This window comes from Corynebacterium tardum, assembly GCF_046717785.1.
In the GTDB taxonomy this organism is placed as follows: domain Bacteria; phylum Actinomycetota; class Actinomycetes; order Mycobacteriales; family Mycobacteriaceae; genus Corynebacterium.
Window position 1 is genome coordinate 282649 of sequence record NZ_CP177104.1, and the last position, 56053, is coordinate 338701.

A 56053-nucleotide genomic window follows, 5' to 3' on the forward strand; every position below is an offset into this window, starting at 1 on the left:
TAACCACCGACGAGCTGCGCCAGGCCCCGGCACGCCTGGACGATATCGTTAGCAAACACCACCCGAAGGTCGTGGCCGTGCTGGGAATTACCGCTTACCGCAAGGCCTTTAGCCTGCCCAAGGCGGCCATCGGGGAGCAGGACTCGCCGTGGGAGGGCACCCGCCTGTTTGTGCTCGACAACCCCAGCGGACTCAACGCCCACGCCAGCGTCGCGGACCATGCGGCCGGGTACCGGAAGGTGGCCAAGGCCGCGGGCATCGCGATTTAATCCCGCGCAGAGCCGGAGACTGTGACCTGGCGATCATTGATGCGCAAGGTGCTGTCAGCGGCAGCAATAACTGCGGCATCGTGCGTGGCGGCCAGAACGAGTGCGCCCCCGTCCGCAGCTCGCCGCAGGAGCGCGATAACTTGGTCGCGGTTAGTGGGGTCGAGGGAGGCGGTCGGCTCGTCAGCGAACACATAAGCCGCGCCGCGGAGCAGGGCTCGGGCGATCGCCAGCCGCTGCTGCTCGCCTCCGCTGAGAATAGCTGCCGGCCCGTCGAAGGGGACATCAAGACCGACTTCGCCGAGGGAGTGCAGCAATTCTTCTTTGGAGTATTGCTTCCTGGATAGCCCGAGGGTGAGGTTATCTTCGCAGCTTAGTTCGGGAATGATTCCGTGGTCTTGGTGGATTATCGCTGCGCGTTCTCGCCAGAACCTCCGCCTCCGCTTCATCCTCCACGCGGAGGCATTCTCACCGTCTATCCGGAGGAGGCCGTCCGCCGGCGGCAGGAGCCCGGCCAAGGTGTTGAGCAGCAAAGTCTTTCCGGAACCGCTGGCTCCACAGATGGCGACAAAGCCTGGCCCGGGTAGGGAAAACGTTGCATTTTCCACGAGGGACTTCTTCACCATCCGCGTGCTGCGCCCCACAGAAAAAGTCGACTCCGCGGCGAGACAGAGATGAGAGGTGGAAATCTCCGGCGGCAGAGTGGGGGACTGATTGGGGCTAGCCAATGACATTGTGACTCCTAGGGGAGGCGGACATGTGCTGAGAAATACTGAGACGGACAAAACCGAGGTAGACGATTAAGACAAGGCAGCTTAGCGCGGTGAAGGTGTAGAGGAACGGGTTGGGAAGCAGTAGCGGAGCCAGGACGGACAAAATGACGACAACAGTCAGGCTGACCAGTTGGCTTTTGAATAGTCGCCACATCGTTTTGTCCGGTGATTGCCCAGCGCTGTGGAGGAGTACCAGGAGGCGACGGTGAACTCGGAGCTGGATGCGCGCCTGGACTATCAAGGCCGCAAGCGTGGCGAGCAAAGCTCCGAGGACGCTCAGGATACTCAGCCAGAACAGCGCCGTGCTGGCTACTAGTTCGGCCAGACCGCGATCGGCGGCGCGTACCGGGTACACGTAGCCTTCGAGGCCGGCAGCGGTAAGTTCTGGACCCAGTTCCGAGAAATCCGCGAAGAGCAAATTTTTACTCGAAGCTGTGGAGCTTAGGAAGTCTGCGTCGAAGCCGGATAGATCGTCCGTTTCAAGCACGTAAAAACAATCGCCGGGAACCAGTTCCCCCGACATTGTTCCACTAATGAATCCGACCGCATGATCGGCACTGACCGGACCAATTTGCGCAGATTTAAGGAGCAGGTCGCCGGATTCCTGAGCCCACAGATCCACGGAAGCTGCGAAATGCTCTTGGGCTGCGGAATAGTCGACCGAGTGGTTGTCGTCTCCGGGACGGAACTGATAATCCTGCAGATCGTGCCATTGGCGGTTGGCAAGTGCCACGGGGCAGGAGTCCGGCACACCGGTAGCTTCTTTCGGCAAAGTATGGCTGAGGACAGCCCCGTGCTCCCGTTCCCAGCTGAGCGCGAAGTCGCGGAAGTTCTGCTGCACACTGGGCGGCAAGAGCTCGCCTTCTTCCACGCGGCCAGCAGGGCCGTCGAAGTTGGCTGAAAAATGCAAGGCTCCAAACTCCGCGAGAGATTTCCAGGTCTGTTGGGCCTCGGATTCCTGCTGGTAGGAGCGGAGCGCAGCCGCTGAGCTAAGACCCGCTGCTACAAAGGTCACGCAGGTAAAGACCGAAATTACTTTCAGCGCTTTTCCCGCCGCCTTCTCTGCGGGGGCACGCTGCCCCAGCAGCGCTACTGCGCGGCGCAACAATGGGGCGGTGACGGCTACGGCCAAACCGGTGGTAGCCAGGGCCAAGCCTATCCCGGCGGCGTAGAACCTGAGGAACAGGAAGGCAAAAGAATAGCTCCCTTGGCGGGCGAGGAATGTACTCGCAAGGCCAATGAGAACTAGGTGCGGGAGGATGACAAAGGTCCATTGCCGCCAATTGCCTTTTTGACTGCGGTGCCCGCCATTTATTGTGCGCAGCGCTGCCAATCTAAGACCGGAAACCCGAAGAACAAATACCAGGGCAAAAAGGGAAACGACAAATAGAAACAGGATCGCCACCAACGCGGGCAGGCGGAATACGACCGATTGGATGAGGTGAAGGAACTGCGTCTTTTCGCTTAGCCTGAGCCCGTCATTCCTGGCCGATTCGTAGAAGTGGTTCGCATTGCCACCCGTTGCTTTGGGAACCAAGACGTAGTCACCGTGGTAATCCAGCGACCCAAGCTCACTGGCCGCTTGGCTCAAGGCATCCGGCCGGTTGAGCCGGGGAATGCGTTCCGGTGCTGGATAATTTTGCTCCAGCGGGATGAAAACCTCGTGGGAAGTCCCGCTTGCGTCATCGGTGCCAGTCAGCCGGTAGATGGAGTAGCCGTTCTGCTCGGCCAATGAAACCAGTGAGTTACGGATTACCGTCGGTGCGTAGTCTGACTCAAGTTCCTCCGCGAGTGAAGTCTTAGGCTCGACATAGTCAAGACTAAAGGTTGATTCGACCCCTAAGGACAAGGGCTTGGTGGAGTCAACCAGGGCTGTCAGCAGCCACCCAGTAGTCGCGATGACTGCAGCAAGAAGTAGGCTCAAAAGCCCAAGTACTAGGGGTCGAATGCGCATGAGTTCTAGCAGAAGTTGTAGTAGTAGCTGTCCTTAGTGCCCGGCAAATTCGTTGCCCAAAGCTCGGCGATCGACTTCTGGCCGCCGCGGGTGTTGATGCTTCGTTGCGTTCTGCCGTCGACGGTCACAGTCGAAGTATGGCACCGATTCACGGTGAAATAAGAACGCGCCTTAGCGTCCCAGAATCCGTACTCCCAGGTACCGCCACCTGCAGGGTAGCGAACTTTCCGGCCGACAGATGCCCAGTAGGTTGTGAAGGCTGGTGCTGCCTCGCCGAGTAGCTCGGCCATCACACCGGAAGCAAAGCCTCCCTTGGCGCCGTGGTCTTGGAATTCTTCTGCGGAAGCAACGGCTGAGTTAGATACGGAAACGCTCAGAGGAGAGGCAATCAGCAGCGCTGCAAACTGCCGAGTGCGCTTTTTGGGGGGCATAACAGTCTCCCTTGAGAGAGGAAATGAGGCGGGATTGCCTCAAAAGGGAGACTACCCTAAGTGAATATAAACGGGAATAGAACCAGTTTTCTAAATTTATTGGTACTTTTCACGGGCCTTAGGCTCGGGAGGGCGGTGGTTGTCCTTGGTCCGCTATGTCTTGGATTCACCCCACTCGGTCAAGCGGATGTGCAACGTATTAAAGCTCAATCGCTCCTCGTTCTACAAATGGGTTAACACCCGCGAAAATCGCAGGTTAAAGATATGCTCTGATGCTCTTATTGGTACAAGAATCAAGACCATCTTCGATGATGAGCACGGGCTTTATGGTGCTAAACGCATCGCTGCAAGCCTCAACGACGATATGGACTTCGGCCCGATAAATCACAAGAAGGTTGCACGCATCATGAAATCCATGGGGCTAAAAGGCTTTACCAAACGGCGTCGATGCATCACCACTAGGCGCAAGCCTGGTCACCGAGTCATGCCAGATCTAGTAGGCCGCAAATTCACCGCTGACAGGCCGAACCACGTCTATGTAGGCGACATCACCTACCTGCCCTGCAAGGGCGGCAAGAACATGTACCTTGCCACAGTCATCGATGTCTACTCGCGCAAGCTCGTTGGTCATGCGCTAGCCGATCACATGCGGGTATCTCTGGTTATCGAAGCTTTGTCTCATGCCAGCAAAGTCCGCGGAAACCTTACTGGGGCAATTTTCCATTCTGATCATGGCAGTGTGTACACCTCACAGGCATTTAGGGACCACTGCGCCCAACTTGGTGTGCGCCAATCCATGGGAGCGGTGGGAACGAGTGCCGATAATGCCCTGGCAGAATCGTTTAACGCCACCTTAAAACGTGAAGTCTTGCGTGATCGGAAAGTCTTTGACAATCCAATCAGCTGTCGCCAAGAAGTCTTCCGGTGGTGCATGCGCTACAACACGCGCAGACGGCACTCCTGGTGCAACCTTCTAGCCCCCGATACCTTTGAAGCACTCACATCAGCTACACTGACCCAAGCAGCATAGCTAACCCCCGACGTATCTACTTTCCGGGGGTCAGGCCCTTGTCCCTTAAGCCTAAGTCTCAAAGCAAAACGCCAACCCTCGGAGCAAAGGAATTCTCAGGCCGAAGCCCTACTCCCATTCGGGAACCCAGCTTTATCCTTGTCGGGTTGACGCAGTGCCCGCAAGAATAGTTGGGCGCGAGGCCTTCTACAACACAAATCTTCCCGGTGTGCTCAAAATGGCTTCAAAATACCAGGTAAACACGCGCAAGAATTTTGGGAAAATCCCCCGGTAATCTTGCGTCACTAGCCAGCGTCTGCGGACATATACAGGTTTCGCACTCGCTGCTTATTGCTGCTTGCGCCGGTAATACACCTGCCGGCGCACATGGGCGACGACATCGCCTTCCTCATCAAGGATGTCCACGTCGAACCAATGCAGGTATTTCTCGCCGTGGGCCGTCTTTTCTTCGATGAGCGCGTAGGTCTCCTCGGGAATGCGCATATCGGCGGTGACCGTGCCGCGGCCGGGCTTGAGGTACTTAATCTCACCAGCGGCATCCCAGATGCGGTACTCCTTGCCCAAGCGGTGCATGGAAGCGAGCATAAAGAACGGATCCGTCATGGCGGAGAGCGTGCCGCCGAAGGCCACGCCCATGGCATTCTTGGTCAGCATGTTTGGCGTATGGCTGACGACGACGCGGGTGCCATCATCAGCGAATTCCTTGATCTTTATGCCGGCGCCCAAGAAGGGTGGCCAGAATCCCATGAAGCGCTTGAGCTGGCGGGCAGAAAAGTGGGCCAAGAGGAAATCTCCAGTTGATTGGTGGGGAAGGTGGGCTAAATGGCGTCTACTCTACTGGGGCGGAATGAGGCGTGTGCGCTCGTTGATTCTTATCCAGCGGCGCTGGTCGGGCGGTGAGATGTCGCGCGCTGTCTACAGGAAAAAGTAGTGCTAGCGCTAGTGCCTTTTACTCGCGCGAAGAACACAATGTTGTGCATGAAAAAGCTGGTAATTGGTGCCGTGTCTGTGGCGGCCGTGATGGTGGTGGCGTTTGTCGGGTTTGTGGGATTCATGCAGTGGGTAGACGCAGACAGCGTGACCGGTGATGACGGCGTGGCTGCCGGATACAGCGCTGAGACAGGTGGCCCGCTGGAAGCATCGTTTGCGGGCGAGGGTCCACACGAGGTCGACGTGCGGCGTGACGGCGACGTGACCGTTGCGGCGCCGACTGGTACGGGACCGTTTCCGGCGGTGGTCATGGCCAATGGCACGAATACGCCGTTGAGCAGCTACCTGCCCGTGGCGGAGCACTTGGCTAGTTGGGGCTTTGTGGTCGTCGGTGATGAGACTCCCCATACCGGAACAGGGGAGAATGTCGTTCTCTTAATTGAGCGATTGCCAGAGCTGGATCCCCGAGTGGATCGATCACGGGTCGGCATTTTCGGGCACTCCCAGGGCGGTGCGGGCGCCATCAACGCTGCGGCCCACGTGGAGGTAGCAGCTGTGTATGCGGCGAGCCCGGCGTCCCACAAGGTGGCGCGGTCCAATGGATGGGACTACAACACCGCCGACGTAGAATCGCCGCTTTTCCTGATGACGAGTGATGGCCGTTCGGACCGCTTGTTTGTTAGCCCGTGGAAAGACCTGCAGGAGAACTATGAATCAGCTGGTGGTCCGGCAGTCATTGCTCGTCGCCTGGGTGCGGACCACAAGGACGTTTTAGAGTTCGGGGACGGTTATGCTACCGCGTGGTTCCGCTTCATCCTCGCTGATGATCCTGACGCCCGAGACGTGTTCCGCGGCGCGGGGACGGCGGACGCTGGTGAGTTAGAGAGCAACGCGCGCTGGGACCGCGTGGGCTACAGCGGCTGGTAGCACTTAATACGCCACGCAGTTACAGCCAGCCGCGCTCGGTGGCGATGGTATAGGCCTCGAAGCGATTTTCCGCTCCAGTCTTTGTCATGGCGGAGGATATGTAATTGCGGGTTGTACCGGGGGCAAGATGCGCAGCTTCCGCGATGGCCTCGATGGAGCGGCCACGCCCGGCCAAGGCTAGGACCTCTGCTTCGCGCTCGGTGAGTGGTGAGTCCCCGGCAGCGATGGTTGCGGCCGCCAGGTCGTGGTCTACGTGGCGCTTTCCGGCGTGCGCTGCGCGGATGGCGGCGGCGAAGTCTTCTGCAGAGGCGGTCTTTGGCAGAATTCCCAGGACCCCGGCTGCGAGGGCGCGTTTGACCACAGCGGGGCGTGCGTGGCTGGTGACGACAACGACGCGGGCGGCGATGTGCTCTGCCACAGCAATACCGTCGAGTTCATCATCGTTGTCGCGTGTGTGGCTGAGCTGGAGGTCGGTCACGACGACGTCGGGAAGCGCAGCGGCATTCTTCCACCATCTCAGAAAGCCCGCAGCGGAGTAGGCGACGTGGACGACATCAATGTCCTCTTCGAGCCCAATCAGTGTGGCGAGAGAATTGGCAACGAGAGTTTCGTCATCCAGCAAAGCAACCGTGATCATGCATCCACCTTAAGTGAGACCGTGAAGGTCTCCGAGTTCTGTTCCACAACGAGGTAAGCGCCGTGTGCGGCTGCGCGGCGTCGCAGGCCCTCCAGGCCCGTGCCCGGCCGAGCGGAGGATTGTGGTTGGTTGTTGGACACAGTAACCCCCGTGGGGGCCACAGTGATGGTGACCCGTGTGGCCTGGGAGTGCCGCAGAACGTTTGTGGCTGCCTCGCGGAGGAACCACGCGGCGGTGTCACGCAGCTCAGACGGGATGTCCTCGCCGGAGCCCTGGACGGTGACGTCCGCGCCTGCGGCAGTGAGCACGGTCTGTGCGTTGGTCAGCTCGGCACCGAGGTTCGGTGTGCGGTAGGTGTTGACCACGTGACGCATATCGGAGGCAGCGGTCTGGGTGAGCTGATACAGCTCAGCGAGTTCCTGATGAACGCGGGGATCGTCGCGCGCGGCGAGCGCTTGGGCGAGCTGCGTCTTGATAGTCAGCGCAGCGAGATGCTGGCCCATGGTGTCGTGCAGGTCCTGGGAGAGCCGAAGCCGTTCCTCGGCGGCAGATAACTGTGATTCCAGGCGACGCGAACGCTCGGTTTCAATCATGGCGCGCGAAAACCACGTGGTGAGGAATACTGCTCCGGAAAACAGCACCCCGTACGTGAGCACGTACCCAGCGGTGCCGAAGGAGAGAAGAGCTGAGGCTGCCCCGGCGGTGACAACGAGGGAGACCACCGTGAGCAAGAAGCCGTGAGGGAGGAAAGGCAAGTAGGCGGTGAGCAGGGTGCAATAGAGTATTCCGGCAGCCAGCAGTGTGACTGTTTGCCAGGACCGCGGTCCGATGCTGAGTGCGAGGGCACATGCAGCCAGCGCGCCACCATGACCGATAAGCCCCCATCGCATCCACCAAGAACCGCGGGGATGCGGCGTGAGGCGAAGCTGTCGGTTCGTGTGCAGTGCACCGGAACCGGCGGCACAGGAGACCACAGCGACAGCTGCCGCTATCCACAACGCGCCGACGCCGATCCCTGCCCGGGACAGAAACAGCGAGATGAGTGCGAGCGCCGCGAGCCAGGGCAGGCCGATGAGTGACCATCTGTTGACCGCCAAGAACTTGGAGGAGGGTTCCATCCTCCGCCAGCCAAGGCCAGTGGTGCGGCTATGAGTGGATATCGCAGGTGCCATAGTGGTGTCTCAGTCTAATGAGCGCTCTTAGCGGTGAGTGTCCCAGCGCATGTATTTGTGCGCTGCCCACACCAAAGCCACCGTCCACGCGGCGAGCTTAATCAGGTCAGTGGATGAGTCTGCGAAGACGGAGGCGAAGGAACCGTCCCCAATCCAGCCAGCGCGCACAATGTCGACCGCTAGGGCAAAAGGCGAGGACTGCGAAAGCATAAGCAGCATCAGCACCGGCATCGAGGTGATCGGAGCATTCTCGGCGTTGGCCGTAAAGCTGCTGGTCAGTATCGCTACCGCATGGGAGCACACTATTCCGAGCACCATCGCCAGCGCCATGAGCAGCGCGTTGACAGGCCACACGTGCGGAACGGGTGGGTCGAGCGGTAGGAACATGGACAAGGTGGACAGCCCTGCCACCATGAGAATGGACAGCAGCAGCATGGTCGCGGCCAGCGGAAGGGCAATGGCGGTGAGGATCTCCCAATCGCGAGCTTCACCGGTGCGCAGTCGTTTGAGCACCTCCTCGTCGCGTCGGGTCACCGTCATCGACAGCGCCGGATAGAAGATGCCAAAGCCCAGCGCCAAAAGAACGAAAATCTCCGATGCTGAATCCGTGGAGCCTATGGATTGATCGCCGACGAGCCACACAAAGAGAGGCAGGGCCGCTGGGAAGAGCAATGCCGTGATGACGAGTAGTGGGTTCCGGGTGAACTGCCGCATTTCGGCGCGACTTAAGGCGCGCAAGCGCCGTAGCGAGGATGCTTTCGGAGCCGCAGTCTCCGAGTGCGCTGTGGGGTGTGCAGTCTGTGAGGATGTTGAGGATGTCATTGAGTTCTTCCTTTTCGGTGTGAGCTAGCTAGTGGCAATGGAGTGGAATACCTGCTCGAGGCGGGCAGGCCGCGCGGTGAAGTTATTCAGCGTTATTCCGTGGTCGTGCGCCCACGTCAGCAGCGCGTGTGTGTCCTTCTGAAGATGTGAGGTGGTGATAGTGACCGCGTCATCGGCGCGGTGAATGGTGGTGCCGGGAAGCTGGGGCACCGGTGCCGATGGGGGAGACGGTGAGAACGCAATTTCGGAGGTGGCAGTCGATGCCAGCTCTGACATGGTGCCTTCCACGTTGATACGGCCCTGGTGCATAATCGCGATGCGATCGCAGAGTTCTTCCGCCTCTTCCAAGTAGTGCGTGGTCAGAACGATGGTCACGCCCGCAGCTTTGAGGCGGCGCAGCAGGTCCCATACGTGGCGTCGCGACTCCGGATCCAGGCCAGTCGTGGGCTCGTCAAGGAAGAGGATCTGCGGGTTACCCACCAGTGCGCAGGCAAGATCCAGCCGCCTCTTTTCGCCACCGGATAAGGCCCCGACGGTGACGTCGCGGCGGTGGTCTAGGTGGACGTCGCCAAGCACAGCGTTACTCGGTGCAGGCGCTGAGCACGTCCCCGCCCACATCGTGAGCGTTTCCTGTACGGTGAGCGCCTGTGGCAGCCCGCCCGACTGCAGCATGATGCCGGTGTGGGGGCGCACCGTGGCGCGCTCGGTCACGGGGTTGTGTCCCAGCACACGCACGGTACCGGCCGATGGTGCGGCAAGACCCTCCATAACTTCCAGCGTGGAGGTCTTGCCCGCGCCATTCGTGCCCAAAAGCCCGAAGGCTTCTCCGCGTGCAACGCACAGGCTTATCCCGTTCACCGCGGTGAAGTCACCGTAGCGCCGGTAGAGGTCATGTATGTCGATAGCTGATTCTGCTGTGTTCATGACCTTAATTTTTCCGTTGGGCAACGCCTGCTGGTAGAGGCATATGTCAGCGATGGACATGACAAAAGTCATCGCCCTTCACACACGGCTCAGAAGGCATCACAGTTCACAAGCGAGCCGCATCCTGATAAGTTTCAAATGAATTATCAACCGGGCTGAGTCATGCCAGCCCTGTATACAGAATCGAATGAGTCATGCAGACTAAGGCAACTAAGATGCGCGGCCACGTGGAAGGCCTCTTCGTTGACGAAAACTTCGAGCTGCGCGCTGGGAGCATCACGTTTGGGGACAATATTGAGGGCTTAGTGCTTGGCGACGTCTCAGCGGCCGAGCGCGCCTGGCGCGCCGGCGACCCGGAGGTGCTGCTGTGGGTGCCCGGTTTCGTAGACCTGCACAACCACGGCGGCAACGGCGGGGGATTTCCCAACGGTAACTATGAGCAGTGCCTGGCCGCCGCCCGCTTCCACCGTGCGCACGGCACGACGACGCTGCTGGCCAGCTTGGTTTCCGGTACCCAAGATGAGCTGTGCGCACGGACAGAGCTGCTCGCGCAGCTGGCCGAGGAAGGCGAGATTGCCGGCATCCATATGGAGGGCCCCTTCATCGCGGCGGCCAAGTGCGGTGCACAGGACCCTTCGCGCATCGTGCCGGGCGACCCGGACTTCTTCCGCGCGGTCATAGCCGCGGCCCGCGGCCACCTGCGTTCGATTACCTTTGCGCCGGAGACGGAGAACGTCGACAAGCTGCTCGAAGTCTGCGCAGAGCACAACATCGTCGCCAGCCTGGGCCACACCGAGGCCGATTATGACACCACGTTGGGCGTCATTGCCCAGGCCAAGGAGCTAGGCGTCACCGTGACCGGAACGCACCTCTTCAATGCCATGCCCGCCATCCACCACCGCGCGCCGGGCACGGTGGCCGCCCTGCTCACCGCGGCGAAGGCTGGCGACGCGTCCGTCGAGCTCATCGCCGATGGCGTGCACCTCGTCGACGGCACCGTCGACATGGCCCATAGCCACCGCGCCTTCGCGGTGACGGATGCCATGGCGGCGGCTGGCATGGCGGACGGTGACTATGAGCTGGGCTCCCTTCCCGTCACCGTGAGCGGGGGAGTGGCCCGCGTGGCTAGCGGTGCCATCGCCGGCGGCACCTCCACCCTGGCTCAGCAGTTTCAGCGTTTTGCCGCCCGCCATTGCCTGGGCGAGGCCGTGCGTTTTACCTCCACCACCGCGGCCAGGGTGCTGGGGCAGGAGAACCTGGGACGCATCGCGCCGGGTGCGCGCGCCCACCTCGTGGGCCTCAACGCACAGCTGGAGCCGGTGCGTGTCATCGTCGACGGCGCGGACATCCCACTTTCTTAGACACACAGGAAGGCATCTCATGGAAATCCTCATCCGCCCCACGCCGGCCGAAGTGGCCGTGGAGGCCGCTGACATCTTCGCGCACTACGCCAACGCCGGCGCCACACTGGGCCTGGCCACGGGGTCGACCCCGGTAGCAATGTACAAGGAGCTCATTACGCGCCATGAGCGCGGCGAGGTGAGCTTTGCCCGCAGCCGCGCATTCCTGCTTGATGAATACATCGGGCTGGACCGCTCACACGAGCAGGCCTACTATTCCACCATCCGCCGCGAATTTACCAGCCACGTGGATTTCGACGATGACCTGGTAAAAAGCCCCGCTGGTGACTGCGATGACCCCGCCACCGCCGCGGCCACCTATGACAAGGCCATCCGTGATGCCGGCGGCGTAGACATCCAGCTGCTGGGCATCGGGGCCAACGGGCACGTCGGCTTCAACGAGCCGTCGAGCTCCCTGCAATCACGCACCCGCATCAAGACTCTGCACCCGCAAACCGTGCAGGACAATGCCCGCTTCTTCGACAACGAAGATGAAGTCCCGCGCCACGTGCTAACCCAAGGATTGGGCACCATCAGCGAGGCCCGCCACCTACTCTTGTTGGCCACCGGCAGCAACAAGGCTAGCGCGGTCCACGCCATGGTGGAGGGCCCGCTCTCCGCGCACTGCCCAGCGTCGATCCTGCAGTGGCACCAGCGCGCCACGGTGATCATTGATGAAGCCGCCGCCTCCCAGTTGGAGGACCGCGAGTACTACGTTTTCGCGGACAAGCACCGTCCGCACCGCCCACTCTTCTTCTAAAAACTCCATCTCATTCCTTACTAGTGTGAAAGGACTCCTCGCATGAAAGTCGATGTCATGGGGCCGCTGCAGCGGCTCGGAAAAGCCCTCATGGGTGCTGTGGCGGTGCTGCCCGTCGCGGCGATCCTCAGTGGTGTTGGATACTGGATCTCCAGCGCGGCTGGCCCGGATAATCTCGCCGCCCAGCTACTGATCAGCTCCGGCGACGCGGTGCTGTCCAACCTGGGCTGGATCTTCGCCATCGCCATTGCCTTCGGCCTGGCCAAGGATTCCAACGGTGCCGCGGCACTCTCTGGTTTCCTGGCCTTCGCCACGTTTATGAAATTGCTCGGCCCGGAGGCCGTGGCCGGCTACCGCGGCATCGAAGACCCCACCGCGCTGACCGGCGATGAGGCCCTGGAATGGGCCTCGGAGGGCTGGAATGCCGTGGGCGGCGGCAACGTCCTCTTCGGCATCCTCGCCGGCGTCATGGCGGCCTGGGTATATAACCGCTTCCACGGCACCAAGCTGCCGGACTTTTTGGCCTTCTTCTCAGGACGGCGCCTCGTGCCGATTCTTACCGCCGTCATCGCTATGGTGATTTCCGGCATCCTCTACTTCGTGTGGCCGTTCATCTACAACGCGCTCTTTAACTTCGGCACCTCCATCCAGGGATTGGGTGCGGCGGGCGCCGGCATCTACGGCGTGGCCAACCGTCTGCTCATCCCGACCGGCCTGCACCATGCTCTGAACTCCGTCTTCTGGTTCGATGTCATCGGTATCAATGACATCGGCAACTTCCAGGCCGGCCAGAAGACCATCGAGGCAGCCGCGGCCGCCACCTCCGCCGCTGATTGCCCGGGTATGTGGGCCAACGGTCAGTGCACAGTCGAGGGCGTCGTCGGCCGCTACCAGGCGGGCTTCTTCCCAGTCATGATGTTCGGCCTGCCGGGCGCGGCACTGGCCATGTACCTGCGTGCGGACAAGAAGAAGCGCAAGGTCGTCGGCTCGCTCATGGCCGCAGGTGCTTTGGCCTCCTTCTTCACTGGCGTGACCGAGCCACTGGAGTTCTCCTTCATGTTCGTCGCCCCGCTGCTCTACGTGGTGCACGCGTTGCTTATGGGCCTGTCCGTCTTCATCGCTTCCGCCATGGAGTGGACTGCCGGCTTCGGCTTCTCTGCCGGTTTCGTGGACATGCTGCTCTCCTCCCAGAACCCGCTGGCTAATAAGTGGTACATGCTGCTGGTCATGGGTGTGGGCTTCTTCGCCCTATACTTCGTCATCTTCTACTTCCTCATCGGCTGGCTCAACCTCAAGACCCCGGGCCGCGGTGAGGACGATGCGGTAGCAGACCCCATGGAGGATTCCGCCGCCGGCGATGACAAGACTGCTCGTGATGCCGCGCGTATCATCGAGGGTCTCGGCGGCAAGGACAACATTGACTCACTGGACTACTGCACCACGCGCCTGCGCGTGGGGGTGAAAGAGCGCGCGCTTGTTCGCGACGCCCTGATCAAACGCGCCGCCGTCTCCGGTGTTATCCACCCCTCGGAGAAGAGTGTCCAGGTCATCGTGGGCCCGGCCGTGCAATTCATGTATGACGAGGTCAGCCACCAGCTGCGCCACGGCTCCCCGGCCCTGGCCACGACTGGTGCAGCGAGCGCGGCTGGAGCCGCGGGGGTCGCAGCCAGCGTGCCGGCCAGCGCCGGTGCCGCGTCCGCTCAGAGCGTCAGCGGTGAGACGGACGTTGACGTGCGTGTCCCGTTCGCCGGAGACGTCGTCGAGCTCTCCCAGGTCCCGGATGCGTCCTTTGCGCAGGGCATGGTGGGCGAAGGCTTCGCCGTGATGCCTGATGCCGTCGATGCCTTCGACGTCTGCGCCCCGGTAGACGGCACCATCACCATGATCTTCAAGACCCGCCACGCCTTCGGCATGAAGACTGCAGATGGGCTGGACTTGCTCATTCACATCGGCATCGACACCGTGGAGCTCAAGGGCGAAGGTTTCACCGCCCTGGCCAAGAAGGGCGATACCGTCACTGCCGGCACGCCGATCATCGCGGTCGAGGCGCAGAAGCTGCGCGAGCGCGGTGTCAACCTCATCACCCCGGTCGTGTGCCCCACCGCGAAGCAGGTGCGCGCAGTGGAGGTAGCGCGCGAGGGCCGCGCCGAGCTGGGCCAGGTCGCGGCCACCGTCGAGCGCAGCTAGCTGTTGCCGCGCAGCAGGCGCGGCACCACCTTGCCCGTGGCGTTGCGCGGCAGCTTGTCTAGGAAGTGCACGTCGCGCGGCACGGAGTGATCGGCGAGGTTGTCGCGGACCCAGGCCCGGATGGTGTCGGCAGTCACGGCGTTGCCCAGAGCATCGCGGGTGGTCACGGCCCACACGGCGATGCGCTGGAAGGTGGTGGCGTCGTCCACGCCGCCGGCGTGCACCTCCGCGATGCCCGGCATGGCCTCGAGTACCTCCGTCACCGATTGCGGGTGCACGTTTTCGCCGCCGACGATGATCATGTCGTCCGCGCGGCCCACCACGTGGAGGAAGCCGCGTTCGTCGATGTAGCCCAAGTCCCCGATGGAGATGAGCCCGTCCACCTTGTGCAGCGGGATCTGCGGGTTGGTGTAGCCGATGAGCGCGGTGGAGTTGGTCAGGTAAATCTCGCCCACCTCACCGCGTGGGACCTCGTGGCCGTCCTCGTCCAGAATGCGCAGCTTGGTGCCCGTGGCAATCTTGCCGCCGATGGTGGGGTCCTTGGCCACCTCCGCCATGCCGGCCGTGGAGGCCAGCGCCAGCTCCGTGGAGCCGTACACGTTGCACAGGATGGGCCCGAAGCGCTCGTTGGTCTCCTTGACAATCTCCGGGGTCAGGGCGTGACCAGCGGAGGCGATGAACTTCAGGCTCGCGGTGTCATAGCGCGAGTCGGGGTCTGCCGCGACCATCTGGCGGAAGAACACAGGCGAGGACAACAGGCCGTCCAACTGGTAGCGCTGGATGTCATCGAGCGCTGCCTGCGGGTCAAAGACGCGCCGAGTGACGATGGTGTTGCGCAGGCCCAGGGCAATGTTGATGCAGGCCCAGCCCCACGTGTGGAACATCGAGGCGGTCATCTGCACGCGCTGGTTCGCGCGCCAGGGCACGGTATCCACGATGGAGGCCAGCACCACCGGCAGCGTGGGCTCCGGGCGCAGGATGCCCTTGGGGATGCCGGTGGTGCCGGAGGACATGAGCACGATGTTGCCGTGGCGGGGCCAGGCGGGCAGCTGCTGTTGGGCCACGTCCTGCGGGGCCCGCACGATCTGGCCCAGCGTGCTGATCTGGGTGGCGAACTCCGGGAGGGTAGTGCGGTCCGTGCTTGACTCGTGGCCGATGACCACGGTGAGGTCCTCCGGGAGCTGGCCGGAGGGGCTCAGGCGATCAATAAATTCATCGTCGATGACGAGCACGTTGATCCGGTTCTCCGCAATGCACCCGGCCAGCTGCTCAGGGGAGGAGCCGACGTTGAGAAGGAAGATGTGCGCGCCCGCGTAGCCCTTGGCGGCCAGCGGGGTAATGATGCCGCGGCCGTTGCGGGCCATGACGCCCAGGCGGATGTCTTCCAGGCCTAAGGAGAGTAGCCAGCGTGCGAAGGTCTGGGAGTCTTCGCGCAGCTGACGGTAGGTGAGGGTCCCGTCGTCGTCGATAAGCGCCAGGCGTTCCGGGCACGTCAGGTAGGCCTGCTCCACCTCGCGGGCGGTGGTGAAACGGTAGCGTGCGAGCACCGGCAGGCCGGTCGCCAGCGCGCGGGGCCCGCCGTCGGCGCTGATGAGTCCGGCGCGGAAGATCGACGGTACAAAGTGCGCGAGGGCGCCGGCGTGGAAGGCAATATCGGAGAATTTCATATCGGTCTTGGGGTAGGTAAGCAGCAATTTGTTACGCGTGTTGCTATTGTTACATAAGCTGTGTCGTCAGCGTAGTCTATTATGTTTTCTCACAAGAAAATACTCTGTCTCGAAAGGAAAACGTCACGTGAAGTCTACTCAGCGCATTGCCGCCCTCTGTGCATCCCTGCTCGTGGCGGTCGGTGTCTCTCAGGCCCCGCAGGCTGCTGCGGGCGAACGCAACCTCGTCGCCTTCGGCGACTCCGTCCTGGCGGATCCGCAGCTGGACTCCTACCTGTCCTTCCGGGCCTCCAGCCGCTTCGGCTCCTCGCACGTCAATCCCAGCGTGGACTGCCCGTCCGGCAACAACTTTGCCAAGCGCACCGGCGCCAAGCTGGGTATGCCGGTGGCGGACTTCTCCTGTGCTGGCGCGGTGTCCATGGCGCAGGGCCCGCAGATTTCGGAGCAGGTCCGCGTGGCCATCGAGCGCGGCGCGCTGACCCCGGACACGCAGCGCGTGCTGTTTGCTACGGGCTTTAACGATACGTACAACAACAGCAAGCTTTCCGACGGTGACCTGCGCGCCCGCTGGGTCGCCGCCACCGCGCCGCACATTGCGAAGATTCGCGCCGCCGCGCCGAACGCGCGCATCCAGATCGTGGGCTACCCGACGATCGGCTCCGGCGACCGCTACTGCCTGCTGCACTTTGGTCCGCAGCCGGCGGACGCCACGGCCCTGCCGACGGTGCAGCGCTACGAGAACGTGGCGCAGTGGATGCAGGTGGACCTGGCGAACGCGACGGGCACGGAGTTTGTGGACATGAAGCCGGCGACGTGGGATCGCGGCATGTGCGCTGGGGCCGATAAGCGCCTGTGGGCCGGTTTGGTGGACTTCTCTGCGGGCCCGGGAAACCTGCCGTTGCACATCAATGACCGTGGTCAGGAGTTTGTGGCGGAGCAGCTCGCGCGCTCCTAGAAGATGCGGGTTGTTGAACGCGTACACAATTTTCTTTCACTTCGTGTACTCTCGGGCGCATGAGTGCTAATGAAAATGTTAATGAAAACAACAACCAGGTAGAGTCCGAGACCGTCCGCGGCGTCATCGCCCGCTCCAAGGGCGCCCCGGTGGAGACTGTAGACATCGTCATCCCTGCTCCGGGCGAGCACGACGTGGTGGTGAAGATCCAGGCCTGCGGCGTGTGCCACACCGACCTGGCTTACCGCGACGGCGACATTGAAGACGCCTTCCCGTTCCTGCTGGGCCACGAGGCCGCCGGCGTGGTCGAGCGCGTCGGCTCCGCTGTCACCCACGTAGAAGAGGGCGACTTTGTGGTCCTCAACTGGCGTGCGGTGTGCGGCGAGTGCCGTGCCTGCAAGAAGGGCGAGCCGAAGTACTGCTTCAATACCCACAACGCATCTGCCACCATGACGCTGGCAGAGGGCGACGCAGACGCCGGCGCCGAGCTCACCCCGGCGCTGGGCATCGGCGCCTTCGCCGAGAAGACCCTGGTCCACGAGGGCCAGTGCACCAAGGTGAACCCGGACGCCGACCCGGCCGCCGCCGGCCTGCTGGGCTGCGGCATCATGGCCGGCCTGGGCGCCGCCGTCAATACCGGCGACGTCAAGCGCGGCGAGTCCGTGGTCGTCTTCGGCTGCGGCGGCGTGGGCATGGCGTCCATCGCCGGCGCGGTACTGGCTGGCGCCTCCAAGGTCATCGCGGTCGACCTCGACCCGGAGAAGCTGGAGCAGGCCAAGAAGTTCGGCGCTACCCACACCATCCCGGCGGGCGATAAGTCCGAGGAGGAGGTCATCGAGGCCGTGCGCGAGCTCACCGATGGCTTCGGCACCGACGTGGCTATCGACGCCGTGGCGATCCCCACCACCACCCGCCAGGCCTTCTACTCCCGCGACCTGGCCGGTCGCATGGTCATGGTCGGCGTGCCGAACCTGACCAACCGTTTCGACATCCCGGCCATCGACTTCTTCGGCCGCGGCGGCTCCCTCAAGTCCTCCTGGTACGGCGACTGCCTGCCGGAGCGCGATTTCCCGATGTACGTGGACCTCTCCCTGCAGGGCCGCTTCCCGCTCAAGGACTTCGTCAGCGAGCGCGTCGGCCTGGATGACGTGGAGCAGGCCTTCGAGACCATGAAGTCCGGCAAGGTTCTGCGCTCCGTGGTGGAGCTTTAACAGAGAAAGGAGCCCGACATGAAGATCGAGCAGTTCGAAACTTCCGGCAAGTTCCGCCTGGACGGCGGCGAGTGGGACGTGGACAACAACGTCTACCTCGTCTCCGGCGGCGAGGACCTCTACATCGTGGACCCGGCGCACGACGCCGAGCGCATCTACGCCGAGGTGGGGGAGCGCGCCGTGGCGGGCGTCATCCTCACCCACGCTCATAACGACCACTGCGAGCTGGCCCCGGAGGTGGCAGAGCACTATGGTGTGTCCGTCTACCTGCACCCGGACGACGAGCCGCTGTGGCGCGAGACACACGCGGAGGCGTCCTACACCGCGCTGGAGGATAACCAGACCTTCCGCATCGGCGGCGAGGACCTTGTGGTCTTCCACACCCCGGGCCACTCCCCGGGCTGCGTGGTGCTGTACGACGCCGCGGATGCCACCCTCCTCTCCGGCGACACCCTGTTCAAGGATGGTCCGGGCGCGACGGGCCGCAAGTACTCCGACTTCGACGTCATCATCGAGTCCCTGCGCCACCGCGTGCTCAACCTTCCGCCGGAGACCCGCGTCCTGCCGGGCCACGGCGATGAGACCACGGTGGGCGCGGAGGCCGCGCGTGTCGACGAATACGTCGCCCGCGGCTACTAGACAGCGCTCTTCGGAGCCAGGCTAAAGGCCCCTCTTCGCCTCATTGCCCGCATGCCCCTCCACGGGCGTGCGGGCTGCTTTTATGCCCACAGCCACCGTGGCGGCTAGTGAGAGCCCGAACCATACCCAGGCGTCCGCAACGCCGCCGGCGAAGTGTCGTGCCTTCTCCTGAAGGGCAAACTGGGCGTCCGTATCGAGCACGGTGGGCAGGGAGGCGCTGCCGTAGCTGACAATGAACAGCGCGCCGATGAGCACGAAGAAGACACCGGAAACGATGGACAGCGTATTCGTGCGCAGCGGGCCGAGCTTGACCTCGCGCCCGCGCAGCCAGCGCCACGAGCCGACGTCCAGGCGCTCCCACACCGCCGCCAGCACGAAGAGGGGCACGGCCATGCCAAAGGCGTAGGCCACCATGATGAGCGCGCCGTAGAGCGCCGAGCCGGAGGCCGCAGCCGTGGTGAGCACGGCGCCCAGCAGCGGGCCCGCGCAGAACCCGGCGAAGCCATACACCGTGCCCAGCAGGAACACGCGCCCGCGCGCTTTGCCGGACAGCGCCGCCATGCCGGGGATGCGGAAACCGCCGCCCAGCGCGGTGAAGATTCCGAGCGCAATGATGATCCAGCCTGCCACCGTGATGACCTGGCCGCGGTACTGCGCCAAGAACGCTGCCAGCCCCATGCCGATGGGCACCAGCGTGGTGCACAGCCCCAGGAAGAACACCACGGTCTTGCCCAGCAGCTCACGTGTGGAGCTAAACGCGTAGGCAAAGAACGCCGGAACCAACAGCGCCGAACACGGGCTGACCAAAGTCAGCACGCCGGCGACGACCGCGCCGAGTAGCCCGATGCTCATACGCTCACCCCCACGGCATAGCCGCCCAGCAAGGCTGTGAGCACGAGCAGGGCCATGAACACCCAGACAATCACCGGCGGTTTAGGCATTGGCGGCCTTGCCCAGCTGTTCCTTGATGACCTCCTCGAAGACCTCCGGCGGCTGCGCACCAGCGATGAATTGATCCCCCACCACGAAGCCCGGGGTGCCGGAGACGCCGATCTGGGAGCCGTAGCGCGTGGCCTCCTGGATGACCTCGGTGTAGGTATCATCCGTGGCCTGTTGGCGGAACTTCTTGAGGTCCGGCACTCCGGCCTTTTTGGCAAACGTCATGTAGTCCTCAATGCCGAACTCCGGGTGGCCGTTGATGTCCTTGCTGGCGGCGTAGAGCTCGTGCTTGAACTCCGCGAACTTGCCCTGCGCCGCGGCGGCGCGGCCGGCCTTGGCGCCCTCGACGGCAGCTGGGCCGTTGACCGGGAGGTCGTTCCACTCGATGCGCACCAGGCCCTTGTCCACGTACTTCTTGAGCACCATCGGCTCGGTGTCGTTGGTGTACTTGGAGCAGAACGGGCACTCGAAGTCGGAGAACTCCGAAATCACGACCGGGGCGTCCACCGCGCCGACCGCGAAGGGATCATCCTCCTTCTTGCGGTGGACCGTCGTGATATCCCCGGTCTTGGTGTCGCCGCCGGGGCCAAACGTCATCGGGTCGCCCGTACCGTCGGAGAACTTCGTGCCGGGCGTGGCCTTGTCGGCGTCGGCGGCATAGTCCTTCTCGGAGTCCGCCGCCTCGGTGGCGGACTGCGTCTGCTCGGGGCCCTGCGCCGCGTCCTCCGTGTCCGAGTTGCGCTCACCCAGCAGGAAGCCGACGACGACCACTAGGATAAGGATGACCACCAGCATGCCCCAGACGATGGGACTGACGGTGGACAGGGCTGACTTCTGGGAGGGATTGGACTCGCGTGAATTCGGCATGCCGCTACCTTAACCCGTGAGAAGCTCCGTGCCAGCCTAGGGGGTGAATATAAAGCTAGTTCGGCCGGACCTCGTCGGCGGTGGCGAGCAGGTAGCGCCCGTAGCCGGACTTGAGCAGCGGCTGCGCCAGCGCGGTGAGCGCGGCGGTATCAATGAAGCCCTCCGTGAAGGCGGCGACCTCGGGGGAGCCGATCACGGTGCCGGTGCGCTTCTGCATGACCTCGACGTAGGCGGAGGCCTCACTCATGGAGTCCACCGTTCCGGTGTCCAGCCAGACGTCGCCGCGCTGCATGCGCTTGACGTGCAGCTTCCCGCGGCGCAGGTACTCGGCGTTGACCGCGGTGATTTCGAGCTCGCCGCGCGCACTCGGCGTAATGGACTTCGCAATTTCCACCACGGAATTGTCGTAGAAGTACAGGCCCACCACCGCGTGGTTGGACTTCGGCTCACTGGGCTTTTCCTCGATGGACAGGGCCTGGCCGGTCTCGTCGAAATCGACGACGCCGTAGCGCTGCGGGTCGGAGACCTCGTAGGCAAAGATGATGCCGCCCTCGGGGGCGCGGCACTCCGCCAGCGCGGTGGAGAAACCGTGGCCCTCGAAGATGTTGTCCCCCAAGACCAGGGCCACGTCGTCGTTGCCAATGAAGTCCTCGGCAATGATAAACGCCTGGGCTAGGCCTTCCGGGCGGGGCTGGACTGCGTAGTGGAGCATGATGCCCAGCTGGGAGCCATCCCTCAACAGGCGCCTGAACGCGTCCTGGTCCTCCGGGGTGGTGATGAGGAGGATCTCCCGGATGCCCGCCTGAATTAGCGTGGACAGCGGGTAGTACACCATCGGCTTGTCGTAGATGGGCATGAGCTGCTTCGAGATGCCCTTGGTGATGGGGTAGAGGCGCGTGCCGGATCCGCCGGCGAGGATGATGCCCTTCATGGCATTCCAGCTTAACGGAGTTCAGGCCCCGCGTTGGGGTGTGACGGCGCGGGTGGGGCGAACATAACACCGAGCTTCCCACTTAACATAACACGTGGGAAGTTAAGTGTTATGTTCTATTTTCGCAGCCTATAGCGTTGCTTGGGGCTGCGTCCCGGCTCGGTCTTTTCGGCGATGTTCTCCCGGATGAGCTCATTCAGGGCCTTCTGGACCGCGGTTCGGCTGAGCTTGGTGGCCTCCACCAGCTCCGTCGTGGAGAGGGAGGGGCTGGCGTGGAGAAGGTGCTCTACGTGATCGCGCGCAGTGCCATAGTGTTCCTGGGTGGCAACGCGCCGACGGTGGAAGACGATGGTGAAGCTGTCCAGACGGTTGATAATTTCTGGCTTCGGCATCAAGGCGTCCGCCAAAGCTTGATGAATCGTGGCGATGCCGGTACCACGGTTTTCCGCCGCCACGCCGCCGTCGGGCAGGGGAATGTCCTCCAAGAACGTGGCTAGGCGCTGGTTGCGGGAGGAGCTCACCCCGGCTTCCCCTAGGTTGCGGAGGGTAACTCCTCCGTAGAGGCCGCCTGGGTTGGTGATTTCCAAGCGGTCAACAAACATATTGATCTGCACTTGGCTACCTCGGGCTGTCGGAGAGTAATCGCGATGCATAAGCGCGTTTACCAGTGCCTCACGGACCGCGACCAGGGGGTAGTCCGGAAGGGAGGTGCGGGACTTGTTGCCGATAAAGCCTGCCGTGCGCATGTTCTTTTTTACGATGTCGATTCCCTCACTCACCAGCTCCGGAATCGTGCCGTGGAGGGTAGCGCTGTCGAGCAAGCGAATGCCCGTGGTGACGTCGCCCTTTGACGTTCCGGGAAACAGCGCAAAGGTAACCGTGAGGCGGGGAAAGAACTCCTGCGGGTAATCCCCCATGACGAGGAGTGATGCGAGCGTGGGGTGCCCCTCCTTGAGCACCCGTAGGCGTTTAAGGGCAATATCCTGCCCATTCGCGAACGTCTTCGGGCGGCGCTCTCGCTGCACCGCGAGGAATTCGTCAAGGTTGGCGCCCTCAATGTCTTCCAAGGTCGCGTCTGTGATGATGTCTTCGTCCCACGTCGGTTGCGTGTGCTCTTCCACGAGCCGGTTGACTTCGTATTGGGACAGCCGCGTATCGCCATCACCCGTGCGGATGTAGCTGCCTTTATAAAGACCCCTGGCGCTGACGTAACAGGGTTTATCACGGGCAGGCAGTTCCGCTACTTCCGCGATGAGCACGGGCTGCCCCTCGAATTCGAGGATGTCTATCTCCGGACGCACGGGCGGTTCCAGGCCCTGGCAGCGGGTTTCTAGCTGGTCCTGTGCTTGGGACGCAGAAAACTTCTTGACGGGGCTAAACCCGTCCGCTTCTGAGAGGCCGACAATGAGCGTGCCACCCGTTCCATTGGCGAAGGCACTCAATGTGGGCATAACATCGCTGCCCACCGCGGACTTCACCTCCACGGATTGCTTATCGCTGCCGATAACGCGCAGTTGTGCAATCAGCTCATTAAGCTCCGCAGGGTTCATGAGCAGGCCTTTCTCTCTACATAGCACTCAACATAACACATAACATAACACGTGGGAAGTTAAGTGTTATGTTGAGTGTTATGCTGGGTAAAGTTCCAGGTAGAGAGCCAAAGCGGCCCGCCAATTCATGGGTGTGAAGCCGGTGGATTCAAGCTTGGACAGGTCGAAGGTGGACTCCTTCGGTCGCGGTGCCTCGGGCCCGGCAATCTCGCGGTACTGCTCGGTGCTTACCGGCGTGACATCGGCGGGGTCCTGGCCCACGCCGGTGAAGACGGCCATGGCGATTTCATCGCGGCCCACCACGTCGCCGGAATTGGAGAGGTTGTACACGCCGTACTCCGCGCCGGTTTTAAGCAGGTGGATGATGCCCTTGGCCAAGTCCTCGGCAAAGGTCGGGCGGCCGCGCTGATCGTGGATGACGGAGGGCTTTACTCCCTTGTTCGCCAGCGTGCGCATCGTGGCCATGAAGTTCGCGCCATCGCCGAAGACCCAGGAGGTGCGGATGACATAGTGGCGCGGGGCGGTCTGCGCCGCGGTATCACCCGCGGCCTTCGACGCGCCGTAGGCCGACAGCGGGGAGGGTAGCTCCTCTTCGGTGTGGACCTCGTTAGAACCGTCAAAGATGTAATCGCTGGAGACGTGCACCAGAGTCAGGTTGTTCTCCGCCGCGATGCGCGCGAGCTTCGCCGGGGCGGAGGCGTTGACCGCCCATGCAGCCTGGCGGTCTGATTCCGCGCCGTTGACGTCGTTGTAGGCCGCGCAGTTGATAATGGCGGAGTACTGCTTCCACGGGCGGGCAGGCGGGTCAGTGATATCGAAGTCGGCATGCCGGCAGAACTCCACCTCACCCAGCCCAGCGGCGGGGAGGAACTTCTTGAGCGCGCGGCCCAGCTGCCCGCCTGAGCCGGTAACGAGGATGCGGCGCGGGGACATCGGGGAGACGTCGCCAAGCGCGGCGTGCTCCTTGTCCTTATCGGAGATCTCCGTCGGCTCCAGCGGCCAGTCCACCATGTTCAGGTTGACGCAGGTGTACTCCGCGTCCGGGGACCAGTGGTCGTTGACCAGGTAGGAGTATGCGCACGGCTCCAGCGCCTGGAAGCCGTTGGCCACGCCGCGCGGGACGAACACGGCGGTGTCCGGACTAAACTCCTGGGTAACCAGCTGACCAAAGGTCTCTGAGCCCTCACGCAGATCGCACCACGCGCCGAAGACCCGCCCGGTGGCCACGGAGACCAGCTTGTCCCAGGGCTCTGCGTGCAGCCCGCGCGTGACCCCCTTCTCCGCGTTGAAGGAGACGTTGTTTTGTACCGGCTGAAAGTCCGGCAGGCCCGCGGCCACCATCTTCTCACGCTGCCAGTTCTCCTTGAACCAGCCGCGGTTATCGCCGTGGACGTCCAGCTCCACAATGAGCAGGCCCTCGATGGCCGTTGACTGCACCTTCATTACCTATCCTCCCTTTACTGGCCCTGCGCGGCGTAGTGCGCTTCGACGTCGTCCTTGCCTGCCCGCCACCACTCTTCGTGAGTGCGGTACCACTCGATGGTGTCCTTGAGCCCTGCGCGCAGGTCTGTGTAGCGCGGGGTCCAGTCCAGCTCGCGGCGCAGCTTGCTGGCATCCATGGCGTAGCGCTGGTCGTGGCCCGGGCGGTCCGCCACGTGGATATAGTTCGCGCGCCCCTGGTCGGTGGCCCCCATCAGCTCACAGATCATCTCGATGACCTGGCGGTTGTTCACGTCTTCCTGGTCGGCGCCGATGTTGTAGGTCTCCCCAATGCGCCCGCGGTCCAGGATGGCCAGCACCGCCTCGTTGTGATCATCAACGTGAATCCAGTCGCGCACCTGCTCGCCGGTGCCGTACAGCTTGGCCGGCTGCCCCAGGAGTAGGTTAGTAATCTGCCGCGGGATGAACTTCTCAATGTGCTGGTAGGGGCCGTAATTATTGGAGCAGTTCGACACCGTTGCCCGCAGCCCAAAGCTGCGCACCCACGCGCGCACCAGGTGGTCTGAGCCGGCCTTCGTGGCGGAATACGGCGAGGAGGGGTTATACGGGGTCTCTTCGGTGAAGTAAGTATCCGCGCCGATCTCTAGGTCCCCGAAGACCTCATCGGTGGAGACGTGGTGGAAGCGCACGTCGTGGCGGCGGCAGGCCTCCAGCAGCGTGAACGTTCCCACCACGTTGGTGTGGATGAACGGCGAAGGGTCCCGCAGGGAGTTGTCATTGTGGGACTCGGCGGCGAAGTGGACCACGGTATCGGCCTGGGCCACGAGCTTGTCGACGATTCCCCCATCCGCCACGTCCCCCACCACTAGCGTGGCGTCCACGCCGGCGAGGTTGGCGCGGTTGCCTGCGTAGGTGAGCTTGTCCAGGACCGTGATGTCTACCTCGGGCCGCTGCTGGGCCACGAGCCGCACGAAGTTTGCACCAATAAAGCCGGCGCCGCCGGTGACAAGCAGTGAACGCATGGTGCACCAGTCTAGCGCGCCGGGCAGGGCAGTGACTGTGGGCCGGGGAGAAGGAGAGTGCTAGGCCGGGAACGGCGGCAGCTGCGGCTGATCCAGCCACTGGGCCAGGAGCTTGTCGACGTCTCCGGGGGCCCCCGCCGCACGCAGCCGGCTGATGAGGTCGCCCGGGGTGACCACCGAGTGCTGCGCTGCGGTGAGGTAATCCCGGACGGCCGGGAAGAACGCGGTGTCCCCCAGCAGGCGGCGCAGCGCGTGCACGGTGAGCGCGCCGCGCTTGTACACGCGGTCATCGAACATGTCGCGCGTGCCCGGGTCACTAAGCAGCAGATCCTGGCGCTTGCGGGCGAGCACCTGGTAGTGCGAGCGCGCCGAGTCGTGCGCCGGGCGGCCGTGCGCGTGCTCCTTCCACAGCCACTCGCAGTAGCAGGCAAAGCCTTCGTTGAGCCAGATGTCCTTCCATTCGCTCAAGCCCACGGAGTTGCCGAACCACTGGTGGGAAAGCTCGTGGGCAATGAGCCGCTCGAAGACGTGATCTCCCTTGACGTGGTTGGAGCCGAAGATGGACAGGCCCTGGGCCTCCAGCGGGATTTCTAGCGCGTCCTCGGTGATGACCACCTGGTAGTCGGGGAAGGGGTAGGGCCCGAAGAGCATGGAGTAGAAGTCCAGCATCTCCTGCTGCTGGGCAAACTCATCGAGCACCCGGGGCTTGAGGCTTGCCGGCGCCCAGGCCCGGACGTTGCGGCCCAGGGGGATCTCCAGAAACTCGCCCACCTGCACCGTGGCCAGGTAGGTGGCCATGGGGTGGTCCACGCGGTAGTGCCAGCGCGTCATGGATCCGCCGGCCCGGCGGCGGGAGACTAGCGTGCCGTTGGAGATGACCACGAAGGGATCATCGGCGGTGATGCGGATATCGTAGGTGGCCTTGGCGCTCGGGGTGTCGTCGCACGGGAACCAGCTGGGCGCACCGTTGGGCTGGCTCGCCACCAGCGAGCCGGACTCGGTTTCCTCCCAGCCGATTTCGCCCCACGGCGTGCGCAGCGGGCGCGGCGAGCCACCGTAGCGGATGTGCAGCTCGAACTCGGTGTTCTCCGCGATGGGCTCGGCGAAGTTGAGGCGCAGTTTCCCGCCCGAGAGGCGGAACTTGGCCACTCGCGGTGCGTGCTTCGCGGTGATGCGGCGCGCCACCATCGCCCCGCCGAGGTCCAGCGTGAGCTTGTCCAGCTCCTCCAGCGCGCGGAGGTGGAGCACTGCCTCGCCCTGCAGCATGTTGGGCTCCACGCGGTAGGTCAGATCTAGGTCGTAGTGCGTGACCTCGAAGCCGAGGTTGAAGTCCACCCCGGTATAGCTGTCCCGGAGGGGCGTTGCCTGCCCGCGGGCGGCGGTGACATGCGAAAGGGCGGTGGAAAGCAGCTTCATAATGCCGCTATCCTACCGCCCTGAGTGCCCTGGCCCGAAGCCAGGGGTTGTGCGCCGAGCAGCTCCGCGTTCTGTGCCGTGAAGCTGCCGTGACGTTGGCGGGAAGCCTAGGAGTTGAAGGCCGATTCGAAGGTGGCCCAAGACTTCCGCATGTCTTCCTCCCAGCCCGGCCAGGAGTGGGTGCCGACGTTACGGAAGTTGTAGTCCGCCGGGATACCCTGCTTGTCCAGCTTGGCCTTGAGCATGTGCGTGCAGTGGTTGACGGCACTTTCGATGACGCCGCCTTCCACCTGCAGCTGCGCGGAGCCGACGTAGGCCAGCGCCGGATCGTAGCCCTGGTTGATGTAGTAGGACGGGGTGTCCTTCTCGCCGGCCAGGCCGGAGGCGGAGGAGATGTACAGCTTGGTGCCGCGCAGCTTCTCCGAGTTCATCAGGGCATCGTTGTAGCGGTTGGTAGCCGAGCCCATCTCGCCCCACATCTGCTCCGGCTGTGCGCCGCCGCGGTTCACGGTCACGCGCAGGAACTGGTACTCCAGCGGGTAGGCGGTGGCGGCGCAGCCGGCGAAGGAGCCAGCGGCGTCGTAGAAGCCCTGGTTGTGCTGGGCCAGCAGCAGCGAGGAAGTGGCGGACATGGACATGCCGGCAATCGCACGCTTGTCATTGGCCTGGAGGCGGGACTCCAGCGGTCCCGGCAGCTCCTTGGTCAGGAAGGTCTCCCACTTCTGCGGGCCGTTGAGGTACTTGCCGTGTGGCTCTGACTGCCAGTCGGTGTAGTAGGAGAACGCACCGGCCTGCGGGATCACCACGTTGACGTCCTTGTCCGCGTAGAAATCCACGACGTCGGAGTTGAATAGCCAGTCGGTGTTCTGCTCGGAGGAACCGGCGCCGTTGAGAAGGTAAATGGTGGGGCGGTTAGCGTTCTTCGCCGGGATGACTGCCAGCGGGATCGTGCGGCCGTTCATGGCCGGAGAGGTGGCCTGCAGCTTGAGCACGCGCGGGTCATCCTTGTACTTGCCGTACCAGCCCTGGTTGGCCACCTCCGGGGTGGGATCAAGATCCGAGATGGTGGACAGTTCCGCGTCCCCGGCAACCTGTTCCGGGGTGACGGTGGCTGCGCCCGCGGTGACGGGCGTAACCAGGGCCGCGGCGGACAGCGCGCCGGCGGCGAGGAGAGAGCTAAGACGCTTCATTAGGTTCCTTCTTCAACGAAAAATACGGCCAATTGAGCTTACTGCTCGGTCGCCGCAGGGTCTACCGGCAGGGAGTCTGCGGGGGCAGCGGGATCTGCCTCCGCAGCGGCCTTGTCCGTGTCCTTGATATCGGCGTCCGCAGCCTTTTCGTTAGCAACCTCGGCGGTGTCGGCGGCTTCTGCAGCATCAGTAGCGTCGGTAGCGTCTTCCTTCTTTGCGGACTCAGAGTAGGTGGTGACCTCCGGGGTAGCGTTCGGGTCCTCCGGCAGGTCGAGGCCACGGGCGAAGGTCGGCCACGAGGAGTTCACGTCATCCAACCATGCCGGCCAGGAGTGGGTACCCGTCGGGCGCAGGTTGTAGGTAGCGTCAACGCCTTCCTTCTCCAGCTTGGCCTTGAGGTCGTGGGTGCAGGCGCTCATGGCTGCCTCGATGACGCCGCCCTCAACCACCAGGGTGGAGGAGGACTTGAAGGCAGCGGCGCTGCCCAGTGCCTGGCGCTTGGAGGAGCCGAGATCATTCATGTCCGCCAAACCGGAGTTGGTGGAGATGTAGATCTCGGAATTGCCCATGTTGTTCTTGGTGGCGTTGATCAGGCCGTCGTTGTAGCGGTTGTAATCGCCGCCCATCGGGCCCCACATCTGAGTGGTGTTGCCGCCGCCGCGGTTCACGGTGAGCTGGGAGTAGAAGTTCGGCAGCGGGGTAGAGGTAGCCGCACAGCCGGAGAAGGAGCCGATGGTGTCGTAGAAGTTCGGGTTGTGCTGCGCCAGGACCAGGGAGGAGGTGGCGGACATGGACATGCCGGCGATGCCGCGCTTGCCGTTGCCCTTGATGTGATCCTCCAGCGGGCCAGGCAGCTCCTTGGTCAGGAAGGTCTCCCACTTCTGCGGGCCCTTGAGGTAGCCGCGGTCCGGGGAAGTGACCCAGTCGGTGTAGTAGGAGAAGGCGCCGGCCTGCGGGATGACGACGTTGACTCCGCGATCGGCGTAGTAGTCATCGATGTCCTGGGTGCCGTCCTTCTTCGGGTCGAGGTCCTTACCCGCAGTCGCGGAAAGCCAGTCCATGCCCTGCTGGGCGCCGCCAGCACCATTGAGCAGGTAGAGCGTCGGGCGGGATTCATCGAAGGTGCCGTCCGGGGTGATAACCGCCAGCGGGACCTCGCGGCCGTCCATGGCCGGGGAGGTGGCCTTCAGGGGCTTGATGCGCGCGCGGTAGTCCGGGTACTTCAGGACGTAGCCCATCCAGTTCTTGGCGTCAGGCAGATCGGCGATCTTCACCTTGTCAAAGGTCTTGTTGGTGCCGATGGCAGCTTCGTACTCGGCGCGCGACGGTGAAGGCTGGCCGGCCTCGTCCTTGGGCAGGTACTGCTCGAGCTCGGCGTAAATATCGAGCGCGGAGACGTCAGACGGGGTGGCATCGCCTTGGATCTGTTCCGGCTTAATGTCGGAGGCGCCGGCGGTAGGGGCAGCGATCACGGCACCGAACGCGAGCGTGGTGGCCGCCGCGACGGTGGTGAGAGAACGCGCAAACTTCATGGATTCTCGCTTTCGTAGTGATGAGCTAAAGAAGTAGGGCCAGTCTAAAAGCTGCGGCGGACACGGGCCTTCAAAAGCGGTGGTGTGCTGGTAGAAGGCCGGTTCCGCAGATTCTAGAGAGTAAGGGCGACTCTAAACATAGCAAGTTACAGGGGTGAATGGTGGTATTGAAGTGAAAACCGTGTCATAATCTTCAAGCGATCTTCGTGGGCTACCGCGCCCCGATGTAACGCTGCGCCGCCACGGCCCGTTAGACATTGTGAAGATAGCCGTGGCGCTACCGCTAAGCAGCGCCACCGTTGAGCACCAGCAACTTCAGAAAGAAGAACCATGAACTTTTTTGATTCCATCCTCGTGTCCATCAACCAGGTGCTGGGCAAGCTCCTGCACGCCGGCTCTTCCTCCTCCTCCAAGTCCGCTCTGGAAATGGGCCTGTACTAAAGCCCACCTTCTGGGAGACCACCTGTAGGGAGTTCTCCAAGAGGGTTCTCCGCCAGCCTGCTGGCGCTTGATGCGCGCGGCCCCCGCCTCACCCACCGGCCTTTGCCACGGTGAGGGACGGGAGCCGTTGCTGATCGCGGGGTAGGGGAGCGGGGTTAGAGCGCCTGCACTCTGCGGAGCATTGCGGTCGACGTGTGCGCCTTGTCCCCCACAACATCGGGGGTGGTGAGACATCAGGCACAAAGTTCCGTATTCTGTAGGACGTGACTAATGAACATTTTGACGTTGTAGTACTCGGTGCGGGCCCCGGCGGCTACGTGTCCGCCATCCGCGCTGCCCAGCTGGGCAAGAAGGTTGCCGTAATTGAGAAGCAGTACTGGGGCGGTGTCTGTCTCAACGTGGGCTGCATCCCCTCCAAGGCGCTCCTCAAGAACGCTGAGGTTGCACACACCTTTAACCACGAGGCCAAGGCTTTCGGCATCTCCGGCGATGTCTCCTTTGACTTCGGCGTGGCGCACAAGCGCTCCCGCAAGGTCTCGGAGGGCATCGTCAAGGGCGTGCACTACCTGATGAAGAAGAACAAGATCACGGAGATCAACGGTCTGGGTTCCTTCAAGGACGCCAAGACCATTGAGATCACCGAGGGCGACGATCAGGGTAAGACCGTTACCTTTGATAACTGCATCATCGCCACCGGCTCCGTCGTGCGCTCCCTCCCGGGCGTGGAAATCGGCGGCAACATCGTCTCCTTCGAGGAGCAGATCCTCAAGGAAGATGCCCCGGAATCCATGGTCATCGTGGGTGCCGGCGCCATCGGCATGGAGTTCGCCTACGTCCTGGCCAACTACGGCGTGGACGTGACCATCGTGGAGTTCATGGACCGTGTCCTGCCGAACGAGGACAAGGACGTGTCCAAGGAGATTGCCAAGCAGTACAAGAAGCTCGGCGTGAAGCTTCTTACCGGCTACAAGACCACCGCCATTAAGGACAACGGCGATAACGTCACCGTGGAGGTCGAGTCCAAGGATGGCTCCAAGACCGACTCCCTGACCGTGGATCGCTGCATGGTCTCCATCGGCTTTGCCCCGCGCACCGAGGGCTTCGGCCTGGAGAACACTGGCGTGGAGCTCACGGAGCGCGGCGCCATTGCTATCGACGATTACATGCGCACCAACGTTGATGGCATCTACGCCATTGGCGATGTGACCGCGAAGCTGCAGCTCGCCCACGTGGCCGAGGCCCAGGGCGTTGTCGCCGCCGAGGTTATCGTCGGCGCTGAGACCCAGCTGCTCGGTGACTACATGAACATGCCGCGCGCCACCTTCTGCAACCCGCAGGTTGCGTCCTTCGGCTACACCGAGGAGCAGGCCCGCGAGAAGTTCGCAGACCGCGACATCAAGGTTGCTACCTTCCCGTTCTCCGCGAACGGCAAGGCGGCCGGCCTCAACGAGACCGCCGGCTTTGTCAAGCTCATCGCGGACGGCGAGTTCGGTGAGCTCATCGGCGGCCACATGGTGGGCTCCAACGTCTCCGAGCTGCTGCCGGAGCTGACCCTGGCCCAGCGCTTCGACCTGACCGCCGAGGAAATTGGCCGCAACGTGCACACGCACCCGACCCTGTCGGAGGCCATGAAGGAAGCTGCCGAGGGCATCGGCGGCCACATGATCAACCTCTAAAGGTTCGTTCACGGCTGTAGGCCACAGCGCCACAGCAATCAGCCCCCTCCACCCCGCAGGCACCGTCACGGTGCTGGAAGGGAAGGAGGGGGCTTCTGCGTGCCGGGGGAGCCTCGCGCGGCCCGCCCACGCCCGGAAGTGTCGGAGTTGGTCGTCTTAGTACGGGGCGACGGCGGAACGGTGAGCGTCGATAGTCAGCTCCTCGTTGATAGCCGGGAAGGCGCGCTGCGCGCAGTTCTGGCGCGGGCACGTGCGGCAGCCGGCACCAATGGGCGTGGCGGCGGAAAGGTCCTCCAGGTTGAGCCCCTTGCCGTACACCGTGCGATCCGCATGGCGAGCTTCGCAGCCCAGGCCAATGGCGAAGAGCTTGTTGGTGTCCCCAAAGCGGCCCTGCGGATAGCTCACCGTGCGGGAGACCCACAGGTAGTTGCGCCCATCCGGCATTTGCGCCAGCTGGCGGGAAATAGTGTTGGGGCGGGAGAAGGACTCGTAGACGTTCCACAGCGGGCACGTGCCCCCAGAGTTGGAGAAGTGCACGCCGGTGGCGGACTGCCGCTTCGACATGTTGCCCGCCCGGTCCACGCGCACGAAGGTAAAGGGGATGCCGCGCTGGTTGGTGCGCTGCAGGGTGGACAGGCGCGAGGCCACCGTTTCATAGCCCACGCCGAAGACGTTGCATAGATACTCCACGTCGTAGCCGGACTGCTCGGCCTCGGAATGCATGAGGGAATAGGGCAGGACGGTGGCTGCAGCGAGATAGTTAGCAATGCCGCGCCGGGCTAGGTTGATGGAAGCCTCGGAGGTGAACGGTTCCTCGTCCACCAAACCGTCGATAAGCGCGCCCGCCTCCAAGAATCCCAGCTCCGCTGCCATCCGGAAGGCGCGCTGCCCCACGGAGAGCCGGCTGGCCAGCCGGAACGTGCCGGAGTCCTTGTCAAAGCGGTGGAGTGTGCCGTCCATTCGGTCCGTGGTGATGATCTCCACGCCGTGGGCGGAGCTGAGGCGGTCCGCCAGGGCTTGCTCGGTCTCCCGAATGCGGAACTTTTCCACGCCAAGCTCCCCGGCCAGCGCCTCGGCGTGGTGGTCCAGCTCATCCAGGTAGTTCCGGCGGGCGTAGAAGAAGTCCCGCACCTCGTCGTGCGGCATGGACAGCGCCTGGCTGCCGTCGGAGCGGCGGGTATCGGTGGCCAGGGAGAGCTTGTCCCGGATGTTGCGATAGCGGCGGTGGATGTCCACCAGAGTTCGTGCAACGGTGGGGTGGTTGTACACCAATTCGGACAACTCCTGCAGCTCCACGGGGGAGGTGGAAATTTCCTGATCCTGGACCACATCCTGGATTTCTGCGAGCAGGCGTGAGTCATCATCGCGGGAGAAAAACGTGGCGTCCACCCCAAAGACCTCCGTGATGCGGAGGAGGACGGGCACGGTCAGCGGGCGCACGTCGTGCTCGATCTGGTTGACGTAGCTGGCGGAGAGTCCCAGGGTGGCGGCAAGGGAGGCCTGGCTGAGATCTCTTTCGCGGCGCAGCTGGCGCAGACGGGACCCTACGTAAGTCTTGCTCATGTGAGCTAGGCTACCTCCGGACATTTAGGCATAACAGTGCTTTTGCAAAGAAAGTGTGAAGCAGTTTAACTGTGCTGCAAAGCTGGGGGTAGCGTCGGGGTAGCTTGTTGCGGATATTAGGTGGATACCAAGCGAAAGTTTGACGCCTAAAGGGGTGGGGCCGTCACTTGCGCTACACCCTGTGAGGAAAGTCTCAACCGTGAAATGTTTACGCAACGGTCATATTGCGTAAAGGAAAGCGATCAAGGTAAAGCGGTATAACGTCGGCGCGATATAAGGCCATGCTTACCTTATCTACTTTCTACGGGTGCTCAGCGTGTGGGTAGGGCGGCTCCGAAACCCCGAAATTGAGTAGTAACCAGCGCGAAAGCCTGCGTAAGGTAAACGGGACTATGGAGGTGTCATGTCTGTAAAAAATCCTGACCGTGAAGCCCTCGCTCACGGCCGCATTACTAATGAAACGATTCGTCCTAAGCCGGGAATCCCGTCCTGGGCTTTGAAACTGACGATGGCTATCACTGGCCTGTTCTTCGCCCTCTTCGTCGTGGGTCACATGGCCGGCAACCTGAAGCTGTACCTGCCGGCACACGACGGCGAGGAAGCGCTCGACGCTTACGGCGAGTTCCTGCGTGATCTGGGTGCCCCGCTCATCCCGCACGGCCACACCCTGTGGATTATCCGCATCGTCCTGCTGGCCTGCGTGATCGCACACATCTACGGCGCCTTCGCCCTCACGGCGCGCTCCAAGGCATCCCGTGGCAAGTTCAGCCGCACCCACCTCATGGGCGGCATGGACTCCTTCGCCACCCGGAGCATGCTGGTCACCGGTATCGTGCTGCTGCTCTTCATCATCTTCCACCTGCTGGACCTCACCGTAGGCGTGCAGCCGATTGCTGCTGATGCCTTCCAGCACGGCGCGGTGAAGGCCAACATGCTGGCTACCTTCTCCCGCTGGCCGGTGACCATCGTTTATGTCATCGCCATGCTCTGCCTCTTCCTGCACCTCACCCACGGCATCCGCCTCGCCGCGTCTGACCTGGGTATCACCGGTGCAAAGTGGCGCGAGGTCTTTGTCATCCTGGCGTACATCATCCCGGCCGTGGTGTGCCTGGCCAACATTGTCATGCCGTTGTCCGTCGCCCTGGGCTGGGTTAGCTAAAGGAGATTTGAACCCATGACTAACGCGAACCCTTACTCTGCAGGTAACGCAGGAAACACCGCGCAGGCAGAGAGCGCACAGAACGCTCGGAACACTGCACAGTCTGACCTCAAGCGCGAGCACCCCAACTTCCAGCACCCGCAGTCCATCGTCCCGGGCGTCAAGCCGGGCCGCATCCTGGAGTCCCACGAGCCGCACGGCGTCCCGATGAAGGACATGTGGTCCTACCAGAAGGACCACATGGAGCTGGTCTCCCCGCTCAACCGCCGCAAGTTCGAAATCCTGGTGGTCGGCACCGGCCTGTCCGCCGGCTCCGCCGCCGCGGCGCTGGGTGAGCTGGGCTACAAGGTCAAGGTTTTCACCTACCACGATTCCCCGCGCCGCGCGCACTCCATTGCGGCGCAGGGTGGTGTGAACTCCTCGCGCCACAAGAAGGTGGATAATGACTCCGCCTACCGCCACACCAAGGACACCGTGAAGGGCGGCGACTACCGCTGCCGCGAGTCCGACTGCTGGCGCCTGGCATACGAGTCCATCCGCGTCATCGACCACATGAACGCCATCGGCGCCCCGTTCGCCCGCGAGTACGGCGGCACCCTGGCCACCCGCTCCTTCGGTGGCGTGCAGGTCTCTCGCACCTACTACACCCGTGGCCAAACGGGTCAGCAGCTGCAGCTGTCCACCACCTCGGCGCTCTACCGCCAGATTGGTCTGGGCAACGTGGAGCTCTTCGCTCACCACGATCTGCAGGACATCATCACCTACGACGACGGTGGCAAGAAGCGCGCCGGCGGCATCGTGACCCGCAACCTCATCACGGGTGAGCTCAAGGCCTTCACCGGCCACGCGGTCATCCTGGGTACCGGTGGTTACGGCAACGTGTACCACATGTCCACGCTGGCCAAGAACTCCAACGCAGGCGCCATGATGCGCGCCTACGAGCACGGTGCATACCTGGCCTCCCCGGCGTTCATTCAGTTCCACCCGACGGGCCTGCCGGTCAACTCCGAGTGGCAGTCCAAGACCATCCTGATGTCGGAGTCCCTGCGTAACGATGGCCGCATCTGGTCCCCGAAGAAGGAGGGCGACGACCGCCACGCCAACGACATTCCGGAGGAGGAGCGCGACTACTTCCTGGAGCGCCGCTACCCGGCCTTCGGTAACCTGGTCCCGCGTGACGTGGCATCCCGCGCCATCTCTCAGCAGATCAACGCCGGCCTGGGCGTGGGCCCGCTGCACAACTCCGTGTACCTGGACTTCCGCGACGCTATCCAGCGTCTGGGCAAGGACAAGATCCGCGAGCGCTACTCCAACCTCATCGAGATGTACGAAGAGGCTATTGGTGAGTCTGCGTACGAGACCCCGATGCGCATCGCCCCGACTTGCCACTTCACCATGGGTGGCCTGTGGACGGACTTCAACGAGATGACCGCCATCGACGGCCTCTTCGCCGCCGGCGAGTGCTCCTGGACCTACCACGGCGCGAACCGCCTGGGTGCTAACTCCCTGCTATCCGCGTCGGTCGACGGCTGGTTCACCCTCCCGTTCACCATCCCGAACTACCTGGCGGGCCACCTGGGTGAGGAGAAGCTGCCGGAGGATTCCGCCGCGGCGCAGGAGTCCGTGGCACGCGCGCAGCAGCGCATCGACCGCCTCATGTCCGTCCAGGGGCAGGACCCGCACGGCCCAGCGCACTACCACCGCCAGCTGGGCGAGATCCTCTACTGGGGCTGTGGCGTGTCCCGCAACGTGGAGGACCTCAAGGTGGCCATCGATAAGATCCGTGCCCTGCGCAAGGACTTCTGGGCCAACGTCCGCATTACGGGCGACGCTAACGATATGAACCAGGTGCTGGAGTACGGCCTCCGCGTGGCCGACTACATCGACCTGGGCGAGCTCATGTGCATCGACGCCCTGGACCGCGACGAGTCCTGTGGCGCCCACTTCCGCGACGACCACCTCACCGAGGACGGCGAGGCCGAGCGTGACGACGAGAACTGGTGCTTCGTCTCCGCGTGGGAGCCGGGCAACGCCGAGGGCGAGTTTATTCGCCACGCTGAGCCGCTGTACTTTGATTCGATCCCGCTGATGACAAGGAACTACAAGTAATGAAACTGACACTTGAGATCTGGCGTCAAGCCGGACCGACGCAAGAAGGCAAGTTCGAGACCGTGGAGGTCGCGGACGCCGCCGAGCAGATGTCCATCCTGGAGCTACTGGACCACGTCAACGAGGGCATGGTGGAGGCCGGCAACGAGCCTTTCGCCTTTGCCTCCGACTGCCGTGAGGGCATCTGCGGCACCTGTGGCCTCCTAGTCAACGGCCGCCCGCACGGCCCAGGCCAGAACACCCCGGCCTGCCAGCAGCGCCTGTTCCAGTTCAAGGACGGCGACAAGATCAAGCTGGAGCCCTTCCGCTCCGCCGCCTACCCGGTGATCAAGGACATGATTGTGGACCGCGCCAAGCTGGACCACGTCATGGAGCAGGGTGGCTATGTCTCCATGGACGCCGGCACCGCGCCGGACGCTGACACCCTGCACGTCAACCACGAGACCTCCGAGTACGCCCTGGATCACGCCGCCTGCATCGGCTGCGGTGCCTGCGTGGCTGCCTGCCCGAACAGTGCGGCCCACCTGTTCACCGGCGCCAAGCTGGTTCACCTCTCCCTCATGCCGCTGGGCAAGGAAGAGCGTGGCCGCCGCGCCCGCAACATGGTGGACGATCTGGAGCAGAACTTCGGCCACTGCTCGCTCTATGGCGAGTGCGCCGACGTGTGCCCGGCAGGCGTGCCGCTGACCGCTGTGTCTGCGGTTACCCGCGAACGTGCACGTGCTGCTTTCCGCGGCAAGGACGACTAAGCTATAGTCATTCACAGGATTAACAGGAACGAGAGAAAGTTTCAGGCATGAGCGACCTCAACCCGGCAGTTGCTGATCACCACAGCGAGACCTACCCGGAGTTCACCGGTAAGATTCAGGATTCCTACATCGAGGGCTACGACCCGGTGTCCTTCGGTGCACCGCACTCCTCCCTGCTGCGCACCTCCACCTGGGTGGGCATGGGCCTGGTTCTGTCGCTCCTGCCAGCCGCCGGCACCCTGATCTGGGGCCTGGGCACCTGGCAGTTCCCGATGGGCACCGCTGGCGCCGACTACCAGCTGCCGATCATCATCGGTGCTGTCCTGCTCGGCGTCGTGGCCGTCCTGGCCGTCGGCGGCATCCACTTTGGCCGCCGCTACTACCGCCAGTACCGCAAGGAAACCGGCCGCCTCAACTAGGCAACACTAGGACGTTGAACGCCTAAAGTTTCTGTACTGAACCAACCAACCCCCACCTCCAAACACACATGGGAGACCATGTGAGGAGGCGGGGTTTGTTGGTGTTTTGAGTGGGGTGCGGTGGGGGAGGGGACGCCTGTGCTTGGCGACGTCCCCCGGTCCCACCGTGTGTAGTAACAGTACCGGTGGGGAGGATAGCGCCTAATGGTGGGAACTGTCGCTCACGTAGGAAGCACGATGCCGCTACGCACTCTTAGTCTTCTCGCTGTACAGCTCGAAGAGCGAGGAGACGATGAATGTCTCCTTCTCGTCCCACGTAAGGTCATCGAGTTCCCACCCGTAAGCGCGTTCGACGGCCTTATCCAGAGCTTTGTGTGCTGCAGTGAGTTCCGGGTGCTTGGCTTCGTTGTCGGGATCATACAGATCCGCAAGCGTGCTTTCCGGGTAGAGGCTGCGAGCATTCAACACTTCTTGTGCGGCATGTTCGATGCTTTCTCGCTGAGATTGAGTTGGTTCGGGGAACACAAAATTGTTATAGACAATTGTATTGGCATAGCGGTAGTCCGACTTGAGGCGACCGGCAACAGTCCTCATCCAAGCATTGTGAGTTTGTGACATCAGAGTTCCGAAAATGAACAGAGATGTCGTTGGGATAAAATAAAACTGATTGCCCGGAATCAGACCGTTGGAAATGATTCCGAAGGGGACATACTTTCTCCGCGCAGTTGTAGCAACAGGAACCCCGATATAGTCTCGATCCTTAAATTTGCTGGTAGGCCTTAAAAGGTGAGGCTTATCTGCGAGTTTGTAAGCGTCACCTGTCGGGGTTTGTTCAAGCCTCCATGCTTTGCACTGCTTGACCCTCTCGCTTACAGCGGGTAAAGAGGCTAGTTCCTCACTTGTGATGGAAGGGAGCCAGAGACAATATCGATCAATTCCCTTCACGAATTCTTCCCCCATCGAGAATTTGCGAATCCATGGTTCAGCTTCCGGCTCTTTTTCCAAAAGGTGAGCTCTTTCTTCTGGGCTCAAGAGGAGGAACCCATTGTCAGTCGGCTGGAACCCCTTTGACATTGGTGGCACATTGCAAATGGGCTTTCGCGGCGCTCCTAGAAAGACAGAAGGAGCATCGGCAAGATACCCGTTAAGGCTTGTAGGGATGCTTTCAACAACTCCCCGAGAGGTATACTCCCAGGCTCGCTTGTTTTTCCATTCGGCCTGAGAAAAACCGGTGATGATGCAAACGACATGTGCGATATGCTCAGATTCGCTGTTCCACACAAATGAGCGGTGGGCGAAGTTGATGTGGTAGCCCATTTCGAAAATGGGTTGCCAGAGTGGAGTTACTTGCTGGCCTTGGCAGATGGAATTGGTAGAGACGAATGCGATGTCGCCGCCGTGACCATCCAAAAATTCTGCTGCGGTGCGGTGCCAGCAAGCCACGAAGTCGAGCTTTCCGCCGTTCTTACCGAAGACTTTTGTCCTGTCTTCCTTCTGGTCTTCATCGAGGCGTGACGACCCCACAAAAGGAGGATTACCAATAATGTAGTCGCAGTCATCTGGGTCGATCACGTCGGCCCAATCAATGCGGAGAGCATTGGCAGTCTTAATTTCTGGGGTCTCTTCGATGGGAAGTCGTACCGCAGACTGTCCAAAGGACTGATTGCAAAGATGATCCACCAGAAGCATCGCTGTTGATGCGACCTTTGCAGGCCACTCATTGATTTCGATGCCATGGAATTGGCGCATACTCATCTTGGACTTGCGTAAGGAATCGTCGGCAAACTGTAGGGAGTTACGGTTTCCAAGTTCTTTCAGGCGTGCACGTATCGCTCGGATTCCGTCGACCCTTTCGCCATTGGCGTGGAGGTCAAATGCTGCGTTGAGTTCAGCAAGTTCGAGCTCTTCGGCGCGGGTGATGATCTCATATTCAAGGCCACGCAGGTGCTTGTACGCCTGGATAAGGAAGTTTCCGCAGCCGCACGCTGGGTCAAGGAACTGTAGGTCGGCGATCTCGTCCTGTAACGCAAGAAGCGCGTCGCGGTCGTTGTAGGCATTTTCGAAGCGTTCACGCAGTTCGTCGAGGAACAACGGCTCGATAACTCGGAGGATGTTTTCCTCGCTGGTGTAGTGCTCGCCCTTCAAGCGAAGTTCGTCGAGATCAATTAGCTGCTGGAACATCGCACCGAAAATGTCGGGGTTGACCCGGCCCCAATCAAATTCTGCAGCCTTCAGTACTTGTTGACGGAATTCCTCGGTAAGAGGAGGAAGCTCGATACGCTCTTTATACATTCCGTCGATACGCCTGAAATTGGCATACTCAGTTCCCGCGTACTTACCCTTTTTCTTTATCGCACCGTCGAGCTCAGGATCGCAGACGACTTCAAAGAGCTCGGTAAGCTTTTCTGAAAGATTCTCGGCAGTGGTATTACGCAGAATCCACTTTTGGAACGTGTTATCTGGCCACATGTTGGTGTCATCGCCGAAGAACAGGAACAGGAGGCGGACCAACAACGAAGACGCAGTGCTGGTATCGCACCCCGCGTCCAGAAGCTGTTGGTTCATAATCTTCATGTGGCTAGAAGCCTGCTTGGAACGCTTGACGGCTTCGTCATTAAAGGCCTTGGCCATTCGCTCTTGAATCTCAAGAATGCCAATGGCTTCACCAATGGGAAGCTCAATCATGTCGAGGCGACGCGCCAAGTCTTCTCCGAGGTCCTCATCGCCGACCGTGTAGCGGTGGTGAAGGAGCTTTGTATTTGTTGCCGCGGTAGCACCGCGACGCGGCCAACGCCAAGACTGGTGAATGCCGTCGGTGAAGATCAAGAGACGGAGTTGAGAAGCCTTCTGGACTTCGGCATCGATAGTGCGTTGCTCCGGAAGAGTTGGAAGCTCATCCGATTCGACGACCCAGACGCGCAGTCCAGCCTGATCTGCAATTGGCTTTGCGGTGAAGGAGCGGCCCTCCTCAACCTCGACAGAGATGGGGGCTATGCTGCGGGGGACGTATCCCCAACCAAGCTCCTCAAAGAGCTCGGCGAAGCTACCAGAATCGACGTACGAGAGATAGTTAGACATTGGAGACTCCCATGCTGGCTACGATGCGAATTGCATCGGCCGACTTGTTAGTAGTGGTAGTGAGGATACCTTGCTCGTTGAGATTTGCGATGAGCTCAAGCAAGTCAAGGTTGGTTGTGCCTTGGCGTCGACGGGCGGTGCGAAGGCTATTAATTGCGACAGTGGTCAGCGGGGATTTGTACAGCGCATCGAGTGCCTCAGCATAGCTGGGATCACTATGGGCCTCGAGAGTCTGGCCGAGCCTGTTCCACAGGATTCGGCGCTCGCCACGAAGCCGTCCAGAGGTGTCCAAGTTCTTAGCAATGACACCGGTAATAAGCTCCCTAACCGCTTCATCATGTCCTTCACGGAGCGGTAGAGCTGCAGTCTCCGGCGTACATTTCAGAATTGCTAGGGCTTCCTGTCCCGTGAGGAGACTGCTTTCCCCTTGTGCGTTCTGCCAAGCGAAAGAATCAATGCCGGAATCGGTGGTAGCGCAACACAGGATTCCCTCTCGGTCTCCCGGTTGTGCCGGACGCGTTGTATCTACCAAGTCCGGCATACGCTCGATGCGACGACGCAACTTCGGATCGTCCTTGGTCGCTGCCTCCCAGATCTCATAAGCGTAGGAACTGGCATCAACATCTTCGGCAGTGGAGATGTCTTCGATCCGTCCGTCATAGAGGTCGGAGATTGCTTGGGTCTCGGTCGCCGTTCCGAAGAACTTCTCATCGGAGCCAAACGTAGCGGCGTTAGCCGCCAACCTTTCTTGAATGCGGCGGCGTAGGTTCAGCTGTTCTTCCAGCTCGCCGTGCACCATCGTGTACAGGAGCACCGTGTCAGATTCTTGTCCAATTCGGTCAACGCGCCCGGCTCGTTGAATCAGCTTGATGATCGCCCACGGCAGGTCGAAGTTAACAATGATGTGTGCTTGCTGCAGGTTTTGGCCTTCAGAAAGAACATCAGTTGCGATGAGAACTCGGATTTCATCTGCAGGAGCGACAGGCGCCTGGTCGTCACTTAAGCGATTCGTCTTTGGGGAGAATCGACGAGCGAGGTTCGTCGCGTCCTCAGACTCACCGGTAGCAACTCCGACCTTCTCCACTCCGAGTTCTCTCAAGCCTTTAGCAATGTAATTCGCTGTGTCTTTGTATTCGGTGAATACGAGAATCTTCTCGTTGGGATGCTTCTCATTTGCCAGGTCAACAAGTGCTCGCAACTTTGAGTCATCCGGAACCTTCCACTCTCCGTACCACTTCAATAGGTCCCGGATCGTTCGGGAATCTGCGGCAAGATCCTGTTGCAGGCTGTCTTTGAATAGTGACGAACTTACCCACCGAATGCCGCGGGGAGATTCGGCAGCCAACCTCGCATAGTCATCGGGGATAGTCGGGAAAGTTAACCCTCGTGGTGACACGTCCGCGAGCAGCTCATCGAAGTCAATATCGTCCTCCGACAAGGTAACCGGGTCGATGGTGCCGGCTGGGAGCGGAAGTTCGTTCTTCAAGGCGTAGTCAAATAGTTCGTTTCGCCGCAGATGACGAAACAGCGACAAAATGAAGCTGTGCCCGCTCGAGCTCAAGCGCTTGTAGAAATTCGTACGGACGAAGCCGACGACTTGGCCGCGAGAAGCCTCGAAATCTTCAATGAACTTCTTATCTTCAGGGCTAGCAAGATATTGCGCATCGGGGATGAGATGGTCGGTGAGGCTGTATCGCGGCAGCTTGAGACTTGCGAGTCCGTCAAGGGTTCTGTCGTCTGCCATCTTTGCCGCCGAGTCGTTCGCATCGAAGGCATGATTGACAGGCACTGCTTTACGCAGTGGGAAAGTAAACCGGCTGGCAACCGAACCGTCCGAGTTCTTGAACTCGAGATACTTCCGCCCTTCGCTGTCGTCCTTTGCATAATTGTTCAGAACGAAGCTGCGTGTGCGGCGAACGAGATGCTCACCCATGAGACGCCGCCAGTCCTCGGGCTCTTCAGACTTCCTGAACGCAGCGAGGGTGGAATGGGCCACCTCAAGGTTTTCGTAGAGATTGGGATTCCGCTGCAAGGCAAACTCAGGGGTTAGGCCGAGATCCTCGTCCTCGTCGAGGAACAAAGCCAACTGATTGGCTACATCTCCATATTTGAGGTTGTACGGAGTCGCCGTAAGGAGCAGCACGTGGCTTTCGTTCTCGTGGAGGTACTTCTGAACCGCGTTATAAGTGCGGGTTCCTTCGTTGCGCAGCGTGTGGCTCTCATCGACAATGACAAACCGGAAGCGTGGCAGTGTAGGGAGCACGGTATGAACCATCGAGTACGGCACCACACGACCCGGCAAATCGTAGGCCTTGAGATGCTCCTCCCACATTGATTGCAAGTTCTTTGGGCAGATGACTAGCGGTTGGAATCCGTGGTTATCCCGGAGCATCAGCGCTACTGCGATAGCCGTGAGAGTCTTACCCAGACCGACCACGTCACCGAGCATGGTGCCGCGTCGTTGCATGATGCGGCGCGCTAACGTCTTCACAGCGGTGGTTTGATGCTCGAGCAACTTGCCAGCGATCAATTCGGAGACGTTGTACTGGGCAAGACCAGCACGCACGTCTCGACTCATTGTGTGGCATACCTTGAGGTACACATCAAAGGGAGAGCGCAGTTGTGGGGAGGCCCAAGAGTCATCAATCACTTCTAGGATGTCAGCATCAATTCGAAGCGTGTAACGGTCTGACCAGAGTTCCTCAAACCAGTCCTTGAGCTCTTCTGTGGACGTACCTTCTGTTGTGTAGAGATTGAGCTCGAGGTTTTGATTTAAGCCAGCCCCGGTGAGGTTGGACGAACCTACAAAGCCAGCACTTGGGATATTCGGATCTTGGTGGTGAAGCAGATAGGTCTTGCCATGCAATGCTCGCCGTGTGTACACGCGCAGCTCTACCGCGCCAAGTTCAACGAGTTCGCGGAGGGACTGGAGGGTTTCTCGGTCCTTAGCCGTGGGGATTCCGGTCGCAAGCTGCGCTCGCAAATGCGCCTTGAGTGCTTCTCGAACCTGTGGTGCGCGTTCGCGAAGCGATTGGGTTTCGTCCTCGTTTGGGGAAATCTCTGATCGGAGTTGATCAATGATTTCCTCGTGCTGTGCGGGTAAGACCATGCCGACGAGAATTCGCGCGACCGGTCGATCTACATCTCCCGACTCGAAGCTCTCGCGGACCAATGAATCGAGGGACTGCCAACCGCGAAGAGCAAAATATCCCGTCGCAACATCAATTCGTTGATATGACGGGAAAAACTTCTGGAGCCCGGAACTGAGTTTCTTTTCAGGAGACTGGTTATCGTAGATAGAAGGCACGAAACCAGTTTACGGACAGGTAGTTGGCTGTAAAGCTAAATTTTTCTAATCGATCGTCTCCACCCCGCAACATGATCAGCATGTGGTTGTGCAGGTATCGGGGAAGTAGGCGCCTATGCGAGTGCACCCCTGAGGAGCCGCTCAATGCACACTCGGAATTCGCGCGGGGACAACTCGGCGTAATGGGTGGCTGGAGACCTACGGCGGGAAACTCGTCGAGAACATCGTTCAAGCAGTCGCTCGTGACTTCCTCGTCCACGCCATGACACTCGTCGCTCAGGCTGGGCAGCAGGACTGCCACTCGACGCCGATGGGTACGAATGCGACTACTACCGCAAGGATTAGACGCGCCAGAGTGGCAACTCGCGCCAGTTGTCAGGTGCTCCTGTGCGAGAAAACGGCACGATGGGATTGTGTGGGTAGGTGTGGAACAGCTTCGGCAGCCGTTCGGCTGGAGACAAGTCCAGTTGGCGGTGCAAGTATTGGATAAGGGAGAGCTGCCCGAACACGCGATTCATTCCTTCAGCTACCGGAGCCAGCCTGACGTCATTGTTCAGTTTCGGTTTGATGTCGTAAACGCGGTTGAACATCCTTGCATGATGAGCTGCGTAATTACGCAGAATGTTCAAGGATTTCAGCCATGATTCAAGCTGAGGACCAGTTAGATCGCAGGGTTGGGCAATCCGTTTGCGCACGATATTGGGCGACATACCGTACAGGTATGACAGCATTCCCCAATCCAAGATTTCGACGGCCGCCCAGATGGGTAGAGCCCCGCCATATTTTGATTTGTGGTGGGCGACGAAGTCCTCCTTCGACGCTTTCAATGCCGACTGGTACTTTCTCAGCCACACCTTATGCACGCGACGCCCGTCTTTGTTTCGCTGCCGTGCCCGGGCGCTCAAACGTTGGGGATCCAAATAGATCAGCGGGTCAAGGCGACCCAGTTCGTGACCAAGCTTGGTTCGAATAGCCAACTCCACGCGATCAAGCTCGATGAACACGCTGTGGCGCAATTGTTCGTCAAACCCATAGAGAGCTACCACCAGGTCAAACGATGCTCCCTCAACGAATTCATCTCGGGCAGTACCGTCGCCTTGGGAGAAACGGCGCATCGGGTACCAGTATCCGGACAAGCGGTAGTAGTTCAATCGCGCCAACAGCGTCTCAGCATGCTGGGGATCATTCACTCGCATCCCACGCTGACGAAGCAATTCGACCTGTTCACCGTAGGTCTTGAACTGCTTCACCTGCTCCACGCGCACCCCTGTTTGATACGAAAAACGAAGACCGGCCCTGGACTCCCACCGAGGCGGGCAGCGGAACCGGTCATGTTGACTACAAGGCTATCCGGTTGGTAGCGCCGAAGCAAGAGCACGGGGCACGAAGCTATCGGTACGTTCACACACCAGTGTGCCCTCTGACACGTCCGGATTTGTCGGTGCTCGGGGGCGTATGGCCGAGAGCCTTCCTCACACCGTGTCCGGTTTCGGTGCCTGCCGTGCCTGACAGATGAGAGCCCGGCGCATCCCGAGGACACCAGATGACCACCACTGCGCTTCTTGATATCGGAATACTGAAGAAGAAGATCGAAGGATACCCCGACCCGACCTGCTACCGGGTGCTGAAAGCGATTCAGCGCGCCGAGATCGACTGGGCCCACCAGATGGACATCCCGATCCGCTTCTTCGACGCCGACCTCCAGGAGGTTCACCTCATTCTGGTTGGTGCCTTGGGCCAGAGGTACTCTCATGAAGCACGGGTGGCCTATGTAAGCGCATCCCTGAGCAGCCGCTCAACGCACACCCTGAATTCGTGCGGGGACAACTCGGTGTGCGGGCGGCTTTGGAGTATGTAGCGTGATGTTAGGGTGCCGAGCAATACCGTCGACAAGCCGATGACTACGTCGTGGACGCCATGCAATCCTTCGGCGGGGCGGCTGAACTGCATGCATTCCCGGAGGGCAATATCGCTATTGACGCTGCCGTGCTCTTGGCATCCTGCGTAGTGCTGCTCGGGATTGCGTCGCTAAGCTTGCGGCGCCGGACGCCGTAAATCTCACAAAGCAGGGCCGGTGGCGATGGCACGTCGAGCGTGTCCGGCACGCGCACTAGAGTTAATGGACAAAGCTCCACCCTCTACGCCCAAGGAGAACTCATGACGCACCGCGCGGACGCAGGATTCGAGATGGCTGACTCTGCGGTCTCGCCTGCCGCATCGGCGTCGGCAAGCACTGCCCCGGTGCCGCAGGCCGGCAACCAGGAAGAGCGCCGCGCGGACCTGCGCCGCTGGAAGGCGATTGCGCTGTCCTTCCTGGTGGTTGCGGCAGTGATCTTTCTGGGGTGCTCGTGGTGGCAAGCGTCGGCAAGCGGAGCTCCCGTCTGGGTCGGCTACGTGCGGGCGGCAGCGGAGGCCGGCATGGTCGGTGGACTGGCGGATTGGTTCGCCGTGACCGCCCTGTTCCGCCGGCCCATGGGCCTGCCCATCCCGCACACCGCGCTCATCCCCAACAACAAGGACCGCGTGGGGGATGCGCTCAAGGACTTCGTGGAAGAGAACTTCCTTACCGCGGATGCACTCAGCGCCAAGGTGCGGGAGGCAGAGATACCGCTGTGGCTGGCGCGCCAGGGCGTGGAGCCCGGCAAGGCTGAGGAAGTCTCCGCGTGGATTGGTGAGCGCGCCGCCAGTGTGGTCGCGGACCTGGATGCCGCCGAGGCGGAGCAGTTCATCAAGACCCAGGTCATGGACCGCCTGGCAGAACCCGAGTGGGGCCCGCCGCTGGGCCGGCTGCTGGAGGGCTACATTGCGGACGGCAAGGCGCGGCCGCTGGAAGATGACCTCATCGAGTGGGCGCACGGCAAGATCCTCGGCATGGAATCCACGGTGGTCACCGCCATTGATGAGCGCATGCCCGGCTGGGCGCCGCGCTTTGCCCGCGAGATGGTGGGGGAGAAGGTCTATACCGAGCTGGTGGAGTTCGCCAACGACGTCCGCCACGACGGCAACCACGAAGCGCGCCTGGCCATCCGCCGCAACCTGTCCAAGCTGGCCTCTGACCTGCAGTGGGATGAGGACATGCGCGGGCGCATCGAGGGCATTAAGCAGGAGATGCTGGCCTCCGATCAGGCACAGCAGGCGCCCGCGGCCATGTGGCGCACGGTGTCCACCACGCTCATTGAGCAGCTCAACGACCCGGACTCCTTCCTGCGGCAGAAGATCACGGTGAAGGTGAAGGAGCTGGCGCACCGCCTGCTGGAGGACTCCGAGTTCCTGGCCCAGGCCAACGCGCTGGTGGACAAGGCTGCGCGCTACGCGGTGGAGAAGTTCGCGCCAGAAATCATCGCGATTATTCCGGAGACCATCAAGCGCTGGGACGCGGAGGAAGCCTCCCAGAACATTGAGCTCATGGTGGGCCGCGACCTGCAGTTCATCCGTCTCAACGGCACCGTGGTGGGTGCGCTGGCTGGCCTGGTTATCTACACTGTTAACCATCTGCTTTTTGGTATCTAACAAGGAGTTATGACCATGTCCGTATTTGATTCTTTTAAGAACGCCGGCTCCTCCGCGTTCGATGTGGCCAAAGACTTCGGTGGCCGCTTCAAGGAGGAACGCCAGCAGCAGGCCCAGGATGCGCAGGCTGACCGTATTGCGCGCGCCGCTGACAAGGCTGGCATGGGTACTGGCACTGCGAAGGAGGAGTCCTTCCTGGATCGCGTGACCACTACCGCGAAGAACTTTGGTGATTCGGTGTCCTCCGCCGCCCGGGAGACCCGCAACTCCGAGTCCTTCCAGAAGGCCCGCACGGATCTCACCAGCGCCTTCGATGAAGCGCGCGAGGGCGTGCAGGACGCGGTGAACAACGCCAAGGAGCGTCGCGCGGAGGGCCAGCAGTCCTCCGGTCAGCCCGGCGCCACTGGCTCCGCCGATCCGCTGAACCCGTACGCACAGAAGCAGCAGCCTAAGGACAACAACATCATCGACGGCGAAGTCGTCGACGAAAACTAACTGATGGCCATCTACCTTTTCCTCAACATCCTCAATAAGATCCCGATGTGGATCTTCGCCGCGGTCTCACTCTTCGCGCTGATCGGCGCGGTCCTGGCGGCGCTCACCCGGGAGGACGCCTTCCGCGCCGGTGACCGCCAGAACAAGTGGGTATGGGTGGCCCTGCTGGGTGGTTCGGCGGTGCTGATGAACCTGCCGCTGCCGTTCGTGTCCTGGGTGGGCGCGATCATCACCGGCATCTACTGGTTCGACGTGCGCCCGCAACTAAAGTCCATCATCCGAGGCGATTATTTCTACTGATGCTTAACTTGCTGTCTGCCTCCCTCGAGGAGGTCCAGAATCGCGCGCCGGGGCAGCGCGTGGTGGTCTCACCCCACCACGTCCTTGCCGCCGCGCAGGCCGAGCACACCGTAGCCGTGGCCGGGTATCCCACCGGCCGCCACCACTCCCTAGTCAAGGCAGCGGAGGCGCGCCTGGCCGTGCAATCGGGCGCGGCCGAGGTGTGGGTGGCAGTGGATGCACTACTTGCCGATTCCACCGCGTTGCTCTCGGAGCTCGTCACCCTCCGGGAAGCCTGCCCGCTGCCCGTTAAGCTGGGGCTGATTCTTCCCGTGCGTTCCGTAAGTTCTGTGGAGGACCTGGCCCACGCCGCGGAGCAGGCGGGCTATCAGTGTCTCGTCGTTTTAAACGACGGAGACGCAGAAAACCCCGCAGCAGAATCTGCCGCGGGGCTCAGCCAGTTGCCGGTCGTGCGCCTTTAGCGCTGCTCGGTCGTGCCGGCGTTTCCGGTGTTGTTGCCGGCGGAGGCCTGGTCCAGCTCGCTCATCGGCACGTCGTGGCCGGAGAGGGTGACGGTGAGCTCGCCGGAGCCCACGTCGATGGAGTCGAAGGTAAGCGCCTGGCCGGCCAGCTGCTCAGACATGCCGTCCTGCAGGGCGTCCGAAATCGCGGACGTGGCCTGCTCCGGGAGGTCGAAGCCGAAGAGGGAGGCCTTCTCCGCGTTGATGGCCAGCTGCCCGTCGTGGACCTCCGGCTTGAGGGCCAGCTCCGCCAGGCCACCGGCGAACTGCACGGTGAGGTCATCCTCCGCGTCGTTGGCGGTAATGGCGGTGACCACGAGGTTGCCCAAGGTATCGTTGCCGGACTGCTCCGCAATCGCCTTCTGGAAGGTGGCCAGCAGGAACTGATCCGGCACCGTGGTGGAAGCCCGCAGCGTGCCCGCCACCGGCTCTTGGGACAGGGTCATGTCCTCCACGTGCACGTCCGCTGCCGGCTGCCCGCTGATCTGCGTGCCGTCGATCTGCAGCGTGGAGGGAGTCTTCATGTTCATCTCCGGCACCTTGCCGTTGAGCATGCCGAAGATCATGGGGCTGGCGCCGAAGCTGACATCCGGGTCCTCGGGGGACTCGATGCCCTGTTCCTTCGCGGAGTCCGTGAACTGACTCTTCATCTGGGAGCCGATGAACCAGCGCAGGCCAAGCTCGGCGATGAGGATGAGGAGCAGGAACGCCACGAGCACGCCAATGAAGATTTTCCAGGCGGTCGCGGCACGAGATTTAGAAGAAGCCATGCCTACCAGTGTGGCGCATGTGCTTGGAGTTAGCCAACTACAACGTCCCAATCCACTGTGAGCACGTTATCCCGCAGGCGGCGGTGCACCGGGTGGACTGGGACGGTCTGGCGTAGCTGGGTGCGAGCCATACGCCAGCGCACCCGCGGGCCGTACGGTGCCCAGCCGGCGGCGCGATCCCAGGCGTCGTCAGCCGCCTGCAAGAGCTCGTGGATGGGCTCGCCCGGCACGTTGCGGTGAATGAGAATCTTAGGCAGGCGCTCCGCCAGGTCGCTGGGGCGCTTCACGTCGAAGGGATCCCACGCCAGGGTCAGGGAGCGGGGGCCGTCGGCGCCCAGCAGCACCCAGGCCGCCCGGCGCCCCAGCTCGTCGCACGTGCCCTCCACAAAGAACCCGCCGGGGGCCAGTCGCGAGGTCACCGTGGACCACGCCTTGTCCACCTGGCCCACGTCGTACTGGCGCAGCACGTTAAACGCGCGGACTAGCTGCGGGCGGTAGCCGGCCAGCTCGAAGCCACCCAGCTCAAACGTCACGCCGTCGCGCGGCGGCAGCACGCGCTCGGGGGAAATCTCCAGGCCTGTCACCCGCGTGGCCGGGTTGACGCTGCGCAGCCAGCCGGCCCACTCCACTGTCGTGGTGTGGGAGGCGCCGTAGCCCACGTCGAGCGCCAGCGGTTGCTTCGTGGAGCGCAGCAGGGAGGAGATCTCCGGATGGGACACCATCCACCGGTCGCAGCGCCGCAGCCGGTTGGGGTTGGTCGTTCCCCGGGTAATAACGCCAAAAGGCCGACCCGCACTGTCCTGAGCTTTCAGGTTGTGTGCGTGGTCGGCCATGACAACAGAGTCGTTCTAGAACGTTGCTGTAGAACGAGTCTTAGAGGTTAGCGGCAATCCACTCTTCGGTGAGCTTGGCCTCGTTGGTGTAGAGCTCCTGCAGAGCCTCAGCCACCTTCGGCTCGATGGCAGCGCCCATCATCGGGATGTTGACGGACACCTCGGTGACGTAGTCCAGCACGGTGGTCTCGCCCTGGGCCTTGTAGGTGATATCGCCCTTGAAGTCGACCGGGGTGCCCTTGACATCGGCGGTGAAGGAGACGGACATCTGATCATCGACAACCTCGCCGATGGTCACGGTGCGCTTCTCCTTGAGGGACTGGGACACCATGGCGCGCACTGCCTCCGGCAGCAGGGAGGTCGGCAGCACCTCATACAGCACGGCGGTGTTGCCGGTGAACTCGTGCACGGTGCCCGGCTCCGGGGAGAGCTTGGCAGCGATGTGCTCCCAGTAACCCTCGGTGGTGAGGGCCTCGTGCACCTTGGCGATGGGCTGGTTGATGGTTACGGTGTTTTCGCTACGGGTTGACATGAGTTACAGACTACCTTGGTACACGTGTTAGATAAATTTATGACTCTCGCTGACATTGACGGTGTGGAGCTCGATTCCGAGACCACGTTTGCTGATCTCACCACCCTGCGCATCGGTGGATCCCCGCTGGTGACGGTGCACTGCGCCAGCTCGCAGGCGGCCATCGAGGCGTTGACAGTGCTTGACGACGCCTCCCAGGACTACCTGGTCGTCGGCGGTGGCTCCAACCTCGTGGTGGCGGAGGGCCCGCGGGATGTCGTGGTCGTACGCCTGGATTTCGAAGACATCGACGCCTCCGTGGCCAGCGGCATCGTCCGCGCGGAGGCAGGTGCCGTGTGGGATGACGTGGTGGCCCTGTCCGTTGAGTGCGGCCTGGGCGGTATCGAGTGCCTCTCCGGCATCCCGGGCAATGCGGGGGCTGTGCCGGTGCAGAACGTGGGCGCGTACGGCGCCGAGACGTCCGACGTCCTTACGCAGGTCTACCTTTACGACCGCTCCACCCGCACTGCCTCCTGGGTGCCGGCGGCCGACCTGGAGCTGTCCTACCGCTATTCCAACCTGAAGTTCACCGGCCGCGGCGTGGTGCTGGCCATTGAGCTGCAGCTCACCACCGACGGCCTGTCGAAGCCCCTGCGCTTTGGCCAGCTCACCCAAACCCCCGGGGAGCGCCGCGGCGTGGCCGAGGTGCGCGCCCAGGTGCTGCAGCTGCGCCGCAGCAAGGGCATGGTGCTCGACCCGGAGGACCATGACACGTGGTCGGCCGGCTCCTTCTTTACCAATCCCATCGTGGAGTCCCAGGTGGCCGATTCCATTCAGGTCACCGTCCGCGCTGCCCGGGGCGACGAGGATGCGGACCGGATGCCCCGACACGAGGTGGATGGAACCACCACGTCGGGAGAGGACGCCGCGCAGGAGAAAAGGGAAAAGCTCTCCGCCGCCTGGCTCATCGAGCGCGCCGGCTTTGCCAAGGGCTACCCGGGCGAAGGGGCCGGTGCGCGGGCGACCCTGTCCACCAAGCACACCCTGGCCCTGACCAACCGCGGCGAAGCAACCGCGGACGACATCGTGGCGCTGGCCCGCGAGATCCGCGCCGGGGTTCAGAAGGCCTTTGGTGTCACGCTGGAGCCGGAGCCCATCTGGCTCGGGGTAGAAATATAAGTGCGAAATATTTAAAATAGCGTTGAATTGCTAGCTTGCCGCCGCACACACTAGGCGGCCAGAAAGGACCTCGCATGTACATCCCCAAAAATGTACTCTTTGCCATCCTTCTCTTTGTTTCGGCCCTTCTTTGCGCGGCGGCGATCCTGCTAGTCCCAGGCCTGTTCGCGGAGTTCAGCGCAGCGCGCTGCACCTTGATGGCGAGCGTCTTGGGGCTCGGCGTCGCCGGGCTGTTCTTCGCGCGCACGCAGATCCGGCGACTTGGGTCCTAAGGCAGTTCGAAGCCCAGCCCCCGATACCACGGCCGCTTAGGCCATGACGTTGAGCCACTCATCCTTGGCCGCCAGGAAGTTGCGTGCGGCCTCCTGTGCGCCCTCGAGGGAGTGGTGTTCGCCCCAGCCGCACTGCACCTCGTTGGCGGCGGGAACCTCGGTGGCGTTGAGGATGTCATTGAGCGCGCCCTCGACGGCGCGAAGCAGCTCGTCCTGCTCCATGCCGTTGGTGATGGCGTAGAAGCCGGTGCGGCAGCCCATCGGAGCAAAGCCGATGAGCTTGTCGGTGTAGTTGCGCATGAAGTTGGCCATCATGTGCTCTACAGAGTGCAGGGCCTTGGTATCCAGGTGCTCCTGATTGGGCTGGCAGAAGCGCAGGTCATACTTGATGATCTCAACCCCGCCGCCCAGGTCGGTGCGGTCGGCCACGCGGATGTAGGGGGCCGCGACCTTGCGGTGGTCGAGCTCGAAGGACTTGACGTTGATCTTGTTCTCGGTGCTGTTGCCAGTGTTGTTCTCAGTCATACTTGCCCAGTGTAACTACTGCCGGCGTGAGCCCCGAGTGTCTTGCCCCTGAACGCGGGCTGTACCGCATACGCTGGACAGATATGAGCGACGAGGAGATTCGCGGCAACGCAGTCCCGGCCGAGGAACCAGACACCATCGTGCCGTGGAAGAGTTCGACGATCCTCGAGGTCCAGGGCCACGTCGATGGGCGCGATCCTTTTGCCAAGGGAAACCGCCTGCGCGGGGAGAGCTGGAGCCTAGTCCTGCGCCGCACGTGGAATGACTTCTTCCACGACGCCTTCATGGACCGCGCCGCGGGGATGACCTACTTCACGCTCATGGCCTTTGCACCCACGGTGCTGGCCGCCTACTCCATTGCCACACTTATCTTCTCCTCCCGCAAGGCAGAGGTGGAGGAGCTGACCTCGGAGTTCATTGAGCAATACATCCCCAGCTCCCTGTCGGAGGAGGCCAACTCCCTGGTGGGGGCCATCATTGGCTCAAGCTCCCAAGGCACACTGGCGCTGACTATTTCCCTGGCCATCTCCCTGTTTTCCGCCTCGGCGTATGTGCGGGCCTTCTCCCGCACCGCCAACACGGTCTACGGCCGCGTGGAGGGCCGCGGGATCATCCGCACGTGGGCGCTCATGTGGGGCCTGACCGCCATCATCGTCGTCGGCGCGGTCGTCGTACTCTTTGCCAACCTGCTGCGGGACACCATCGTCAGCGAGGCTATCTATCCCCTCGCGCGCCAGGTGGGCATGGAGGATACCGCGACCTACCTGGTCAAGATCTTCCTCCCGGTGTGGAATTGGCTGCGCTTCCCCGTTACGGTCGTCGTGGTGCTCACGCTCATTGCGGTGCTGTACCACTTCAGCCCCAACGTGCGGCCGAGCCGCTTCCGGTGGATCACCTACGGTTCCGTGGTGGCTCTGGTGGGCACCGTGGTGTCCTGGGGCCTGGTGGGCCTGTACCTCAAGTATCTGGCCGGGGCCAGCGCCTACGGCGCCATCAGTACCGTCCTGGCGGTGTTCGTGGCCATCTGGCTGATGAATACCGTCCTCATCATCGGCATCAAGATCGACGCCGAGGTGCTGCGCGCCAAGGAGCTGCAGCTGGGCATGCACTCGCAGCGCTTCATCCAGGCCCCGCCGCGCTCCGATTCCTCCTCCACCGCGCAGGCCCGCGCCCAAAAGCGCCTAGAGCACAGGGCGATCGAAATCTATGAGAGAGCGGAAAACAAGGAGCCGGTGCAGGACAGCGGCTCTGCCGAGACTTCGGCTTAGGTGTTCTCGAACGCCTCGGTGGGGTAGGTATCGGTGGCCTCGCCCGGGTACCAGCTGGAGTCATTGGTGGCGTAGGGGTCCTCATAGGTGGCGAAGATGCCGAAGGTGAGCGCCATCATGACGATGGCGCTGAGAATGCCGCCGACGATGGTGGAGATCAAGGCAATCACGCCCCACAGCTTGGACTTGTTCTCCAGGCACAGTGCCACGATGCTTAAGACGAAGGCGACGAAGAGCACCACCCAGCCGAGCACGAAGATGAATGGGATGCAGGAAAGCAAGAATCCCACGATGGAGAGGATGAAGGCGACAATGCCGAGGACGTTGGTTTCCTTCTTCGGCGGCTGCGCCTGGTCGTAGGACGGGTAGGCCTGGTGCTGCTGACCGTATGGCGCGGAGTAGGAGCTTCCGGGGGACTGGTTCGAGGAGGAGTGCGGGAAAGGCTGCTGCGTCATGGTTTCCTAGTGTAATGCGAGAATAAGGCGAGGGAAGAAGGGGCGGGCAGGCGCTCGGGAGACCTCTCGCCCCGGCTGTGTCTTCTAGGCCTTCTAGGCCGTGAACGGCTTGTCCCCCAAGGAGAAGTAGACCGGCGTCACGGTATTGGGGAGGTACGCCTCGATGCGTCCGTCGTACGGGTTGTCCTCCGGCACGGTGGCAACGATGGCGCCGCTCCTCGTCTCACCTGGCCGGAACGGGTAATAGGTGCTGAAGTAGCCGTCGAAAGAGTGCAGGTGGTGCGTAACGCGGAGTTCGCCGTCGGGGTCCTGGTAGCCCGCCGAGGAGGTGGCCTTCGCGGCCTCCTCGGTGCCGTCGTAGCGCATGGTATAGGTGAAGGTGATGTACTTCCGGCCTTCCTGCGGCTTGTCGTTCTTGGGGCTGGCCGCCGCGACGTCCTCGTTGGCATCCATATTGATGTCGGTCACCAGGAGGGACCAGTCGCCACTGCGCGCGACGACGCCGGGCTCTATCGGTGCTGTGTGGGAACCAGGCTCGCCTTCTGCGATGGCGTCATACCTGCCGCCGTCGAGGTCTAGTTCCACCGTCTCGCGGCCGTCCATGATGTGGTTGTCCTGCGGCGGGGGAGCGTCCTTCAGGTCGGGGGTGGGCGTTGTCGGTGCTGCTTCCGGCACTGGATCCGCGGGGTCGGCGCTGTGAAACGTCAGGGTGGCGATGGTGGTCAGCACCGTTCCCACCAGGGCGAGGAACATTGCGGCGGCGCCGAGCGCGCCCGACCTCTTGCTCACGGCCAGGGCAATGAGGCCGCATAGGAAGCCGAGGGCGAGCACGCACCAGTTGATAAGCCCCGCGCCGAATACGCAGCCAAGGATGCCGCCGAGGACGGAGACCAGAATGGCGGCAAGCCCCAGGACATCCCGGGGCTTCTGTGTATTCAGTGGATCGGACTGTGTATGCGGCGGATTCGGAGACAGAGTCATGGCGGCAGAGCCTTCGCGGTGAGTGCAGGGACGGGGCAGGTAGAAGTGATAATAATGGCGGAATGGGACTTCTGCTCGCCGGGCGGGGGTGCCTTGGTTTTCCTCGCCGCGCGGAGTGCGGCAACCTTTTGTATCCTTGGCTGCACTGCAGCAACTCGGGGGAGAGTGATGCTTTTCGGGGACCTCATCACCAGCTTGCTCAGTGGACGACACCAATAAATACCTAGGGGGGACCATGTCTCACACTGCACCTGATACCTCAACGAACAAACCTGCCAAGATTCCCGCCCGCCTGAGCAGGCGGCGCGTGACCAAGGTGATGGAGAAACTAGCCGGCACGCTGGATAAGAACTACCTGGGCCTGCCCACCATCCGGATCCC

Annotated in this window: 51 protein-coding genes and 1 pseudogene (2 of these 52 running past the window's edge); 24 read left to right on the forward strand and 28 right to left on the reverse strand. The window is 62.0% G+C overall.

The genetic code is table 11. The features are described 5' to 3' along the window. Nucleotides 1-269 carry the 3' portion of a mismatch-specific DNA-glycosylase gene (locus tag ACLI1P_RS01350; protein ID WP_257157845.1) on the forward strand. It extends 235 nt beyond the left edge of the window, so only the last 269 of its 504 coding nucleotides appear in the window; its start codon lies off the left edge, out of view; its stop codon occupies nt 267-269. On the opposite strand, the gene ACLI1P_RS01355 is transcribed toward ACLI1P_RS01350, so the two are convergent. From ACLI1P_RS01355 to ACLI1P_RS01365, 3 genes are read right to left on the reverse strand one after another with little or no spacing between them, the layout of a single operon-like run. Beyond that, nucleotides 266-1000, reverse strand: coding sequence for an ATP-binding cassette domain-containing protein (locus ACLI1P_RS01355; protein ID WP_016456434.1), 735 nt, complete (start codon nt 998-1000; stop codon nt 266-268). The two genes, ACLI1P_RS01350 and ACLI1P_RS01355, sit on opposite strands and share 4 nt — an antisense overlap. After that, nucleotides 987-2993, reverse strand: coding sequence for a hypothetical protein (locus ACLI1P_RS01360; protein ID WP_411709232.1), 2007 nt, complete (start codon nt 2991-2993; stop codon nt 987-989). The genes ACLI1P_RS01355 and ACLI1P_RS01360 overlap by 14 nt, the downstream gene beginning before the upstream one ends. A gap of 5 nt (nt 2994-2998) precedes the next feature. After that, nucleotides 2999-3424, reverse strand: a complete 426-nt coding sequence (locus ACLI1P_RS01365; RefSeq protein WP_257157848.1) for a lactococcin 972 family bacteriocin — start codon at nt 3422-3424, stop codon at nt 2999-3001. Between the two features lie 151 nt (nt 3425-3575). Here ACLI1P_RS01365 and ACLI1P_RS01370 point away from each other — a divergent pair. Then, nucleotides 3576-4454: pseudogene (locus ACLI1P_RS01370) on the forward strand (IS3 family transposase); the annotation flags it as partial. Between the two features lie 327 nt (nt 4455-4781). Here the strand turns inward: ACLI1P_RS01370 and ACLI1P_RS01375 are convergent. Beyond that, entirely contained in the window at nt 4782-5237 is a 456-nt protein-coding gene (locus tag ACLI1P_RS01375; RefSeq protein ID WP_257157849.1) for a DUF4442 domain-containing protein, read from the reverse strand. A gap of 195 nt (nt 5238-5432) precedes the next feature. Between ACLI1P_RS01375 and ACLI1P_RS01380 the strand changes: the two genes are divergently transcribed. Continuing rightward, entirely contained in the window at nt 5433-6311 is an 879-nt protein-coding gene (locus ACLI1P_RS01380) for a hypothetical protein (protein ID WP_411709233.1), read from the forward strand. A 19-nt stretch (nt 6312-6330) separates the two neighbouring features. On the opposite strand, the gene ACLI1P_RS01385 is transcribed toward ACLI1P_RS01380, so the two are convergent. The 4 genes from ACLI1P_RS01385 to ACLI1P_RS01400 all read right to left on the reverse strand — a co-directional run bounded on the left by ACLI1P_RS01385 (nt 6331) and on the right by ACLI1P_RS01400 (nt 9866). Further along, complete coding sequence (locus ACLI1P_RS01385; protein ID WP_408929972.1) at nt 6331-6948, reverse strand: response regulator transcription factor; 618 nt, start codon at nt 6946-6948, stop codon at nt 6331-6333. After that, nucleotides 6945-8066 (reverse strand): sensor histidine kinase, encoded by a 1122-nt coding sequence (locus ACLI1P_RS01390; RefSeq protein ID WP_411709234.1) that lies wholly within the window; start codon nt 8064-8066, stop codon nt 6945-6947. Before ACLI1P_RS01390 ends, ACLI1P_RS01385 begins: the two co-directional genes overlap by 4 nt. An 81-nt stretch (nt 8067-8147) precedes the next feature. Beyond that, nucleotides 8148-8942, reverse strand: coding sequence for an ABC transporter permease (locus tag ACLI1P_RS01395; protein WP_408929974.1), 795 nt, complete (start codon nt 8940-8942; stop codon nt 8148-8150). Between the two features lie 24 nt (nt 8943-8966). Then, a complete protein-coding gene (locus ACLI1P_RS01400; RefSeq protein WP_408929975.1) occupies nt 8967-9866 on the reverse strand; it encodes an ABC transporter ATP-binding protein in 900 nt (299 codons plus the stop codon). Nucleotides 9867-10060: 194 nt separating this feature from the next. Between ACLI1P_RS01400 and ACLI1P_RS01405 the strand changes: the two genes are divergently transcribed. Genes ACLI1P_RS01405 through nagE form a run of 3 tightly spaced genes read left to right on the forward strand, consistent with a single transcriptional unit; the run spans nt 10061 to nt 14213 of the window. Next, nucleotides 10061-11227 carry an N-acetylglucosamine-6-phosphate deacetylase gene (locus ACLI1P_RS01405; protein ID WP_411709235.1) on the forward strand — a complete coding sequence of 389 codons (1167 nt, stop codon included), beginning with the start codon at nt 10061-10063 and terminating at the stop codon, nt 11225-11227. A 19-nt stretch (nt 11228-11246) separates the two neighbouring features. Then, entirely contained in the window at nt 11247-12026 is a 780-nt protein-coding gene (gene nagB, locus ACLI1P_RS01410) for a glucosamine-6-phosphate deaminase (protein ID WP_411709236.1), read from the forward strand. A gap of 42 nt (nt 12027-12068) precedes the next feature. Continuing rightward, nucleotides 12069-14213: an N-acetylglucosamine-specific PTS transporter subunit IIBC gene (gene nagE, locus ACLI1P_RS01415; protein WP_411709237.1), complete on the forward strand. Its 2145-nt coding sequence runs from the start codon at nt 12069-12071 to the stop codon at nt 14211-14213. Here the strand turns inward: nagE and ACLI1P_RS01420 are convergent. Continuing rightward, the gene (locus ACLI1P_RS01420) at nt 14210-15880 is read right to left on the reverse strand and encodes an AMP-binding protein (RefSeq protein WP_411709238.1); all 1671 of its coding nucleotides are present in this window, start codon (nt 15878-15880) and stop codon (nt 14210-14212) included. The genes nagE and ACLI1P_RS01420 overlap by 4 nt on opposite strands. 127 nt (nt 15881-16007) lie before the next feature. Here ACLI1P_RS01420 and ACLI1P_RS01425 point away from each other — a divergent pair, with 127 nt between their 5' ends. Genes ACLI1P_RS01425 through ACLI1P_RS01435 form a run of 3 tightly spaced genes read left to right on the forward strand, consistent with a single transcriptional unit; the run spans nt 16008 to nt 18685 of the window. Continuing rightward, nucleotides 16008-16835 carry a GDSL-type esterase/lipase family protein gene (locus ACLI1P_RS01425; RefSeq protein WP_411709239.1) on the forward strand — a complete coding sequence of 276 codons (828 nt, stop codon included), beginning with the start codon at nt 16008-16010 and terminating at the stop codon, nt 16833-16835. A gap of 59 nt (nt 16836-16894) precedes the next feature. After that, the gene (locus ACLI1P_RS01430) at nt 16895-18046 is read left to right on the forward strand and encodes an S-(hydroxymethyl)mycothiol dehydrogenase (protein WP_306507827.1); all 1152 of its coding nucleotides are present in this window, start codon (nt 16895-16897) and stop codon (nt 18044-18046) included. 18 nt (nt 18047-18064) lie between these two features. Next, a complete protein-coding gene (locus tag ACLI1P_RS01435) occupies nt 18065-18685 on the forward strand; it encodes an MBL fold metallo-hydrolase (RefSeq protein ID WP_411709240.1) in 621 nt (206 codons plus the stop codon). Between the two features lie 21 nt (nt 18686-18706). On the opposite strand, the gene ACLI1P_RS01440 is transcribed toward ACLI1P_RS01435, so the two are convergent. The 9 genes from ACLI1P_RS01440 to ACLI1P_RS01480 form a co-directional block, all read right to left on the reverse strand. Continuing rightward, nucleotides 18707-19537, reverse strand: coding sequence for a cytochrome c biogenesis CcdA family protein (locus tag ACLI1P_RS01440; protein ID WP_411709241.1), 831 nt, complete (start codon nt 19535-19537; stop codon nt 18707-18709). Between the two features lie 81 nt (nt 19538-19618). Next, the gene (locus ACLI1P_RS01445) at nt 19619-20491 is read right to left on the reverse strand and encodes a DsbA family protein (RefSeq protein ID WP_411709242.1); all 873 of its coding nucleotides are present in this window, start codon (nt 20489-20491) and stop codon (nt 19619-19621) included. Between the two features lie 55 nt (nt 20492-20546). Next, nucleotides 20547-21422: a glucose-1-phosphate thymidylyltransferase RfbA gene (gene rfbA, locus ACLI1P_RS01450; RefSeq protein WP_411709243.1), complete on the reverse strand. Its 876-nt coding sequence runs from the start codon at nt 21420-21422 to the stop codon at nt 20547-20549. Between the two features lie 116 nt (nt 21423-21538). After that, complete coding sequence (locus ACLI1P_RS01455; RefSeq protein WP_411709244.1) at nt 21539-22972, reverse strand: ATP-binding protein; 1434 nt, start codon at nt 22970-22972, stop codon at nt 21539-21541. Nucleotides 22973-23050: 78 nt separating this feature from the next. Beyond that, on the reverse strand, nt 23051-24415 hold the full coding sequence (gene rfbD / locus ACLI1P_RS01460) for a dTDP-4-dehydrorhamnose reductase (protein WP_411709245.1): 1365 nt from the start codon (nt 24413-24415) through the stop codon (nt 23051-23053). A 14-nt stretch (nt 24416-24429) separates the two neighbouring features. Further along, a complete protein-coding gene (gene rfbB / locus ACLI1P_RS01465; RefSeq protein WP_411709246.1) occupies nt 24430-25434 on the reverse strand; it encodes a dTDP-glucose 4,6-dehydratase in 1005 nt (334 codons plus the stop codon). Nucleotides 25435-25494: 60 nt separating this feature from the next. Then, nucleotides 25495-26850 (reverse strand): M1 family metallopeptidase, encoded by a 1356-nt coding sequence (locus tag ACLI1P_RS01470; protein ID WP_411709247.1) that lies wholly within the window; start codon nt 26848-26850, stop codon nt 25495-25497. Between the two features lie 107 nt (nt 26851-26957). Further along, nucleotides 26958-28040 carry an alpha/beta hydrolase gene (locus tag ACLI1P_RS01475; RefSeq protein ID WP_411709248.1) on the reverse strand — a complete coding sequence of 361 codons (1083 nt, stop codon included), beginning with the start codon at nt 28038-28040 and terminating at the stop codon, nt 26958-26960. A gap of 38 nt (nt 28041-28078) precedes the next feature. Then, entirely contained in the window at nt 28079-29572 is a 1494-nt protein-coding gene (locus ACLI1P_RS01480; RefSeq protein ID WP_411709249.1) for an alpha/beta hydrolase, read from the reverse strand. A gap of 704 nt (nt 29573-30276) precedes the next feature. Here ACLI1P_RS01480 and lpdA point away from each other — a divergent pair. After that, a complete protein-coding gene (gene lpdA, locus ACLI1P_RS01485) occupies nt 30277-31689 on the forward strand; it encodes a dihydrolipoyl dehydrogenase (RefSeq protein WP_411709250.1) in 1413 nt (470 codons plus the stop codon). Nucleotides 31690-31845: 156 nt separating this feature from the next. Here lpdA and ramB read toward each other — a convergent pair whose 3' ends face one another. Then, the gene (gene ramB, locus ACLI1P_RS01490) at nt 31846-33252 is read right to left on the reverse strand and encodes an acetate metabolism transcriptional regulator RamB (protein ID WP_306507837.1); all 1407 of its coding nucleotides are present in this window, start codon (nt 33250-33252) and stop codon (nt 31846-31848) included. Between the two features lie 403 nt (nt 33253-33655). On the opposite strand from ramB, the gene ACLI1P_RS01495 reads away from it, so the two are divergent. The 4 genes from ACLI1P_RS01495 to ACLI1P_RS01510 are packed head-to-tail and all read left to right on the forward strand — an operon-like array spanning nt 33656 to nt 37688. Beyond that, complete coding sequence (locus ACLI1P_RS01495; protein WP_306507838.1) at nt 33656-34411, forward strand: succinate dehydrogenase cytochrome b subunit; 756 nt, start codon at nt 33656-33658, stop codon at nt 34409-34411. Between the two features lie 15 nt (nt 34412-34426). Further along, nucleotides 34427-36520, forward strand: a complete 2094-nt coding sequence (locus tag ACLI1P_RS01500; RefSeq protein ID WP_411709251.1) for a fumarate reductase/succinate dehydrogenase flavoprotein subunit — start codon at nt 34427-34429, stop codon at nt 36518-36520. Further along, the gene (locus ACLI1P_RS01505; RefSeq protein ID WP_411709252.1) at nt 36520-37269 is read left to right on the forward strand and encodes a succinate dehydrogenase/fumarate reductase iron-sulfur subunit; all 750 of its coding nucleotides are present in this window, start codon (nt 36520-36522) and stop codon (nt 37267-37269) included. Before ACLI1P_RS01500 ends, ACLI1P_RS01505 begins: the two co-directional genes overlap by 1 nt. A gap of 47 nt (nt 37270-37316) precedes the next feature. Next, complete coding sequence (locus ACLI1P_RS01510; protein WP_296132924.1) at nt 37317-37688, forward strand: hypothetical protein; 372 nt, start codon at nt 37317-37319, stop codon at nt 37686-37688. A 243-nt stretch (nt 37689-37931) separates the two neighbouring features. Here the strand turns inward: ACLI1P_RS01510 and ACLI1P_RS01515 are convergent, their stop codons facing one another. The 3 genes from ACLI1P_RS01515 to ACLI1P_RS01525 form a co-directional block, all read right to left on the reverse strand. Then, nucleotides 37932-40766, reverse strand: a complete 2835-nt coding sequence (locus ACLI1P_RS01515; RefSeq protein WP_296132923.1) for a class I SAM-dependent DNA methyltransferase — start codon at nt 40764-40766, stop codon at nt 37932-37934. Beyond that, on the reverse strand, nt 40759-44073 hold the full coding sequence (locus tag ACLI1P_RS01520) for a helicase-related protein (protein ID WP_411709253.1): 3315 nt from the start codon (nt 44071-44073) through the stop codon (nt 40759-40761). The genes ACLI1P_RS01515 and ACLI1P_RS01520 overlap by 8 nt, the downstream gene beginning before the upstream one ends. A 341-nt stretch (nt 44074-44414) precedes the next feature. Further along, entirely contained in the window at nt 44415-45332 is a 918-nt protein-coding gene (locus tag ACLI1P_RS01525) for an Abi family protein (protein WP_411709254.1), read from the reverse strand. Nucleotides 45333-45616: 284 nt separating this feature from the next. Here ACLI1P_RS01525 and ACLI1P_RS01530 point away from each other — a divergent pair, with 284 nt between their 5' ends. The 6 genes from ACLI1P_RS01530 (at nt 45617) to ACLI1P_RS01555 (ending at nt 48839) form a co-directional block, all read left to right on the forward strand. Then, nucleotides 45617-45931 (forward strand): hypothetical protein, encoded by a 315-nt coding sequence (locus ACLI1P_RS01530; RefSeq protein ID WP_306507922.1) that lies wholly within the window; start codon nt 45617-45619, stop codon nt 45929-45931. Nucleotides 45932-45981: 50 nt separating this feature from the next. Continuing rightward, nucleotides 45982-46128 (forward strand): hypothetical protein, encoded by a 147-nt coding sequence (locus ACLI1P_RS01535; RefSeq protein ID WP_306507923.1) that lies wholly within the window; start codon nt 45982-45984, stop codon nt 46126-46128. Between the two features lie 102 nt (nt 46129-46230). Further along, complete coding sequence (locus tag ACLI1P_RS01540; protein WP_411709255.1) at nt 46231-47583, forward strand: DUF445 domain-containing protein; 1353 nt, start codon at nt 46231-46233, stop codon at nt 47581-47583. A gap of 15 nt (nt 47584-47598) precedes the next feature. Further along, nucleotides 47599-48078: a CGLAU_01105 family protein gene (locus tag ACLI1P_RS01545; protein WP_306507925.1), complete on the forward strand. Its 480-nt coding sequence runs from the start codon at nt 47599-47601 to the stop codon at nt 48076-48078. Between the two features lie 3 nt (nt 48079-48081). Continuing rightward, nucleotides 48082-48378, forward strand: a complete 297-nt coding sequence (locus ACLI1P_RS01550; RefSeq protein ID WP_411709256.1) for a DUF2516 family protein — start codon at nt 48082-48084, stop codon at nt 48376-48378. Continuing rightward, nucleotides 48378-48839 carry a deoxyribose-phosphate aldolase gene (locus ACLI1P_RS01555; RefSeq protein WP_296134312.1) on the forward strand — a complete coding sequence of 154 codons (462 nt, stop codon included), beginning with the start codon at nt 48378-48380 and terminating at the stop codon, nt 48837-48839. Before ACLI1P_RS01550 ends, ACLI1P_RS01555 begins: the two co-directional genes overlap by 1 nt. On the opposite strand, the gene ACLI1P_RS01560 is transcribed toward ACLI1P_RS01555, so the two are convergent. The 3 genes from ACLI1P_RS01560 to ACLI1P_RS01570 are packed head-to-tail and all read right to left on the reverse strand — an operon-like array spanning nt 48836 to nt 51013. Further along, nucleotides 48836-49648, reverse strand: coding sequence for a DUF2993 domain-containing protein (locus ACLI1P_RS01560; RefSeq protein ID WP_296134314.1), 813 nt, complete (start codon nt 49646-49648; stop codon nt 48836-48838). The two genes, ACLI1P_RS01555 and ACLI1P_RS01560, sit on opposite strands and share 4 nt — an antisense overlap. 29 nt (nt 49649-49677) lie before the next feature. Beyond that, nucleotides 49678-50481: a class I SAM-dependent methyltransferase gene (locus tag ACLI1P_RS01565; RefSeq protein WP_296134316.1), complete on the reverse strand. Its 804-nt coding sequence runs from the start codon at nt 50479-50481 to the stop codon at nt 49678-49680. Between the two features lie 40 nt (nt 50482-50521). Beyond that, the gene (locus tag ACLI1P_RS01570; protein ID WP_296134318.1) at nt 50522-51013 is read right to left on the reverse strand and encodes a DUF2505 domain-containing protein; all 492 of its coding nucleotides are present in this window, start codon (nt 51011-51013) and stop codon (nt 50522-50524) included. A 24-nt stretch (nt 51014-51037) separates the two neighbouring features. Here ACLI1P_RS01570 and ACLI1P_RS01575 point away from each other — a divergent pair, with 24 nt between their 5' ends. Next, nucleotides 51038-52171, forward strand: coding sequence for a UDP-N-acetylmuramate dehydrogenase (locus tag ACLI1P_RS01575; RefSeq protein WP_411709257.1), 1134 nt, complete (start codon nt 51038-51040; stop codon nt 52169-52171). A gap of 74 nt (nt 52172-52245) precedes the next feature. Then, nucleotides 52246-52443 (forward strand): hypothetical protein, encoded by a 198-nt coding sequence (locus tag ACLI1P_RS01580; protein WP_296134324.1) that lies wholly within the window; start codon nt 52246-52248, stop codon nt 52441-52443. A 36-nt stretch (nt 52444-52479) separates the two neighbouring features. On the opposite strand, the gene ACLI1P_RS01585 is transcribed toward ACLI1P_RS01580, so the two are convergent. Next, the gene (locus tag ACLI1P_RS01585) at nt 52480-52968 is read right to left on the reverse strand and encodes an S-ribosylhomocysteine lyase (RefSeq protein WP_306507931.1); all 489 of its coding nucleotides are present in this window, start codon (nt 52966-52968) and stop codon (nt 52480-52482) included. Nucleotides 52969-53051: 83 nt separating this feature from the next. Here ACLI1P_RS01585 and ACLI1P_RS01590 point away from each other — a divergent pair, with 83 nt between their 5' ends. Then, complete coding sequence (locus ACLI1P_RS01590; RefSeq protein WP_296134328.1) at nt 53052-54236, forward strand: YihY/virulence factor BrkB family protein; 1185 nt, start codon at nt 53052-53054, stop codon at nt 54234-54236. On the opposite strand, the gene ACLI1P_RS01595 is transcribed toward ACLI1P_RS01590, so the two are convergent. Both ACLI1P_RS01595 and ACLI1P_RS01600 read right to left on the reverse strand, forming a co-directional pair. Further along, nucleotides 54233-54691 carry a hypothetical protein gene (locus ACLI1P_RS01595; protein ID WP_408932118.1) on the reverse strand — a complete coding sequence of 153 codons (459 nt, stop codon included), beginning with the start codon at nt 54689-54691 and terminating at the stop codon, nt 54233-54235. The genes ACLI1P_RS01590 and ACLI1P_RS01595 overlap by 4 nt on opposite strands. Before the next feature lie 93 nt (nt 54692-54784). After that, entirely contained in the window at nt 54785-55672 is an 888-nt protein-coding gene (locus ACLI1P_RS01600; RefSeq protein WP_411709258.1) for a hypothetical protein, read from the reverse strand. Between the two features lie 235 nt (nt 55673-55907). Here ACLI1P_RS01600 and ACLI1P_RS01605 point away from each other — a divergent pair, with 235 nt between their 5' ends. After that, nucleotides 55908-56053: the start of a hypothetical protein gene (locus ACLI1P_RS01605; protein WP_408932117.1), read on the forward strand. Its footprint extends 892 nt past the window's final position; only the first 146 of its 1038 coding nucleotides appear in the window; the start codon lies at nt 55908-55910; its stop codon lies beyond the right edge, outside the window.

What these genes read in the sequence shown, in the direction of transcription:
- ACLI1P_RS01400 (WP_408929975.1), bottom strand. Translation starts at nt 9,866, where the DNA reads ATGAACACAGCAGAATCAGCTATCGACATACATGACCTCTACCGGCGC.
- ACLI1P_RS01475 (WP_411709248.1), bottom strand. Translation starts at nt 28,040, where the DNA reads ATGAAGCGTCTTAGCTCTCTCCTCGCCGCCGGCGCGCTGTCCGCCGCG.
- ACLI1P_RS01585 (WP_306507931.1), bottom strand. Translation starts at nt 52,968, where the DNA reads ATGACTGAGAACAACACTGGCAACAGCACCGAGAACAAGATCAACGTC.
- ACLI1P_RS01360 (WP_411709232.1), bottom strand. Translation starts at nt 2,993, where the DNA reads ATGCGCATTCGACCCCTAGTACTTGGGCTTTTGAGCCTACTTCTTGCT.
- ACLI1P_RS01555 (WP_296134312.1), top strand. Translation starts at nt 48,378, where the DNA reads ATGCTTAACTTGCTGTCTGCCTCCCTCGAGGAGGTCCAGAATCGCGCG.
- ACLI1P_RS01380 (WP_411709233.1), top strand. Translation starts at nt 5,433, where the DNA reads ATGAAAAAGCTGGTAATTGGTGCCGTGTCTGTGGCGGCCGTGATGGTG.
- ACLI1P_RS01530 (WP_306507922.1), top strand. Translation starts at nt 45,617, where the DNA reads ATGACCACCACTGCGCTTCTTGATATCGGAATACTGAAGAAGAAGATC.
- ACLI1P_RS01405 (WP_411709235.1), top strand. Translation starts at nt 10,061, where the DNA reads ATGCAGACTAAGGCAACTAAGATGCGCGGCCACGTGGAAGGCCTCTTC.
- ACLI1P_RS01480 (WP_411709249.1), bottom strand. Translation starts at nt 29,572, where the DNA reads ATGAAGTTTGCGCGTTCTCTCACCACCGTCGCGGCGGCCACCACGCTC.
- ACLI1P_RS01355 (WP_016456434.1), bottom strand. Translation starts at nt 1,000, where the DNA reads ATGTCATTGGCTAGCCCCAATCAGTCCCCCACTCTGCCGCCGGAGATT.
- ACLI1P_RS01600 (WP_411709258.1), bottom strand. Translation starts at nt 55,672, where the DNA reads ATGACTCTGTCTCCGAATCCGCCGCATACACAGTCCGATCCACTGAAT.
- ACLI1P_RS01435 (WP_411709240.1), top strand. Translation starts at nt 18,065, where the DNA reads ATGAAGATCGAGCAGTTCGAAACTTCCGGCAAGTTCCGCCTGGACGGC.
- ACLI1P_RS01570 (WP_296134318.1), bottom strand. Translation starts at nt 51,013, where the DNA reads ATGTCAACCCGTAGCGAAAACACCGTAACCATCAACCAGCCCATCGCC.
- ACLI1P_RS01430 (WP_306507827.1), top strand. Translation starts at nt 16,895, where the DNA reads ATGAGTGCTAATGAAAATGTTAATGAAAACAACAACCAGGTAGAGTCC.
- ACLI1P_RS01540 (WP_411709255.1), top strand. Translation starts at nt 46,231, where the DNA reads ATGACGCACCGCGCGGACGCAGGATTCGAGATGGCTGACTCTGCGGTC.
- rfbB (WP_411709246.1), bottom strand. Translation starts at nt 25,434, where the DNA reads ATGCGTTCACTGCTTGTCACCGGCGGCGCCGGCTTTATTGGTGCAAAC.
- rfbA (WP_411709243.1), bottom strand. Translation starts at nt 21,422, where the DNA reads ATGAAGGGCATCATCCTCGCCGGCGGATCCGGCACGCGCCTCTACCCC.
- ACLI1P_RS01500 (WP_411709251.1), top strand. Translation starts at nt 34,427, where the DNA reads ATGACTAACGCGAACCCTTACTCTGCAGGTAACGCAGGAAACACCGCG.
- ACLI1P_RS01395 (WP_408929974.1), bottom strand. Translation starts at nt 8,942, where the DNA reads ATGACATCCTCAACATCCTCACAGACTGCACACCCCACAGCGCACTCG.
- ACLI1P_RS01560 (WP_296134314.1), bottom strand. Translation starts at nt 49,648, where the DNA reads ATGGCTTCTTCTAAATCTCGTGCCGCGACCGCCTGGAAAATCTTCATT.
- ACLI1P_RS01565 (WP_296134316.1), bottom strand. Translation starts at nt 50,481, where the DNA reads ATGGCCGACCACGCACACAACCTGAAAGCTCAGGACAGTGCGGGTCGG.
- ACLI1P_RS01510 (WP_296132924.1), top strand. Translation starts at nt 37,317, where the DNA reads ATGAGCGACCTCAACCCGGCAGTTGCTGATCACCACAGCGAGACCTAC.
- ACLI1P_RS01440 (WP_411709241.1), bottom strand. Translation starts at nt 19,537, where the DNA reads ATGAGCATCGGGCTACTCGGCGCGGTCGTCGCCGGCGTGCTGACTTTG.
- ACLI1P_RS01515 (WP_296132923.1), bottom strand. Translation starts at nt 40,766, where the DNA reads ATGTCTAACTATCTCTCGTACGTCGATTCTGGTAGCTTCGCCGAGCTC.
- ramB (WP_306507837.1), bottom strand. Translation starts at nt 33,252, where the DNA reads ATGAGCAAGACTTACGTAGGGTCCCGTCTGCGCCAGCTGCGCCGCGAA.
- nagE (WP_411709237.1), top strand. Translation starts at nt 12,069, where the DNA reads ATGAAAGTCGATGTCATGGGGCCGCTGCAGCGGCTCGGAAAAGCCCTC.
- nagB (WP_411709236.1), top strand. Translation starts at nt 11,247, where the DNA reads ATGGAAATCCTCATCCGCCCCACGCCGGCCGAAGTGGCCGTGGAGGCC.
- rfbD (WP_411709245.1), bottom strand. Translation starts at nt 24,415, where the DNA reads ATGAAGGTGCAGTCAACGGCCATCGAGGGCCTGCTCATTGTGGAGCTG.
- ACLI1P_RS01590 (WP_296134328.1), top strand. Translation starts at nt 53,052, where the DNA reads ATGAGCGACGAGGAGATTCGCGGCAACGCAGTCCCGGCCGAGGAACCA.
- ACLI1P_RS01595 (WP_408932118.1), bottom strand. Translation starts at nt 54,691, where the DNA reads ATGACGCAGCAGCCTTTCCCGCACTCCTCCTCGAACCAGTCCCCCGGA.
- ACLI1P_RS01390 (WP_411709234.1), bottom strand. Translation starts at nt 8,066, where the DNA reads ATGGAACCCTCCTCCAAGTTCTTGGCGGTCAACAGATGGTCACTCATC.
- ACLI1P_RS01545 (WP_306507925.1), top strand. Translation starts at nt 47,599, where the DNA reads ATGTCCGTATTTGATTCTTTTAAGAACGCCGGCTCCTCCGCGTTCGAT.
- ACLI1P_RS01365 (WP_257157848.1), bottom strand. Translation starts at nt 3,424, where the DNA reads ATGCCCCCCAAAAAGCGCACTCGGCAGTTTGCAGCGCTGCTGATTGCC.
- ACLI1P_RS01445 (WP_411709242.1), bottom strand. Translation starts at nt 20,491, where the DNA reads ATGCCGAATTCACGCGAGTCCAATCCCTCCCAGAAGTCAGCCCTGTCC.
- ACLI1P_RS01455 (WP_411709244.1), bottom strand. Translation starts at nt 22,972, where the DNA reads ATGAACCCTGCGGAGCTTAATGAGCTGATTGCACAACTGCGCGTTATC.
- ACLI1P_RS01505 (WP_411709252.1), top strand. Translation starts at nt 36,520, where the DNA reads ATGAAACTGACACTTGAGATCTGGCGTCAAGCCGGACCGACGCAAGAA.
- ACLI1P_RS01550 (WP_411709256.1), top strand. Translation starts at nt 48,082, where the DNA reads ATGGCCATCTACCTTTTCCTCAACATCCTCAATAAGATCCCGATGTGG.
- ACLI1P_RS01495 (WP_306507838.1), top strand. Translation starts at nt 33,656, where the DNA reads ATGTCTGTAAAAAATCCTGACCGTGAAGCCCTCGCTCACGGCCGCATT.
- ACLI1P_RS01385 (WP_408929972.1), bottom strand. Translation starts at nt 6,948, where the DNA reads ATGATCACGGTTGCTTTGCTGGATGACGAAACTCTCGTTGCCAATTCT.
- ACLI1P_RS01580 (WP_296134324.1), top strand. Translation starts at nt 52,246, where the DNA reads ATGTACATCCCCAAAAATGTACTCTTTGCCATCCTTCTCTTTGTTTCG.
- ACLI1P_RS01420 (WP_411709238.1), bottom strand. Translation starts at nt 15,880, where the DNA reads ATGAAATTCTCCGATATTGCCTTCCACGCCGGCGCCCTCGCGCACTTT.
- ACLI1P_RS01470 (WP_411709247.1), bottom strand. Translation starts at nt 26,850, where the DNA reads ATGAAGCTGCTTTCCACCGCCCTTTCGCATGTCACCGCCGCCCGCGGG.